Source organism: Clostridium tagluense (assembly GCF_003865095.1).
Taxonomy (GTDB): domain Bacteria; phylum Bacillota; class Clostridia; order Clostridiales; family Clostridiaceae; genus Clostridium_AD; species Clostridium_AD tagluense.
Map to the genome: position 1 here is coordinate 1 of NZ_BHYK01000017.1, position 57,671 is coordinate 57,671.

Annotated in this window: 44 protein-coding genes (1 of these 44 running past the window's edge); 38 read left to right on the plus strand and 6 right to left on the minus strand. The window is 31.0% G+C overall.

All coding sequences use genetic code 11. The features are described 5' to 3' along the window. Window positions 1-360: 360 nt before the first annotated feature. Entirely contained in the window at window positions 361-1,119 is a 759-nt protein-coding gene (locus tag Ctaglu_RS14810) for an exodeoxyribonuclease III (protein ID WP_125003029.1), read from the plus strand. A gap of 99 nt (window positions 1,120-1,218) precedes the next feature. Here the strand turns inward: Ctaglu_RS14810 and Ctaglu_RS14815 are convergent, their stop codons facing one another. Then, a complete protein-coding gene (locus Ctaglu_RS14815; RefSeq protein ID WP_125003031.1) occupies window positions 1,219-3,249 on the minus strand; it encodes a methyl-accepting chemotaxis protein in 2,031 nt (676 codons plus the stop codon). 418 nt (window positions 3,250-3,667) lie between these two features. On the opposite strand from Ctaglu_RS14815, the gene Ctaglu_RS14820 reads away from it, so the two are divergent. Continuing rightward, complete coding sequence (locus Ctaglu_RS14820) at window positions 3,668-4,681, plus strand: WG repeat-containing protein (RefSeq protein WP_125003033.1); 1,014 nt, start codon at window positions 3,668-3,670, stop codon at window positions 4,679-4,681. A 76-nt stretch (window positions 4,682-4,757) separates the two neighbouring features. Here Ctaglu_RS14820 and Ctaglu_RS14825 read toward each other — a convergent pair whose 3' ends face one another. Next, complete coding sequence (locus tag Ctaglu_RS14825) at window positions 4,758-5,105, minus strand: hypothetical protein (protein ID WP_125003035.1); 348 nt, start codon at window positions 5,103-5,105, stop codon at window positions 4,758-4,760. 227 nt (window positions 5,106-5,332) lie between these two features. On the opposite strand from Ctaglu_RS14825, the gene Ctaglu_RS14830 reads away from it, so the two are divergent. Beyond that, entirely contained in the window at window positions 5,333-6,322 is a 990-nt protein-coding gene (locus Ctaglu_RS14830; RefSeq protein WP_125003037.1) for a glycosyltransferase family 4 protein, read from the plus strand. A gap of 276 nt (window positions 6,323-6,598) precedes the next feature. On the opposite strand, the gene Ctaglu_RS14835 is transcribed toward Ctaglu_RS14830, so the two are convergent. Together Ctaglu_RS14835 and Ctaglu_RS14840 are read right to left on the minus strand one after the other, a co-directional pair. Beyond that, window positions 6,599-8,635 carry an FtsX-like permease family protein gene (locus tag Ctaglu_RS14835; RefSeq protein WP_185732724.1) on the minus strand — a complete coding sequence of 679 codons (2,037 nt, stop codon included), beginning with the start codon at window positions 8,633-8,635 and terminating at the stop codon, window positions 6,599-6,601. Continuing rightward, window positions 8,625-9,377, minus strand: coding sequence for an ABC transporter ATP-binding protein (locus Ctaglu_RS14840; protein ID WP_125003041.1), 753 nt, complete (start codon window positions 9,375-9,377; stop codon window positions 8,625-8,627). The genes Ctaglu_RS14835 and Ctaglu_RS14840 overlap by 11 nt, the downstream gene beginning before the upstream one ends. A 194-nt stretch (window positions 9,378-9,571) precedes the next feature. On the opposite strand from Ctaglu_RS14840, the gene Ctaglu_RS14845 reads away from it, so the two are divergent. Both Ctaglu_RS14845 and Ctaglu_RS14850 read left to right on the plus strand, forming a co-directional pair. Beyond that, window positions 9,572-10,285, plus strand: coding sequence for a LytR/AlgR family response regulator transcription factor (locus Ctaglu_RS14845; RefSeq protein WP_125003043.1), 714 nt, complete (start codon window positions 9,572-9,574; stop codon window positions 10,283-10,285). 8 nt (window positions 10,286-10,293) lie between these two features. Beyond that, complete coding sequence (locus Ctaglu_RS14850; protein WP_125003045.1) at window positions 10,294-11,571, plus strand: sensor histidine kinase; 1,278 nt, start codon at window positions 10,294-10,296, stop codon at window positions 11,569-11,571. 6 nt (window positions 11,572-11,577) lie between these two features. Here the strand turns inward: Ctaglu_RS14850 and Ctaglu_RS14855 are convergent, their stop codons facing one another. After that, window positions 11,578-13,572, minus strand: coding sequence for an elongation factor G (locus Ctaglu_RS14855; protein ID WP_125003047.1), 1,995 nt, complete (start codon window positions 13,570-13,572; stop codon window positions 11,578-11,580). Between the two features lie 212 nt (window positions 13,573-13,784). On the opposite strand from Ctaglu_RS14855, the gene Ctaglu_RS14860 reads away from it, so the two are divergent. The 9 genes from Ctaglu_RS14860 to Ctaglu_RS14900 all read left to right on the plus strand — a co-directional run bounded on the left by Ctaglu_RS14860 (window position 13,785) and on the right by Ctaglu_RS14900 (window position 26,221). Beyond that, a complete protein-coding gene (locus Ctaglu_RS14860) occupies window positions 13,785-16,163 on the plus strand; it encodes a U32 family peptidase (RefSeq protein ID WP_125003050.1) in 2,379 nt (792 codons plus the stop codon). Window positions 16,164-16,181: 18 nt separating this feature from the next. Further along, a complete protein-coding gene (locus tag Ctaglu_RS14865; RefSeq protein WP_125003052.1) occupies window positions 16,182-18,545 on the plus strand; it encodes an endonuclease MutS2 in 2,364 nt (787 codons plus the stop codon). 38 nt (window positions 18,546-18,583) lie between these two features. Continuing rightward, the gene (locus tag Ctaglu_RS14870) at window positions 18,584-19,045 is read left to right on the plus strand and encodes a 2-thiouracil desulfurase family protein (RefSeq protein WP_125003054.1); all 462 of its coding nucleotides are present in this window, start codon (window positions 18,584-18,586) and stop codon (window positions 19,043-19,045) included. A 12-nt stretch (window positions 19,046-19,057) separates the two neighbouring features. Next, complete coding sequence (locus Ctaglu_RS14875) at window positions 19,058-20,071, plus strand: alpha-hydroxy-acid oxidizing protein (RefSeq protein ID WP_125003056.1); 1,014 nt, start codon at window positions 19,058-19,060, stop codon at window positions 20,069-20,071. A 149-nt stretch (window positions 20,072-20,220) separates the two neighbouring features. After that, window positions 20,221-21,651, plus strand: a complete 1,431-nt coding sequence (gene glnA / locus Ctaglu_RS14880; RefSeq protein ID WP_125003058.1) for a type I glutamate--ammonia ligase — start codon at window positions 20,221-20,223, stop codon at window positions 21,649-21,651. A 68-nt stretch (window positions 21,652-21,719) separates the two neighbouring features. Next, window positions 21,720-22,616, plus strand: a complete 897-nt coding sequence (locus Ctaglu_RS14885; protein ID WP_125003060.1) for a phosphate butyryltransferase — start codon at window positions 21,720-21,722, stop codon at window positions 22,614-22,616. A 156-nt stretch (window positions 22,617-22,772) separates the two neighbouring features. Continuing rightward, a complete protein-coding gene (iorA, locus tag Ctaglu_RS14890) occupies window positions 22,773-24,539 on the plus strand; it encodes an indolepyruvate ferredoxin oxidoreductase subunit alpha (RefSeq protein WP_125003062.1) in 1,767 nt (588 codons plus the stop codon). Between the two features lie 2 nt (window positions 24,540-24,541). Then, on the plus strand, window positions 24,542-25,120 hold the full coding sequence (locus Ctaglu_RS14895; RefSeq protein ID WP_125003064.1) for an indolepyruvate oxidoreductase subunit beta: 579 nt from the start codon (window positions 24,542-24,544) through the stop codon (window positions 25,118-25,120). A gap of 255 nt (window positions 25,121-25,375) precedes the next feature. Next, entirely contained in the window at window positions 25,376-26,221 is an 846-nt protein-coding gene (locus Ctaglu_RS14900) for a hypothetical protein (RefSeq protein WP_125003066.1), read from the plus strand. A gap of 19 nt (window positions 26,222-26,240) precedes the next feature. On the opposite strand, the gene Ctaglu_RS14905 is transcribed toward Ctaglu_RS14900, so the two are convergent. Further along, complete coding sequence (locus Ctaglu_RS14905; RefSeq protein ID WP_125003068.1) at window positions 26,241-27,731, minus strand: aminotransferase class I/II-fold pyridoxal phosphate-dependent enzyme; 1,491 nt, start codon at window positions 27,729-27,731, stop codon at window positions 26,241-26,243. Between the two features lie 361 nt (window positions 27,732-28,092). On the opposite strand from Ctaglu_RS14905, the gene Ctaglu_RS14910 reads away from it, so the two are divergent. The 24 genes from Ctaglu_RS14910 to Ctaglu_RS15025 form a co-directional block, all read left to right on the plus strand. Next, window positions 28,093-29,823, plus strand: a complete 1,731-nt coding sequence (locus Ctaglu_RS14910; protein ID WP_185732728.1) for a phospho-sugar mutase — start codon at window positions 28,093-28,095, stop codon at window positions 29,821-29,823. Between the two features lie 121 nt (window positions 29,824-29,944). Next, on the plus strand, window positions 29,945-31,015 hold the full coding sequence (locus Ctaglu_RS14915; protein WP_125003072.1) for a tetratricopeptide repeat protein: 1,071 nt from the start codon (window positions 29,945-29,947) through the stop codon (window positions 31,013-31,015). Between the two features lie 175 nt (window positions 31,016-31,190). Beyond that, a complete protein-coding gene (locus Ctaglu_RS14920) occupies window positions 31,191-32,654 on the plus strand; it encodes an N-acetylglucosaminidase (RefSeq protein ID WP_185732725.1) in 1,464 nt (487 codons plus the stop codon). Between the two features lie 334 nt (window positions 32,655-32,988). Continuing rightward, a complete protein-coding gene (locus tag Ctaglu_RS14925; RefSeq protein ID WP_125003076.1) occupies window positions 32,989-34,830 on the plus strand; it encodes a polysaccharide biosynthesis protein in 1,842 nt (613 codons plus the stop codon). Between the two features lie 46 nt (window positions 34,831-34,876). Next, on the plus strand, window positions 34,877-36,193 hold the full coding sequence (locus Ctaglu_RS14930; protein ID WP_125003078.1) for a nucleotide sugar dehydrogenase: 1,317 nt from the start codon (window positions 34,877-34,879) through the stop codon (window positions 36,191-36,193). A gap of 105 nt (window positions 36,194-36,298) precedes the next feature. Continuing rightward, entirely contained in the window at window positions 36,299-37,387 is a 1,089-nt protein-coding gene (locus tag Ctaglu_RS14935) for a Gfo/Idh/MocA family protein (RefSeq protein WP_125003080.1), read from the plus strand. A gap of 34 nt (window positions 37,388-37,421) precedes the next feature. Continuing rightward, on the plus strand, window positions 37,422-38,162 hold the full coding sequence (locus Ctaglu_RS14940) for an acyltransferase (RefSeq protein ID WP_125003082.1): 741 nt from the start codon (window positions 37,422-37,424) through the stop codon (window positions 38,160-38,162). A gap of 12 nt (window positions 38,163-38,174) precedes the next feature. Further along, window positions 38,175-39,167: a GNAT family N-acetyltransferase gene (locus tag Ctaglu_RS14945; RefSeq protein WP_125003084.1), complete on the plus strand. Its 993-nt coding sequence runs from the start codon at window positions 38,175-38,177 to the stop codon at window positions 39,165-39,167. Window positions 39,168-39,169: 2 nt separating this feature from the next. After that, window positions 39,170-39,874, plus strand: a complete 705-nt coding sequence (locus Ctaglu_RS14950) for an acylneuraminate cytidylyltransferase family protein (protein ID WP_125003086.1) — start codon at window positions 39,170-39,172, stop codon at window positions 39,872-39,874. Then, window positions 39,867-40,910 carry an N-acetylneuraminate synthase gene (gene neuB, locus Ctaglu_RS14955; protein WP_125003088.1) on the plus strand — a complete coding sequence of 348 codons (1,044 nt, stop codon included), beginning with the start codon at window positions 39,867-39,869 and terminating at the stop codon, window positions 40,908-40,910. Before Ctaglu_RS14950 ends, neuB begins: the two co-directional genes overlap by 8 nt. A 46-nt stretch (window positions 40,911-40,956) precedes the next feature. Next, window positions 40,957-42,105 (plus strand): UDP-N-acetylglucosamine 2-epimerase, encoded by a 1,149-nt coding sequence (gene neuC / locus Ctaglu_RS14960; protein ID WP_125003090.1) that lies wholly within the window; start codon window positions 40,957-40,959, stop codon window positions 42,103-42,105. 13 nt (window positions 42,106-42,118) lie between these two features. Further along, window positions 42,119-42,766 carry an acetyltransferase gene (locus tag Ctaglu_RS14965; protein ID WP_125003092.1) on the plus strand — a complete coding sequence of 216 codons (648 nt, stop codon included), beginning with the start codon at window positions 42,119-42,121 and terminating at the stop codon, window positions 42,764-42,766. A gap of 4 nt (window positions 42,767-42,770) precedes the next feature. Then, entirely contained in the window at window positions 42,771-43,826 is a 1,056-nt protein-coding gene (locus Ctaglu_RS14970) for a nucleotidyltransferase family protein (RefSeq protein ID WP_125003094.1), read from the plus strand. A gap of 17 nt (window positions 43,827-43,843) precedes the next feature. Next, on the plus strand, window positions 43,844-44,836 hold the full coding sequence (locus Ctaglu_RS14975) for an NAD-dependent 4,6-dehydratase LegB (RefSeq protein ID WP_125003096.1): 993 nt from the start codon (window positions 43,844-43,846) through the stop codon (window positions 44,834-44,836). A 21-nt stretch (window positions 44,837-44,857) separates the two neighbouring features. After that, complete coding sequence (locus tag Ctaglu_RS14980; RefSeq protein WP_125003098.1) at window positions 44,858-45,961, plus strand: LegC family aminotransferase; 1,104 nt, start codon at window positions 44,858-44,860, stop codon at window positions 45,959-45,961. A gap of 160 nt (window positions 45,962-46,121) precedes the next feature. After that, the gene (locus tag Ctaglu_RS14985; protein WP_125003100.1) at window positions 46,122-47,534 is read left to right on the plus strand and encodes a lipopolysaccharide biosynthesis protein; all 1,413 of its coding nucleotides are present in this window, start codon (window positions 46,122-46,124) and stop codon (window positions 47,532-47,534) included. 35 nt (window positions 47,535-47,569) lie between these two features. Next, a complete protein-coding gene (locus Ctaglu_RS14990) occupies window positions 47,570-49,288 on the plus strand; it encodes a CDP-glycerol glycerophosphotransferase family protein (protein WP_125003102.1) in 1,719 nt (572 codons plus the stop codon). Between the two features lie 3 nt (window positions 49,289-49,291). Next, a complete protein-coding gene (locus tag Ctaglu_RS14995) occupies window positions 49,292-50,731 on the plus strand; it encodes a polysaccharide deacetylase family protein (protein ID WP_125003104.1) in 1,440 nt (479 codons plus the stop codon). A 54-nt stretch (window positions 50,732-50,785) separates the two neighbouring features. Beyond that, complete coding sequence (locus tag Ctaglu_RS15000; protein WP_125003106.1) at window positions 50,786-52,285, plus strand: O-antigen ligase family protein; 1,500 nt, start codon at window positions 50,786-50,788, stop codon at window positions 52,283-52,285. A gap of 20 nt (window positions 52,286-52,305) precedes the next feature. Further along, complete coding sequence (locus tag Ctaglu_RS15005; protein ID WP_125003108.1) at window positions 52,306-53,640, plus strand: glycosyltransferase; 1,335 nt, start codon at window positions 52,306-52,308, stop codon at window positions 53,638-53,640. Window positions 53,641-53,693: 53 nt separating this feature from the next. Further along, window positions 53,694-54,683 (plus strand): D-glucuronyl C5-epimerase family protein, encoded by a 990-nt coding sequence (locus tag Ctaglu_RS15010; RefSeq protein WP_125003111.1) that lies wholly within the window; start codon window positions 53,694-53,696, stop codon window positions 54,681-54,683. 19 nt (window positions 54,684-54,702) lie between these two features. Continuing rightward, the gene (gene wecB / locus Ctaglu_RS15015) at window positions 54,703-55,752 is read left to right on the plus strand and encodes a non-hydrolyzing UDP-N-acetylglucosamine 2-epimerase (protein ID WP_125003113.1); all 1,050 of its coding nucleotides are present in this window, start codon (window positions 54,703-54,705) and stop codon (window positions 55,750-55,752) included. An 11-nt stretch (window positions 55,753-55,763) separates the two neighbouring features. After that, a complete protein-coding gene (locus tag Ctaglu_RS15020; protein WP_125003115.1) occupies window positions 55,764-56,834 on the plus strand; it encodes a glycosyltransferase family 4 protein in 1,071 nt (356 codons plus the stop codon). Window positions 56,835-56,859: 25 nt separating this feature from the next. Beyond that, window positions 56,860-57,671, plus strand: the 5' portion of a protein-coding gene (locus Ctaglu_RS15025) for a glycosyltransferase family 2 protein (protein ID WP_125003117.1). It continues 220 nt past the right edge of the window; 812 of the gene's 1,032 nt are visible here — the first part of the coding sequence; the start codon lies at window positions 56,860-56,862; the stop codon falls past the right edge of the window.

The window sequence follows — 57,671 nt, forward strand, 5'->3', positions numbered from 1 at the left end:
CATTGGAATTCGCAAACACAAGAAAAGGCTATTGGAGAATTTCCAACAGCCCAATTATGACTCGCTCATTAACAAATGATACTTTAAAGAGACGTAACTACATATTCTTTTCGGATTATTATAGCCACGTTAAACCGTAAACTAATGAAACGCCGTATACCGAACGGTACGTACGGTGTTGTGAAAGGGGCGAAACATTTTAATTGTTAGCCTCTATTCGATTTAAATTACCAATATCTATTCTTAAGAAATAATTATAATAGATTGTTTTATAATATCCAATAGTATGATATATTAATATTAAGAGATTTATATATATGGAATGTGCTTTTATAATAACTGTTGAAGGAGGATATTTTTATGAAAATTTATTCCTGGAATGTAAATGGCATAAGAGCTATAAAAGATAAAGGATTTATTGAATGGGTTACAAGTGAACAACCAGATGTTTTATGTCTTCAAGAAACAAAAATTCAAGAAAATCAAATAAGTGAGGAACTTAAAAATATACAAGGGTATTACTCATACTTTTCTTGTGCAGAAAAGAAGGGGTACAGTGGAGTAGCTACATACACTAAACAAAAACCAATATCTGTTTGTTATGGTATTGGGATAGAAAGATTTGATACTGAAGGTCGAATAGTAATAACTGAGTTTGAAGATTTTACTCTTTTAAACATATATTTTCCGAATGGGCAAAAAGATGAAATTAGGTTAAATTATAAAATGGAATTTTATGATGCATTATTAGACTATTGTGAAGCACTTAGGGAAAAGGGAAAAAAGTTAATTATTTGTGGAGACTACAATACGGCACATAATGCAATTGATTTGAAAAATCCAAAGGCAAACGAAAAGTATTCAGGATTCTTACCTATTGAGAGAGCTTGGATGGACAAATTTATCTCCTACGGTTATGTTGATACTTTTAGAAATCTACACGAAGAAGAAGTAAAATATTCTTGGTGGAGCTATAGATTTAAAGCTAGAGAAAAAAATGCAGGCTGGAGAATTGACTATTTCTTTGTAACTGAGGATTTGCTTAATACAATAAAGGAAGCTGATATTTTAAATGAGGTTGTAGGATCAGACCATTGTCCTGTGTGTATTATTTTATAGATATAAATAAAACTCCCTTTAAAGTAGAGGTTGCAGATGATTTATCTGCAAATAATCTATTTTAAAGGGAGTTTTTCAATAAAAATCTAATTTTCTAAATTATATTTTAAAAATCTTAATGCTATTTTGAAGGTCCTTAGCCATTTCTCTTAACTGCTTAATTGATGATGACATCTCATCAATAGTGCTTGATTGCTCCTGGATAGATGCAGCAACCTCCTCTGTAGCAGCAGAACTTTCTTCTGAAACTCTAGTTATGTTATCAGAATTAATTGCTAGATTTTCAATAATTTCATTTGAATGTACTATATTTTTTGTTACTACATTTAACTTGTTTTTAGTAAGATCAAATGCTTCAAGGATTTCAGTAAGTGCATTGTCAACATTTTGCACATTGACTGTACCTTTTTGGGTTTCAGAGCTTCCTTCTTCAATTGAAGATAGTGCAGTTTTAGCATATTGTTGAGTGTTTTGTATAAGTTTTTTTATACTATTAGAGGATTCCATGGTTTCCTCGGCTAGTTTTCTTACCTCTTCAGCAACCACAGAGAAACCTCTACCGGCCTCGCCTGCTCTTGCAGCCTCTATTGAAGCGTTTAGTGCTAGTAAATTGGTTTGAGAAGCAATAGTGTCTATAAATTCAACAATATTTCCAATTTCATCTGAAGTTTTTTGAAGGGTTTGTATTGTTGAAGCGGAGTAATCTACTTTGCTTTTTATAACTTTTATTTGATTTACCAGATCATTCATCTTATTTCGTCCATCAGCAGCTAGAGAGCTTGTTTCATCTGCAGTGTGGACAACATTGGTTATTTCTTCTTTAATAGTATCCATATTACTTACAATTTCTTTAGTATTCTTTGAAATATCTTCAGTTGCTATAAATTGTTTTTCTGAACCAGATGCCAATTCCTGAGCTGCCATAGCAATTTGATTTGAAACCATAGCACTTTGCTCTCCAGAGTTTAAAAGCTGGTCAGCGGATGATAACAATAGTTCAGAAATATTACTAATTTCTGTAGTCATGCCACGAAGATTAACGATCATTTCATTAAAGCTTATGCCTAGAAGACCTATTTCATCTTTAGATTTTATTTGAATTTCTTTTGTTAAATCGCCTTTAGAAACACCGTTTGCTAGAGTTACTAATTTTTTCAAAGGATTAATAAATTTTGATACTAATAATATTAGTATTAATGAACCTAATAAGAAAGAAATTAGTGTTATTAAAAAAGAAGTTGTTAAAATAGAGCTAATAGTAGAACCAACATTTTTCATAGAAAGTCCTATATCCACAGCACCTACATTTTTTCCATCTTCAGAAAGCGGTACTAATACATCGTAAACTCTTTCTACATCTTTATACATAAAGGTAGAGTTGTACTCTTTGCCATCTTTAGCAGCTGATATACTTCCTTCATCAGTTAATGTAATACCAATTCTATCTTTTTCAGTGTGTGTAAGTACTTTTAAATCTGATCCTATAGTTAAACCATATGCTATATTTTTATCCTTACCTAAATCAGTAATAAGAGCTTGAGGACCTACAGCATCAAGAATGGCATTAACTTTATTAGCATTGATTCCAACTTGAACAAATCCCCCTTTTTCCAAAGCTACAGCGCCATATTTATAAAAATTTTCTTTTGATTTTGTACTTTGACGTATTTTCTCCATAACCTCAGTATTTTCTTTTTTTAATATTTTTTGAACTACATTGTCCTGTGGATATTTGTATTTTAGATTATCTGCCATATTAGAGAATATAATAACTCCATTGGCATCAGAAACATTAATTTCATCAATATTTAATTTTTTAGATATTTTTATAAGATAATCATTTGAAACATTAGGTGTAATGCCAATAAGATATGATGACGTAATAATTTTTTCGTTTAGTAGTGAATCAAGTTCTTTTGAAACACTTGCATTGGAGATAAGTCTTTGCTGGATTTGTTTAACTATTATGTCTCCATCGGTTTTCATTTGAAGTTCCATTTTGTTTTTTACAATTGACACCATAATAGCGCAAAAAATAAGTAAAGTTGTAAAAAGTACTAAAAGCGAAGATATTACTATTTTCACTTTCAAAGATAAATGCTTAGATTTTGTTTTAGGTTTAGTTTTCATAATAAATTAGTCCCCCTTGTGTGTTTTTAATTATTAATTGAAATGTTTTTAAATATAGAGTAATATGTAAGTATAAAAAATAGTGTTTAATTTAAAAAGTTAAAAACATAATAGTTTTCTGCAAAATATAAATTAATCCTATATAATGTGGTTACTATTTTTATGTAATACTATAACAATATAATACAAATTATTATAAAATACAAGAAAAACAACCATGTTTACGTAAATTTTAACAAATTAATGCCATATAGCACTTATGCAATTACAAAAGTTTACAAATACTAAATATATTCAATATATTTAAAAACAAGGAAAATTTATAGGGCGAATTTATAACATTTCAGTGTATAATAATATTATATGTATCGAGCTTATAATTTTGTGGGCTGAGGTTATTTGAAAGGAAGTTATAGTTATGAACAATGAGAAAAACTTATATCCTGTGAAATCAAAAAAAAAATATGGGTATATAGATAAGAATGGCAATGTAGTTATAGAAATGAAATTTGATTATGCTGAGGATTTTGAAGATAACCTAGCAATAGCTGTAATCAATGAAAAATATGGTTTTATTAATAAGGGTGGAGAGTTTGTAATAGAACCAGTTTATGATGAAGTTCAGCAGTTTAGTGAAGGTTTTGCAGCAATAAAATTAGATGGCAAGAAAGGCTATATTGATTTAAACGGAAAAATTATTGTAGAGCCTAAATATGAAGAAGCTAATTTATTTGTAGAGGGAAGAGCTGCAGTAAAAAGTGGATACATGTGGGGATATATAGATAGCCATGGTAAGGAAGTAGTTCCTATAAGTTTTTTAGATGCTAATGATTTTAGTGAAGGACTTGCGGCTGTGCAAATAGGTGGTAAAATAGCGTACATAGATAAAGAGGGAAAAGTTATAATAGACGCAATTTATGATTATGCCTATGCATTTAAGGATAATATAGCACCTGTTTGCGCCAAGGGAAAGTATGGCTATATAAATAATAGTGGAGATGTTATTATACCACTTCGATATAATGTTTGCGGAGAGTTCAATGACAGTCTGGCGCTAGTTGAAATCAGAGGCAAATACGGATTTATAGATATAAAGGGAGAGCTTATTATAAAACCTGAATTTCAATGGGTAGATAGATTTTATAATGGTCTAGCTGCAATTTGTGAAAATGATAAATATGGTTATATTGATAAAACTGGAAGCATTATAATACCTACTGTGTTTGAAGATATAGATGTTATGAGTGAAGGTTTAATGGCTGCTCAAATAGGAGAAAAGTGGGGTTATATAGATTGCACAGGTGAAATAGTTATAGAGCCAAGTTTTGAAGAAGCTTATGAATTTACGTGTGGTATTGCAAGAGTTGAAATAGGTAAAAAAATTGGATATGTTAATAAATTAGGGGAATACGTTTGGAAAATACAATCTTAAATTAATTTAAAATATAGGGCATCTAAAAATAACAAGTATATTTACTAGTTATTTTTAGATGCCTTAGTTGTTATTTTTAAAAATCTGGTTTTAATAATAAAGGGATCGCATTTCTGGTAGCATTTTTGAGACTTGTGTCTAATGCTCTTACACTATTTTGTAGTTTTTGAATTTTTTCTAAATAAGTTATAATATTTTTACTTTGGGAGGAAATTTGATTTTCATAATTTTTATTAATTATATTAAGCTCATCTATTTTATTTTCAAATGAGTTTATAACTTTATTTTTTTCAAGATTTTTTATTCGGAGTAATTCTATTTCAGACTGGTTGTCCTGGAATGTTTTATGATTTCGAATAATTTGTTTTTCATAATCTATTATTTTAGCTTTTAATAAGGATATCTCTTCATTATTAATAATCATATAACCTCCTTATAATACAACTTAATACTTATAATATAAAATATGCTTTGAGCATATATGGATATACATGAAATTATAAATTTAATAATCATTTCACATAAGTATATAGAAACTAATAGTATATAAATAAAAGTTAATATTATATTATGTTTAGTGAAATGTTATAAATAAACATAAGCTAGCATAGTTATATGGTAAAAGTAGCAAACTATAGGGGGATTTGTACTATGAAAGTTCTATTGTGTGTTAGACAAGATTATTATAAAAATTTTGCTGGAGATTCTATGCAGGTGATTAAGACGGCTGAAAATCTAAACAAATTAGGGGTAACCGTAGATATAAATGATGGTGGCATATATGACTATTCTGATTATGATATAGTACATTTATTTAATATTGCTACTACAGGAGAAGTATATAGATATTATAAGATTGCACACTTTTATAAAAAACACACAGTTATATCTCCAATGCACTTGGATATGAAAAAATATAATACGATAAATAATAACATTGAAAGTATGAAGCTCTATGAAAGATGTACTAGTTATAAAAATGAAATATTAAAAAAGTGTAAAGTTGTATATTGTAATAGTGAATTAGAAAAATCTCTTATAAAAAGTGAATTTGATGTTAATAGGGAATACAGGGTTATATACAATGGTGTAGAAGTAGAAAATGAAGATATACCTTTATACAATTTTACTGAGAGATATAATTTAAATAATTATGTTTTATGTGTGGGTAGCGTTTGCGCAAGTAAAAATCAACTTGCATTATGCAGAGTATGTGATCAACTCGGAAAACAATTGGTTTTAATTGGAAATGGAAATGACAATGAGTATCTTAAAGAATGTACTAATTTTAAAAATGTAATATATTTGGGCTTTATGGATAGCTATAATGTATACAATGCCTATAGATTTGCAAAAGTACATGTGAACCCAAGTTTTGTAGAAATGCCTGGTTTATCCTCACTAGAAGCAGCAGCCATTGGATGTAATATAGTTTCAACACAGGAAGGCTGTGCTAGTGAATATTTTAAAGATATGGCTCTGTATTGTGATCCCTATGATAATAATAGCATCTTAAGTGCAGTAAAGAGTGGATTTGAAAAACGCAAGGATAGTAAACTAAAAAACTATGTTAATGAAAATTACACTTGGGAGAAATCAACAAATGAATTATATAAAACCTATTTAGAAATCCTTCATTAAATCTACTATTTTCAACTAAATTTTTTTCTTATATTATGCTATAAAGAAAAGTATAATATAAGAAAAAACACCTAAGACTGAAAATTATTAAATCAATCTTTTATTATATAATCCATTTGTATTTTTAAATTTTCAAATATGGATGATTCAATAACATCTTACGTTTTTTATATTGTTATTTTAAAATTCATATTTAAAAACATGCTTTACGCCTAATCTAGTATATACAATATTCTTTACTTGTTTATATATCAAGTGTTCAGTGTAAGCCATAGACTATATATCCTTAAAATTTAAGCATTCTTTTATGGCATGCTTTCTAATAACAAAAAACAATGCTACTTGAATTAAAGTAACTAGTAATGATAGTCCACAAGCAAATAAGAACACGATGCTCGGATACTTTGAGCCTCCATGGGATAGCATTGACTTAAATAAACCTAAGGTAATAGTAGTTCCTAATATCACTGGAACAAAGTATATTAAGGCAACTTGCTTCGAGACTATTGCTTTTATTTCTTTTTGCCTAGCCCCTAAGAATGTAATATTTTTATATACCCCCTTATCCTGCCAAACAGTATTAAGTATCTTAATACCAATTATCATAATTGCTGAAACAAAAGAAATCACGGATATATAAATGAACAATAATAAATAAACTGCAAAATCCGAAATACCCTCATTAAAGGTATGATATCGTGACGCAGGAGTAAACCCCCACCATCTATAGGTATTAGATATATTTTCATTTATATTCTTATATTCATAGGGTTCTTTGTAACCAGAATTATAATTTAGACACCATTTACCTCCACTAGCCTTAGCTATAGCATCAAATAAAGCATTGCTAAAATTACCTGTTTGTTTCCAGTTTTGAGTATTAAACACATAAGTAGTGAATTTGTATTCTTTCTTTTGTTCCTCATACAGTTTTTTAAATAACTCTGCATCTACCACAAAAAAATTCCCTCCAAATTTGTTATCCCAGCTTAAAATTTTATTAATACATTTAATACCTTTATTATCGAGAGTTAATTGTTTCTTTGTGGTAAAGTTAAGCAAGGTTATAATAGGTTCTGGCTGTGTAAGGTAACTATAATTATTAGGATCAGTATTTTCATTATCAGATACAACTAGCATTAAGCAATCAGGTTTAACATCTAATGTTTTTCCAGTAAGCTTATATACCATTTCATCACTGACAACATTTATAGGACTCCACTCATTATATTTTTTTGAAAAACTAGCCATAATGAGTGTGTCAAACTTCTTGAAATCCTTAAGTTGTACATTATAAGTATTTGCTAATTCATTTATATCCCTGTCGCCAAAATACCCCTGCTGGAAACCAGCTTTAACCATATAATCATATGGATCATTATAGTTCGTGAGCATGCCTGATATCATTGATTCAGCATTAAAGGCAACTGAAAAAATTGAAACTCCAATTAAAATGGTTGAAACAAATAGTGCTAAGGTATATTGATTACCTTTTAATTTAACTAAATTGAAAAACACTATGTGTTTATAGTAATATTCAGGAGTTATTTTCTTAAGTAATTCCCCTATGGTCGTAAACTGAACTATGAATAAATATAAGCCTATTAAAATAATAATTAAAGAATAACTTGTTATACCGCCCAATATTCGGTTTAAAGTACGAGACGTATACATTATGATACCAGTAGGAATCATAATAACACCAATCAACCCTAAAACAAAATTACCACCCTTAACCTCCTCAATCTCGTCATTGACCTTGAGTATCTTTATTATATCTACCTTTTTAACATATCTTGAAGTTAAACATCTAGTGATAATCATGCATAAAAACCCAAATAATACAGCAACCAGTAACCCCTTCCATCCAATATAAAAAGCCGTTTCTTTGGTTTTTATAAAAAGTGTTAAAGTGCTCCAGCTCAGCCATGCAATTGGAATTGAAAGCATTAATCCTAGGAATGTAGCTATGAGGAAAATTATATTGAGCTCTTTTATAACAATTTTTCTTACATCTTTTCTTTTAATGCCAAGAGATATGAATACACCTATTTCCTTGGACTTATACTTTAAAAATATGGAATGTGCATATATTATAAAAATAAGTGTTCCTATTAAAGTAAATCCAAACATACTTAGTGCAATCATTTCACTTGTACCACCATTCATAAGAACGTTTGTAATTGTTTTACTAAACTGAAGAACACCATATCCTCCAATCATTGTAACTGCAAATACTATGGAAAATAAAAATAACGCATATTGTCTTATATTATTTTTAAATAACTTCTTAACAATAGTATTAAGCGTCATAAACATCACTATTTATACCTTTCATAAAAGTTAGGATGTCATTTAAAAATTCTCTTGATGATGTATTTCTAACAAGTTCATTAACAATTTGCCCATCCGCAAGGGCTATTACTCTATCACAATGTGATGCTGCAAATGCATCGTGTGTAACCATAAATACTGTTGCTCCAAAATTTTTCTTAGCATCCATAAATGCCTCTATTACAGCTAAGCTAGACTTAGAATCTAGATTACCTGTTGGCTCATCTGCCAAAAGAACTAAGGGCTTATTTGCGAGTGCCCTTGCTATTGCAACTCTTTGTTTTTGTCCACCAGATATTTCGCTGGGGTATTTGTTTTTTATCGTTTCTATTCCAAAGTTTTGCATAAGATTTTCTGTTATTTTTTCCATTCCCTTAAGGCCCTTACCTGCAATAATTTGGGGCAGAAATATGTTTTCAAGCACTGTAAGTCCATTAACCAGCATATAATCCTGAAATACAAAGCCCAATTTATTCTGTCTTACATCCGCAAGCATGTCCTCATTAATATTTAAAATATTTACTCCATCCAAAAGAATCTTCCCGGAATCCGCATGTATAAATCCCGATATACAATTGAGTAGTGTAGTTTTTCCACTACCAGAGGGCCCCATAACAGCCACAAACTCACCCTTTTTAACTTTCAAATCAACATCCCTAAGAGCAATATATTCACTACCCTTTGATACATAAGTCTTCTTTAAGCCTCTTACTTCCAACATTTTTTTCCTCCTTATTTTCTATCATGAGGAAATATTAGCATGTTGGTATTAGAAGTTCAATCTCATAAATTCAGGTGTTGTAAAGTTTGGTAGTTATGTTGTAAAGTTTGGCTCAATTGTATATTGCACAAGTAAGATTGTTAAATATTTCTTTTCAAATATGTTATAATATCCTTAAACAGGGGGATAATTCTATGCTGCGAATTGCTATATGTGAAGATGAATTTAAACAGCGAAATATGCTGAAAAATATTCTGACAGGCCAGATTAAAGAAAACAACCTTGATGCTAAAATAAATGATTATGAAAGCGGAGAGCAACTTATAAATAGCATAAAGGACAACTCATATAAGTTCGATATAATATTCTTAGATATTCAAATGAAAAACATATCAGGAATAGATGCTGCTAAAATAATCAGAGAAACAAATAAAATTGCTATAATCATTTTTGTAACAGGACTTAGGGAATATGTATTCGAAGGGTACAATGTAAGAGCTTTTAATTATATACTAAAACCTTTTAAAATTGGCAAAATAGCTAAAGTCTTTAAAGAAGCTCTTGATAATTTAGACATGATAAAAAATGATATGTATATAGTAAATTTAAAAGATAAAACTCATAAAATAAGTTTTTCGGATATAATGTATTTTGTTAGTGATAAGAGGCTTATTAGACTAATATGCACGCAGGGGGAATATGAATTTTATTCGCAGCTTGATAATGTAGAAAAAGAGCTTAGTAATAGAAATTTTATACGCTGTCACCAAAGATATTTAATAAACCTATCCAATATTAGTAGCATGGAACAAAATCATGCGATTACTATACTTGGATACAACGTTCCAATAAGCAGAAACAGATATAAAGAGACTTTGATAGCATTTGCAAAACAAATACTGAGGTAGGGTGTTTTATGGAGATAATTGTAGTTATTATTCCAATCATTATTTTAAATATAATTTCGATTATAGAAACAATAATTTTATTTAAATTACTTAATGCATTTTTAACAAAAAAGGATTCCAAAATATTATCTGTATTAAACTTTTTTGTCTTATTTATTATATGTATGGCACCTATTCTGTCAGGAGATATGGAGAATATTACATATACATTCGTTACCTACTTGTGTATAGGATTGATTTTTTATAAAGACGTAAAAATAAAAAGAATTTGTGCAGTAACCATGGTTTTCACTATATCTGTAAGTGTGAAAATGTTAGCTGCTAGAATAGCTTATTTTTTCCCGATATACGAATATAAATTTCATGAGATAATTGAAGCCTCTTTAAGAAGTTTGATTTTTATTTTAATATATTTTGCTCTTTATAGAGTTGTACAGTGGTCTAAAGAAATTTTATCTAGTAAGATATGGGCACTAATATGTACTATGTCTTTAGCTACGTTCACATCCATTGTTTTTAGTATTGTTCCTTTTATATTTAAGATAACCACCTTTTACAATGTCATTGGCATTATCATAATGACAATATATATTTTAGGTATTATTGCTACGTTTTATGTTATTAAAGAAATTGCTCAAGGTGTGAAAGCAGACTCTTCAAATAAACAATTAATAATGCAGATGGAACACTATACTGATATACAAGAAAATCAGAATATCACAAATAAAATACGGCATGACATGAAAAATCACTTAGGGGTTATAAACTCATTTTTGTGTGAGGATAATATAGAAGATGCTCGCCATTACATTGACAAGGTGACAGAAAGTATGAGCACAATGTCACTTCATACATTCTGTGAGAATAAGGTAGTAAATTCAATTTTGAATAGCAAGAACAAAAAGTTTATTGATTTAGGCATAAATGTTAACAGAAATGTTTATGTTCCTGAGCAATTAAATATATCTCAAACAGATTTATGTAGCATATTCGCAAACACTATTGATAACGCAATAGATGCATGCTCAAAAATACAAGATAAAAATGCCAGGTACATAAATATTAAATCAAATACGGATAAAGGTTATTTTGTTTATGAAATTGAAAACGCAAAGGTAAATCAGATAAAATTAAATGGCCTGAGATTTATCACTAATAAAAAAAATAACCTAATACATGGATATGGGATAGATATTATTAGGACTGTAGTAGCTAAATATAGTGGGGATATAGATATTGAATATACAGATAATACTTTTAAAATAATACTTATTATAAAGGTTTAGAGGTTTTTACAATGCATTTCGCACATAAAGTATATATTTAGCTCTGTCTATTGGATTAACGCCTACTCTTTCTCTTATTGAGCCTAGTTCTAAGGAGCAGGGCTCATAACCTGCAAATCCAGTTGTCATTATTCCTTTCCCAGAAGAAATTTTGACCAGGTCACCTGGATATTCAAGTGAGGTGGATACAGGCATTTTTCCTTCTATTGTAAACGTATTGTTGTGTATAAATGGTGATTCAAAGCTCCCACGCATTTTTATAATATCATTTAAAACTCGTCCACCTACATTCTCAGGCACTGTAATCCTAAACTTAATTATTGGTTCAAGTAGCGTAGTTCCTATTTCATTTAAACCTCTCATAATTCCCATAGCCGTAGAGGTAGCAAAGTCACCTGAACGTGAATGCATAACATGGTCTTCACCGCAGGTAAAGGTTATCTTTAAATCTGTCACTGGCCAGCCGTAAATACCTTGACTTAAAATTTTATCTAGATTATCTTCGATTTCACGTTGATACTTTATTTTTACTTTTTCAGTTCTTACCTTAGATTCATAGACAATTCCAGTTCCCATTGGTAGTGGCTCAATTAAAAATTCAACTATTGCCCAGCAGGGTTTGGGCATAGTATAACGTGATTCACCATATCCACTTGATATAGGAGTTTCTTTGTAAATAACAGAGGGTGGACCAAAAGAAACCCGTAGATTAAATCTTTCCATTAAAATAGCTTCGATATATTCAATTTGAATTTTACCCATTATCCGAAGATGAATTTCTTTCTTCTCTTTTATCCATTGCATATTAAGAAGTGGATCTTCCTCTTGTAGCAAAGTTAAGGCTTCAACTAAGGCTATATAATCTTCTTGGATTTTTGAATAAATTCTTAAGGTGAGAAGTGGAGTTGTAATTGTTTGGAGACTAGGAATATGAGTTTTGCTTCCTAGTATATCGTAGGTGCTACAATTTAACCCACTCACCATTACCAAATCGCTGCTATATGCATATTTTACATCAATTGGTTTTTGATTAATTACTTTTTTTATCATAGTAATTTTTTCATTTTCGCCAGTAGTTACATTTAAAATGTCATCTCTAGTTGAGATTGATCCACTAAAAATTTTTATATGAGCTATTTTACCTAAGGTTTTGTTATGAGAAATTTTGTAAACTAGTGCAGAGAGCTCACAATTATCTAAATCCTCTGGACCAGGAATGTAATCTATTATGGCATCTAGAAGGTCCCTAGTCCCTTCACCTTTTAGTGCAGTGCCATAAAACACAGGGTAGATGATGCCTACATTAGATTGTGTAATTATTTCATCCTTTATATTCCCTAGGGTTAAAGTGCCTTCAAAGAATTGATTTAAAATTTCTACATTAAAATTGCCTAGTGTATCTATTATATCCTCAAGTAATTGTTTATAGGTTTCATTTTTTATCTCTAATATATTTTTTTCGCGATTTTTCTCATCAAAAATATTATATACAATAAATTCATTGTTTTTTTCATAAACGAGTTGCATGGGCACAAGATTATTTGTAAGAAGCTTTTTCATATCCACAATAGTTTTATAGGGAGAGGCACCAATGCGATCAAGTTTGTTTATAAAAAATATTGAAGGGGTATTTAACCTTTTTAAAGCATTAAAGTATACTTCAGTTTGAGGTTGTACTCCTTCAACGCAGGACAATACTACTATAGCTCCATCTAAAACACCTATACTCCGTTCTACTTCAGAGCTGAAATCAATATGCCCAGGAGTATCTATAAGGTGAATATTAGTCTCTTTATAAGTGAGATCAATTTCAGCAGCTTTTACTGAAATACCTCTTTGTTTTTCTATATCTAAAGAATCTGTATGGGTTGTACCTTTATCTACACTGCCTAAAATTCTGCTAGAACCACTTTGATAAAGTAGTTGTTCAGTTAAAGTTGTTTTTCCAGCATCTACATGGGCAACTATTCCAATATTTCTAATCTTATTTTTTATAGTCATATTCATATCTCCATTAGTAAATTTTTTAAGCAAGGCCTCCTTTTAAAAAATAACAGGTAAGTCAGCTAGCCTTTTTTATTATATTCCATTATTTTTATTGTGTCTATGGGTGTAAAATATGAGTAATATTAATATAAAATCTTTTAATCTCTTAATTTATGATAACTTTTACTGTATAATAGAACATATAACACTTATTAGGAGAGATGTAAATGAAAAAAATTGAATTACTAGCCCCTGCTGGAAGTATGGAAAGCGTAATTGCAGCAGTGCAAATGAAGGCAGATGCAGTTTATATAGGAGGAAGCAAATTCTCAGCAAGAGCTTATGCTTTTAATTTTGATAATGAGAATATTACTCGCGCAGTGGATTATTGCCACATATATGGAGTTCGCGTATATGTCACTTTAAATACCTTAGTAAAGGATAATGAGCTTAAAGAAATTATGGAGTATGTAGGCTTTTTATATAGCATAGGAGTAGATGCACTTATAGTTCAAGATACGGGACTCATATATTTAATAAGAAATAATTTTCCAGGTTTTGAGCTTCATGCCTCTACACAAATGACGATTCATAATGGTGAAGGAGCTTTGTTTTTAAAAAACATAGGTTTTACAAGGATAGTTTTATCCAGAGAACTTAGTTTAAAAGAAATAGATTACATATCTAATACTTTAAAAGTGGAAACAGAAGTTTTTGTTCATGGAGCACTATGTATATGTTATTCAGGGCAGTGCCTTATGAGTAGTATTATAGGTGGTAGAAGTGGAAATAGAGGCAGATGTGCCCAACCCTGTAGATTACCTTATACACTAATAGATAAAAACACTAATAAAGAGCATAAGGCATACATTTTAAGCCCTAAAGATACTTGTACTTTAGATAACTTAAAAGATATAGTAACAACAGGTACTTCTTCGCTAAAAATTGAAGGAAGAATGAAAAAACCAGAATATGTTTCAGGCGTTGTGGAGATATATAGACGTGAACTTGACAATATTTATAACAATAAAATACAAAAGTTAGATGAGGATACTAAAGTTTTAACACAATTATTTAATAGAGAAGGTTTTTCAAAGGCTTATTTATATGGTAATAGTGGAAAAGATATGATGGCATATAAGGTTCCTAAGAATTCTGGAATTCCAATAGGAAAAGTTGCCGCTGATTTATCAGTAACTCTTTTAGAAAAGGTAGCTTTAAAAGATGGCGTAATGTTTAATGAGGATGGATTTGCCATATCAAAGATTATTGTGAAGGGAATGGAAGTTCAAAACGCAGTAATGGGGGATAGGGTTTTATTAAAACCAACTAAATATAAAGCTGGGGACATTTTATATAAGATTTCTGATGTTAAGCTCATGAATGAGCTTTCGAAAAGTTATAGTGATGCATTTAGGAGAAAAATAGAATTAAATCTCTTAATAGATTTTAGTGTAAATAAACCATTATGCATAAGTACTATTTACATGGGAAAGAATTTCAATGTTTTCGGAGAAATAGTTCAAGCAGCCCTAAACAAACCACTAGATAGTGAGCGCATTATTAAAAATCTATCTAAAACAGGAGATACTCCTTTTAAAATAAATGAAGTGAATTTTGAAAATTTTCAAGATGGGTTCTTGCCAATGGCTGCATTAAATTCAGTAAGGCGAGAACTAACAGAGAGTATTCAAAATTATATAACAGAAAAGTATAAAAGAGAAAATAGCGGTAAACAAATTAATTACAATAAGGAAAAAAGTTTACAAGTAGAAAATAATTTTATAGAAGATGTAGATAAGAAGGATAGCACTATACCAGAGACACTTATATATGTAAGTAATGAAGAGCAGCTAAGAGCAGTAATAGAAATGGGTTTTGATAACATCGCTATAAACCCTTTTATGAGAGCGTGTAATATTGATTTTAATAAGTATGATGTAAATATTTATCTCAAGGCACCTAATATTATCAAGGGTGAATTCGAAAGTGTTTGTGAGTTTATTGAAAATAACTTAGGGAGCATAAAAGGTATTATTACAGCTAATTTAGGAATAATTAATAGATTTAACAAGAAAATAAGTATAATTGGAGATTACAAATTAAATGTTTTTAATAGTTATGCAGGAGATTTTTACAAGGATTTCCTTACGGGAACTTGCATTAGTGCAGAGCTTAACCAAAAGGAAATTAAGGAAATAGGGGCTAAAAGTTCGCTACCACTGCAAATTATGGTTTATGGTAAATATGAACTTATGGTTAGTGAATATTGTGCTATAGGAAGTGTTTTTGGTGGTAAAAGTGATAATAAAACTTGTAGTGAGAAATGTACTACTGGATGTTATACACTTAAGGATAGAATGAATGAAGAGTTTAGAATTAATACTGATAAATATTGTAGAAGCTATATTTATAATAACGTGCCAGTGAATTTGATTTCTAATATGACAGAGATAATAAAAAACAATATTTCTTGTTTTAGATTAGATTTTATTCATGAAAATTATGAAGAAACTCTTGAGGTTCTTAATAATTATATTAAAAGAACTTGGAGTACAGAATTTAAGGATTATACTAGGGGCCACTATAAAAGAGGCGTAGAATAAAGGAAAGACGGTGAAACTATGAATACTAAATCATTAAAAGTTTTAGAATATTATAAAATCAAAGACAAAATTAAAGAATATACTCATACTACGGCGGGTAAGGACATTATAGAAAAATTAGAACCCTACACGAATATGTATGAAGTACGAGAACACTTGCAGGAGACTAATGAGGCACTACTTCTTTTATCAAAAAAAGGAAGTGCGCCTTTTGAAGGGATATACGATGTTCGAGATGCCATAAGCAGGGCATCTAAAGGAGCCTGCCTTATGCCAACGCAGCTCCTGCGAATAGCTCAAATGCTTAGGTGTGCTAGATTATTTCAAAATTATGTTGGAAGCAAAGGCGGAGAAACTTCTAGAGTTTTAGAAGATATATGTATCGGAATTGTTCCAATAAAAAAACTAGAAGATGAAATTTTTATAGCCATAATAGGTGATGATGAAATTTCTGATAGGGCTAGTAGTTTACTTTTTAATTTAAGAAAATCACTAAAAGAGAAAAACTCTTCCGTAAAGGAAAAGGTAAATTCATTAGTTAGATCTAATGCAAAATATCTTCAAGAAAGTCTTTATACTATAAGGGGAGATAGATATGTAATTCCCGTTAAAATAGAGCATAAAAGCAGTGTTCCGGGTATTGTTCATGATCAGAGTTCCTCTGGAGCTACATTATTCATTGAGCCAATGAGTCTCGTGAATTTAAACAATGAAATCAAAGAAATAATGCTAAAGGAAAAAGCTGAGGTTGAAAGAATTTTAGCTGAACTATCCTATAAAATATATGAAAATATAAATATTGTTGATAGCAATGCAAATATAGTATGGGAATTAGATTTTATTTTTGCTAAAGCAAAATATGCAATAGAAATTAATGCCATTATACCTAGTGTTAATGATGAGGGAGTAATAGATATAATTGAGGCTAGGCACCCTTTGATAGACCCTAAGGTAGTAGTGCCGAGTAATATATACTTAGGAAGAGGATTTACCTCACTAGTAATAACAGGACCAAATACTGGTGGTAAAACAGTAACTTTAAAAACTGTGGGCTTAATCCAGTTAATGGCTATGAGTGGGATTTTAATTCCAGCTAGAGATGGCTCTGTGGTAAGCTTTTTCAATGAAATTTTCGCAGATATAGGTGATGAGCAAAGCATAGAACAAAGCTTATCTACTTTTTCTTCTCATATGACAAACATAGTAAACATAATTGAAAAAGCAGATAAAAAAACATTAGCTCTATTTGATGAATTAGGTGCTGGAACAGATCCCACAGAGGGAGCAGCGCTTGCTGTATCAATTCTGGAAAATTTAAGATCAAGAGGGACAAAAGTAGTTGCAACTACACATTACAGTGAATTAAAAGGATATGCATTAAAAACTACAGGTGTGGAAAATGCTTCTGTAGAATTTAATGTGGACACACTAAGTCCTACTTACAGACTAATAATTGGAGTGCCAGGTAAATCTAATGCTTTTGAGATTTCTAAGAGGCTCGGTCTTCCTGATTATATTATTAAAAATGCTAGAGAAAATATTTCGAGTGAAACCTTAGAATTTGAAGAATTAGTTCAAAGTCTTCAAGAAAAGAGCATAAAGGCAGAAAAAGATGCTAGGACTGCAGAGGGTTTGAAACTAGAAGCTAGTAAGTTAAAAGATAAATATCAGGAAAAATTATATAAACTTGAAAACATTAGAGAAAATGCAATGTATGAAGCTCAAAGAGAAGCAAAAATGCTAGTAAGAAATGCTAAGGAAGAATCTGATGTTATTCTTAAAAACATGAGAGAACTAGAAAAACTGGGATTCCCATCTGAAGCAAGACAAATGCTTGAAGAGGAAAGAATGAAAATTAAAGATAAGCTTGAAAGCTTAGATAAGCATGTACAAAAAAACAATGAGGATCTAGGAGAAAAGCTAAAAACTGTAAAAGAAGGTCAAGAAGTATATTTGCCATCACTTGATCAGAAAGTTATTGTAATTTCAAAACCTGATAGTCGCGGTGAAGTACAAGTTCAAGCAGGTATTATGAAGATAAATGTTAAAGTAGATGATTTGCGCAAGTCAAAGGTTACGCAGGAAGAAAAGAAAAAGGCCAAGATAAATAAGAGAGAGCTTAAGCTAAATTTAAGAAATGTATCTACCTCCGTAGATTTAAGAGGTATGGATGCGCAGGAAGCCGTATATACTGTTGATAAGTATTTAGATGATGCTTATTTAGGAGGTCTTAAAGAGGTTACCATTATTCATGGTAAAGGTACGGGGGTTTTAAGAAATACTATTACAGATATGTTAAAGAGACATGGTCATTCTAAGGCCTACAGGTTAGGAAATTATGGTGAGGGCGGTAGTGGAGTCACTGTAGTAGAACTTAAATAGTTTGGCTTAATTAATAGGCAGTAAAGGATGGTGTGGGTATGATTATTGTAAGTGCGTGTTTATGTGGCATTGATTGTAAGTATAATGGTGGCAATAATTTAGATGTACGTGTACTAAAACTCTTAAAAGAAGGAAAAGCAATTCCTGTTTGCCCAGAGCAACTAGGAGGACAAGAAACGCCTAGGGCAGCACATGAAATTGTAAATGGAAACGGCTCAGATGTGCTAAAGGGTAAAGCTAGGATTCTTGGGCCAGAAGGCGATGATGTAACCCAACAATTTATAAAAGGTGCTTATGAAACACTTAAAATTTCACAGGCAGCTGGAGCTAGCATTGCTATTTTAAAGGCACGAAGTCCTTCTTGTGGAATTTCCCAAATATATGATGGCACTTTTAGTGGAACTAAGAGAGATGGTAATGGAGTTACTGCGCAGTTATTATTATCCAAAGGCATAAAAGTTTATACTGAGGAAAATTTAGATGGAGTAAAATTTGACTAAGGAGGAAGTAAGATGAATTATAAAGATGTTTTAAAAGAAGCTAAAGGGAATTTAAATAAAAGTTGCAGAGTTTGCCCTATATGTAATGGAGTTGCTTGTGCTGGAGAGGTGCCTGGAATGGGCGGAAAAGGAACTGGAGATGCTTTTAAAATCAATATAGAATCACTTAATGCTCATAAACTTAATATGAGGACCATACATGATGCGAAAAATCCTGATACATCCACAGAGTTATTTGGACGGAAAATGGATATGCCTGTGTTTGCGGCTCCGGTATCCGGCACTACATTAAATATGGGTGGTAAGTTTAGTGAAGAAGAGTATATATCTTGGATTATTAGTGGGTGCCTAGCAGGAGGGATTTCCCCAATGGTTGGAGATACTGCTGTAGATTCTTTTCTCACAACTAATCTTGACCAACTAGAAAAACAGGGTGGAAATGGAATCGCAATCATAAAGCCTTGGGAAAATGCCTCAGTTATAGAAAAAATTAAATTAGCGGAAAAGGCAGGTGCATTTGCTATAGGTATGGATATAGATGCCTGTGGTCTTATTACCTTGGCCCTGGCTGGCAAGCCAGTTATGCCTAAAAATGTACAAGAGATTAGAGAAATTGTTGAATCAACGAAACTTCCATTTATTCTTAAGGGAATAATGACTGTAGATGAAGCAGAACTTGCAGTAGAAGCTGGAGTAGCTGCAATTGTAGTATCAAACCATGGAGGAAGAGTATTAGACCAAACTCCGGGTGTTGCAGATGTTCTCAAGGGAATTGCAAAAGCAGTTAAGGGAAAAGTAATTATTTTAGCTGATGGTGGAGTTCGTAGTGGTGCGGATATACTTAAAATGTTAGCATTAGGTGCAGACGCAGTACTTATTGGTAGACCTTTTGTAGTAGCATCCTTTGGAGGTAAGGCAGAGGGTGTGAAATCTTACATTGATTTATTGAAAAGTGAATTAAAATCAGCAATGGTGCTGACAGGATGCAACTCTATAAAAAATGTTAATAAAAGAATTTTATATTAAATTTACACTAAAAGTCACTGAAATATTGTGACTTTTTTTGAATTATTCCATTTCCTTTAGCAGGTTGAATTGACAAAAAAAAATCATGTATTATACTAAAATTATGAATATTTAAAATTTTTCTATAAAGATGCAGGGGGTTTTTATAAATGTTTAATAATATTAGTCAAGTACAAGAGTTTATAAAACAAAATAATATTAAATTTATAGATTTTAAAGTAGTAACGTTACCGGGGCGATGGAATCATTTAACTATACCTGTTGAGAGGCTATCAGAAAAGACTTTTTCTGAAGGAATAGGGTTTGATGGATCAAGTTATGGATACTCAACTATAGAGGATTCAGATATGAGGTTTCTTCCTGACATGACCACAGCTTTTGTTGATCCATATTGCAAGATACCAACTTTAAGTATGATTGCAAATATGTATACTCTTGGAAAAAATGAAGGAAGATTTTCTGGTGATCCGAGATTTATAGCTGAAAAAGCAGAAAAATATATGAGAGAACTGGGAATAGCTGATGAATATGCAATAGGACCTGAATTTGAGTTTTATATATTTGATCACATAAATTATGAAGTTACAAGCCATCATCAAGAGGTTTTCATAGATTCTAAGCAAGCACCATGGAATACCAATAACAAAGAAGAAAATTTTGGATACAAAGCACCTTTCCAAAAAAGTTACCATTTAGGTTTACCTTATGATCTTAATAATGATTTAAGAAGTGAAATATGTTTAAAACTCGAAGAGATGGGCATAGCCGTGAAATATCATCATCATGAGGTGGGATCCGCGGGGCAACTTGAGGTAGAGGTTGAACTAGGTGAAATGACTAAAATGGCTGATGCTACAATGATGGCAAAGCACCTAATTAAAAATGAAGCAGTTGCTCACGGAAAAACAGCTACTTTTATGCCTAAACCATTATTTGGAGAAGCAGGAAGTGGAATGCATGTTCATATGCTCTTAAGAAAAAATGGAAAAAACCTTTTCTTTGATGAAAATGGATATTCTCAAATGAGTGAAACTGCTCTATATTTTATTGGTGGAATATTAAAGCATTCTAAAGCGTTACTTGCATTTACTAATCCCTCAACTAATTCATATAAAAGATTAGTACCAGGCTTTGAAGCACCGGTATCAATTTGTTTTGCTACAGGAAATAGAAGTGCAGTAATAAGAATCCCAGGATATATTAAAGATCCTGAAGCTAGAAGATTTGAATTTAGACCATCAGATGCTACAGCAAACCCATACTTAGCATATTCTGCAATACTTATGGCTGGTATTGATGGTATTGAAAATAAAATTAATCCTACAGTTGAAGGTTTCGGACCATACGATGTAAACGTTTTTGATTTGCCCGAGGAAGAAAGAAATAAAATTGAGACCTTGCCAAGATCTTTAGATGAAGCTCTTGAAGAACTTAAAAAAGATTCTAGCTTCTTATTAAAAGGCAACGTATTTGATGAGCATTTTATTAATACCTGGATTAAGTTTAAATATGAAAAGGAAATAAAAAAGGTAATTCCAGTTCCGTCACCAATAGAATTTCAATTGTATTATGATTTATAATTTCTAATAGTAAAGATTAAGTAAGTGAGTAATTAGTATTATGTATGTTAAGAGAAAGGGGTTAAATCATGATTAAAAGACTTGATGAGTTGATAGAACTTGCTATAGGTAAAGAAAAAAAAATATTATCAGTAGCTGTAGCACAAGATAGCATAGTTTTAAAGGCGGTAGTAGAAGCAGTTAAACTACAAATTGTTGATGCCATATTAGTTGGTGATGAAGATAAAATAGTGGAAATTGCACTAAGTCAAAATTTAAATCTTGAAAATATTAAAATTGTAAATGAGAAAAACATAATAAAAGCTGCAGCAAAAGCAGTAGAACTTGTATCCAGTGGTGAGGCTCATTTCATCATGAAAGGGATGCTTGGTACTTCTGATTTATTAAAAGCAGTGTTAAACAAAGAAGCCAACTTAAGAGGCAAAGGACTTTTGTCACATGTTATGGTTTATGATGTACCTGCTTACCACAAATTATTGTTTTTAACTGATGGAGGCATGGTTACTTGTCCTGAACTTAAAGAAAAAATTGAAATAATTAATAATGCAGTAGATGTGGCACATGCTTTGCAAATAGATATTCCAAAGGTTGCACCTGTTTGCGCGGTGGAAGTTATTAATCCTTCAATGCAGGCAACGGTAGATGCTGCGGCACTATCACTAATGAATAAAAGAGGGCAAATAAAAGGTTGTTTAATTGATGGGCCTTTGGGGCTAGACAATGCAATCTCAAAAGAGGCTGCAGAGCATAAGGGTATTATTAGCGATGTAGCTGGTGATAGTGACATTTTACTGGTACCAAATATAGAAGCTGGAAACTTTTTAGGTAAATCTCTTACGTATTTTGCAAAAGCTGAAAGTGCGGGCATTATAGTAGGAGCAAAATGTCCAGTAGTATTGGTTTCCAGAGCTGATAGTGCAAAATCTAAATTATATTCTATAGCTCTTGGGGCAGTGGTAGTTTAAAAAATAAGGTGTTTAACATTTAATAATTGTTAAGTGCTCATGGGGAATACAAGAGGTTCAACAATTAATAATTGTTGAGTACTTATGAGAAAGGCAAGGGGCTCAACAATTGATAATTGTTGAGTGCCCATAAGTAATACAAGGGGGATATAATATATGAAAAAAATAATAATGTCAGGTAATGAAGCAATTGCAAGAGGTGCTTATGAAGCTGGATGCCATATAGCTTCAGCTTATCCAGGAACACCTAGTACAGAAATACTAGAAAATTTCGCGAAATATGAAGGTGTTTATGCAGAATGGGCACCTAATGAAAAAGTAGCATTCGAAGTCGCATCCGGTGCATCTATTGGTGGAGCAAGAACACTCACTACTATGAAGCATGTAGGATTAAATGTAGCTGCGGACCCTTTATTTACAATGGCTTATGAAGGCGTTAACGGAGGATTTGTTGTGGTTACAGCAGATGACCCTGGAATGCATTCCTCTCAAAATGAGCAGGATAATAGATACTATGCACCACATGCTAAAGTAGCAATGGTAGAGCCATCTGATTCACAAGAATGCTTAGACTATATGAGAGCAGCTTATGAAATTAGTGAAAAATTTGATACGCTTGTCTTATTTAGAGTTACTACAAGAGTATGTCATTCTAAATCTGCACTAGAACTTGGAGAAAAAAAATCAGTAGAAGTTAAACCTTACGAAAAGAATATTAAGAAGTACATTATGACGCCAGCGCATTCAAAATCTAAACATTATGAAGTAGAAGAAAGATTAGATGCACTAAGAAAATACTCTAATACTTCACCTTTAAACAGAATAGAAATGGGAGATCCTAAAATAGGAATAATCACCAGTGGTATTTCTTATCAATACTCTAAAGAAGTTTTTGGAGATAGTGCTTGCTACTTAAAAATAGGAATGAGTTATCCTCTTCCAGATGAGATGATTAGAGAATTTGCAGCTAAGGTTGAAAAACTATATATAATAGAAGAGAATGACCCATATTTAGAAACTGAAATAAAAGCAATGGGAATTGAATGCATAGGAAAAGAAGTAATTCCTATTTGTGATGAATTAAACCCTGACATCGTAAGAAAGGCTATTATAGGTGAAGTTAATGACATTACTTATAAAACAGATGTACAAGCTCCATCAAGACCACCAGTATTATGCCCAGGTTGCCCACATAGAGGAATCTTTTATGAAGTATCTAAATATAAAGATATAATATCATCTGGTGATATAGGATGCTATACACTAGGCATGGTAGCACCTCTTAGTGTAACAGATACAGTTATATGTATGGGTGCTTCAATTTCAGCAGGTACAGGAATTGAAAGAGCCAATATGGTTGCCAGCAGAGATGATAAAAAAGTTTTTGCTTTTATTGGAGACTCAACTTTCTTCCATTCAGGAATAACAGGGCTTATAAATGCAGTTTATAATAATACCCCGATAGTTACTTGTATTTTGGATAATAGAATTACTGGTATGACAGGACATCAAGAAAATCCTGGTACAGGAAAAACCCTTCAAGGAACTCCCGCACCTATGATTGATATTGAACAGTTAGTTCTTGCCTGTGGTATTAAAGCAGAAAATATAAGAGTAGTAGATCCATATAAACTAGATGAGACTAAGAGTGCAGTGAAAGAAGCACATGGTAGCACAGAGCCCTTTGTAATCATTACAAAACAACCTTGTGCATTAATTAAGGATGTACTTAAAGCTAGAGCGGGAATTAAATGTGTTATTGATCAAGAAAAATGTAAAAAATGCAATGCCTGTTTAAAAATAGGCTGTCCGGCGATAAAATTCCAAAATGGAGCTGTAACTATAGACGCTACTATGTGTAATGGCTGCGGAATATGTATGCAGGTATGTCCATTTAAAGCTATAGAAAAGGTTGGTGAATAATTATGCGCGAAAATAAAAATGTATTATTTGTAGGTGTAGGTGGACAAGGAACTATTCTAGCATCTAAAATTTTGACAGAAGGACTTTTAAAAAGTGGATATGATGTAAAAATGTCAGAAGTTCACGGCATGGCTCAAAGAGGTGGAAGTGTTACGACACAAGTAAGATTTGGAGAGAAAATTTATTCACCTCTAATAGAAAAAGGTAAAGTAGATGTAATAGTATCCTTCGAAAAAAGTGAAGCAGCTAGATATTTGCCTTATTTAAAGAAAGATGGTTATATGGTAGTAAATGATTATGAAATATATCCTATACCAGTTTTAATAGGTAAAGAAAAATATCCTGAAAATGTAAATGAAAGATTAGGTGACGTAGTTAATAACATAATAGTTATTAATGCAGCTGAAATCGCTAAAAATCTTGGGAATATTAAAGCCCAAAATGTAGTTTTACTAGGAGCACTAATTAAAGTGCTTAAATTAGAAGATATAAACTGGGAAGAAGTTATTAGTGATATAGTACCTCCTAAAGCTGTAGAAATAAACAAGAAGGCATTTAGTGCAGGTATGGATGTTCAATAATTAACGGTGTAACTTTAGTGAATTTTTAATAAGAAATAGGGGCTTTGGGTTAAAGCTCTTGTTTCTTATTTTTCATTGTAATTTACTTAATAATGCAAATATATATTTTAAATTGCGCACTAAGCAGAAAATAGTATATTTTTGTGGGATATTTCTGAAAATTTGATATAATATAAATAAAGGTTCTACACCAGAGAGCGATAAGAGGCAAAATAATTGTTTCGTGCTCCAGAGGACTACGAGGGGGAAATAAAAATGCCAATATACTCACCAGCATCTAAAGAAATATTAGAAATTATAAAACAATATACAAAAAAAGGTGAAGTCGTTAAGATATTTGACCCTTTAGAATATAATAATATATTATATAGAGAAATTACATTTTCTAAAAAACTATTTAGAAATTTTCGAAAAGAAAATTTGGGGTATCTTTATATTAATGAAAAAAATGAAATCGTAAATGAAAAATCATTACAAGAAAGACTGGCAAAACTAGCCTATTTTTCAGATGTATTTTATAATACAGAAAGCAGAATTTGTATAGTAAATGCATTTCAAGAGGATGGTGCAATTGAAAAGGATAAGAAGGATTATAAATTAGTGGAGGCGGGTTTAGATTTCTTAACTAAAGAAGGAATTGTGGACTCAGAACAAGTAAAACAAGTTGTTATTAAATTGCCTAGTGTTAGAAAAAATAACAATGCGGTTTTAAAACAACTTATGGCTAAAGCAGGTGAGTATAAAACAGAAAAAAAATATTTTAATGCACATATGCTAGAAGAACTATTACCGATATATAGAGAGGCTTTAAGCATAAATCTACAAAAGATAAAATTGATAGACTCTGGAAGTGGATGTTATTCAAATATTAAAAAAACTGCAGAAAAAAAGAGAAAACAGATGTCCATTAGATTTAATCATAAACTAACGCAGCCATTAATGAAGATAAGTTATATGATGGGGTATTTTAATAAATTGGTTGATACTTGCATTATCATAAGTAAAATGTCAGACACTGAATATTTTAAGTACTTAGGCACTATTGAAAAAGAAAACATTGATTATAGAGTAAATTTAAATAGAAGCAAAAAGAACTCCTAATTTGGAGTTCTTTTTACATTTATTCAACAGTTATATAGACAGCATCTTCTTCGCGAACGACTTTTATATATTCAACTTCTGGATCTTCAGTTCCTTGAACATATAGTCCAGTTGCTTTTAATTTTTCAACATAATCTATAATCTCTTGAGTTATTCTCTCACCAGGGCAAAGTATTGGAATACCAGGTGGGTAAGCCATTAAAAATTCTCCGCTTATCATGCCCACACTTTTTTTAATTTCTACAGCAGTATTTACACTGTTGAAAGCCTCACGAGGAATCTGAACTTGCTCTGGAATACTAGGAATATCAATAAAATCGGATTTTTTTATGCCTTTGCCATAGTATTCATTGCTTATTTCTCTTAAAGCTGTAAGTAATTTCTCCATTCCCTCTTCAGTATCACCAAAGGAACCAACTGCGAGTATGTTATAAAGATCAGATAATTCCATTTGTATATGATATTTGTTAGAAAGTATCATATCTAAGTCATAACCTGTTATACCTAAATCTCTGCAGGTTATTGTGATTTTAGTTGGATCAATAGCGAAAGCACCAAGACCATCTAAGACCTCTTCACCAAAACAATAAAGTCCTGGAATTTTGTTTACTTCACTTCTTACATAATTGGATAAATCAATAGTTTTCTCTAAAAGCTCTTCGCCATGCAATGCAATTTGTCTTCTTGCGCAATCAAGTGATGCCATTAGAATATAGGAAGGTGAAGTTGTGTGCATTAAGTTTATTAGTTGCTTAACTCTAGCTGGGCTAACAAGATTCGAATTAACATGGAGCATAGAGCTTTGCGTTAAGGAACCAATAATTTTATGAGTACTTTGACAGCATATATCTGCACCAGCTTCCATGGCAGACATTGGTAATCTATCATTAAATTTAAGATGAGGTCCATGAGCTTCATCAACTATAAGAGGAATGTCGTACTCGTGAACAATATCTGCAATGCTCTTAATATCAGTGGAAACTCCATAATATGTTGGATTAATTATAAGTACTGCTTTTGCATCAGGATTTTCCTTTAAGGTTGCTTCTACTGTCTCCGGTGAAACTCCATGAGCAACACCTATTTTTTTATCTAGTTCTGGTTGCATATAAACTGGGACAGCACCGGCAAGTATTATGCCACCGGTTATAGATTTATGAACATTTCTAGGCACAATTATTTTTTCGCCAGATCCAACTACAGACATAATCATAGCTTGAATAGCACCTGAAGTACCATGAACTGAGAAAAATGAAGCATCAGCACCATAAGCATCTGCCGCTAATTCTTGAGCCTTTTTAATAGGTCCAGTTGAGTGATGAAAAGAATCAACAAGTTTAAAAACTGTAACGTCAATTTTAAAAGGGTTATCCCCCATAAAACTTCTAAACTGTTCATCGGCTCCTATTCCTTTTTTATGGCCAGGTACGTGCAGCGGCAAGGTATCTCTGTTAACATATTCCATTAGAGCATCAAATAATGGAGTTTCATTTTGATTTAATCTATACAATTTATACACCCCTTTCAAAGGAACTTATACTAAGGTACATTCAAATAAATGTGGAGTAAGTATATTATTTTATTTATTTTTATGTTCCAAATATTAAAAATTATTTTTTGAAATATATTCATTCAAACAATTTATAATTATAAAGGATAAAATATGCAAATGCAATAATAATTTAAAATAAAAACAAACGCTGCAGTATATATATGTAGATTTTTCTAAAATAATATTAAAAACAACAAAACAGGTAAATATTGGTTATTGATAAAAAGTCACTTCTATTTGTGTTGCTATGATAGTATAATGTGAGATAATAATTAAAAATTGTTATCTGTTTTTAGGAATTCAAGGAGGTTAATATATGATGTATAGAGAAAAATATAAAAGTTGGATTAACTCTAATTCCATAAATTTAGAATTAAAGAGTGAGTTAGAACATTTAGTAGATGAAAAAGAAATTGAAGATAGATTTTATAAAGATTTAGAGTTTGGTACAGGAGGACTAAGAGGGGTAATGGGTGCGGGAACAAACAGAATGAATATACATACCATAGGCAAAGCTACTCAAGGCCTGGCAGACTATTTAAATTCGAAATATAAGGATAATATATCAGTCAGTATTGCTTATGATTCAAGAAATATGTCAAAGGAATTTGCAGGAGCTGCTGCAAAAACACTTTGTGCTAATGGCATTTTTGTTAATTTATTTGAGCACTTAACACCAACTCCGATTTTATCTTATGCTGTCCGCGAACTAAAGTGTAAAGCAGGTATTGTTATTACTGCGTCGCATAATCCTAAAGAGTATAATGGATATAAAGTTTATGGGGATGACGGTGGACAAGTTACTGATGAGGTTGCAAATGAAATTATAACCTGTGCAGGGAGAATAAAAGATTTTTCTAAAGTGAAAACTATGGAGATTTCTAAAGCTAAAACAAATGGAATTCTAAAAATCATTGGAGAAAGTCTTTATTTATCATACATTACTAAGGTTAAGAATTTAACTATGAGAAAAGACTTAGTTTCGCAATGTGCCAAGGATTTAAAAGTAATTTATACGCCTATTCATGGTTCGGGAAATGTACCTGTGAGAAGAGTTTTAAATGAACTTGGTTATGATAATGTATTTGTTGTAAATAAACAAGAAATGCCAAATGGAAATTTTCCAACAGCACCATACCCTAATCCAGAGGATCCAAAGGTATTTACATTAGCTCTTGAAATGGCAAAAGACATTAATCCAGACATAATTTTTGGAACAGACCCTGATTGTGATCGAATCGGAGTAGTAGTCAAAGATAAAAAGGGTCAATATAAAGTTCTTACAGGAAATCAGACGGGTGTATTATTAAGCAATTATATTTTAAAATCATTGTGTGAAACTAGTAAGTTACCTAACAATGGTGTGGTAATAAAAACCATTGTTACTACAGATATGGTAGAGGCCATTGGAAAAAAATATAATGTTGAAGTATTAGATGTGCTAACAGGATTTAAATATATTGGAGAAAAAATTAAAGAGTTTGAGCTGAAAGGTAAAAAAGAATTTATATTTGGGTTTGAAGAAAGTTTTGGATATTTAGCTGGAAATTTTGTACGTGATAAAGACGCAGTTATAGCAGCAATGCTAATTTGCGAGATGACACTTTACTACAAAAATAAAGGTAAGAGCTTGTACGATGCACTGATAGATATTTATAATGAACATGGATACTACGAAGAAAGTTTAGTTTCAATGGAACTAAAAGGAAAAGATGGTGCAGAAAAAATTAGTAATATACTAGAACATTTAAGGTCTTCATTGAAGGAAAACCTAGGAAAAAATAAAATTGTAAAAAAAATGGACTATAGATCTGGGTTAGAAGTGGATTTAATAATGCACAGTCAGAAAATAATAGAACTTCCAAAATCAAATGTATTAAAGTTTGTTTTGGAGGATGGTTCTTGGTTTGTAGCTAGGCCTTCTGGTACTGAACCAAAAATGAAAATTTATTTATCTGTTAAAGGAAACTCTATAGAAAATACAGCTGAAAAAATAATTCGGCTCAAAGAAAATGTTATGTCAATAGTTAATGATTCATACATAAATTAAAAACTTTATATTAATATAAGTTTAAAGTCCGCTACTGCGGTTTACAAATTACCCTCAGTATATTATTATTAAGACGAGTACCTGTAGTATAAATATTTAAGATTAGTAGGAAGGTGTAAGCATGGACATAAAAACATATTTTTCGGAAAAACTATCAGCACTTCTTTTTTTAGAAATTAAGAAGAATAGTAAAATCAATGATTTTGTCATTTTAGATGACATATACTTCCCAGTGAGAACTAATGAGATAATAGAAAAAGTAAAGAAAAAAGAGGATTTTGATAATATACCAGTTAATCTATTTATTGAAGGGATGTTTTATGTTTTAGGAGCAGATGAACACTTTAAATATACTGACGAGTATAAAAAAATTATAAATACTATTCCAAATTCAATAGGATTTATTAAAGGTGTAGTCTTTAAAGAAATCCAAAATGAAAATTATGAAGAAGCATATATTATTTTAAAGGGGTTATTGACTATAGAAGAAAATACTGAAAATTACGATAAGATTTTTTTGCTCGTGGATAAATTAAGATCCACTAATAGTATGTTCAAGCAGGAACAATTAAAACTTATAGAAAAGGCTAAAAAAATCACTAATTATAGTAATCCATATCTATATGAGTCATTAGTTTTTAATAGTGAAATGGACCATGATGCAGCGTACATTGCTATAAATAAATATGTTGAAAGTGGTGGAGAACTAACAGCAGAGGTAATTGAACACAAAAGCAATTTGAAAACTATAGCAAGTTTTCAAAAGGCAAAGGAACTAATACCCACAAGTCCTAAAGATGCACTCCAAATTTTAATACCACTAATGGAACAATTAGGAGATAGACCAGATATATATTATCACAGTGCTGTAGCTTATAGAATTCTACAAAATTATGAGAAGGCTATATACTATTTGAATGAGGCAGAAGCAATAGAAAATGATTTAATTGAGGTAGTAATTGAGTATGGAATTAACTATGCATGTCTTGAAAATTACGAGCTTGCCATAAGGTATTTTAGGGAGGCATTTGAGGTTACAAAATCCATAGAGGTATGTACAAATCTTATTATGTGCTATATAAATATTAAAGACTTTGATAATGCTAGAGTGCATTTAGATATGGCTAAAAAAATAGCTCCACTAGATGAAATTGTAATTCAGTTAGAAGATCTATTGGCTGATAGTAAATAATTGTAGTACTTAGATAACATTGCAAAAAAGCCAAGTAAAAAAGGCTTTTTTTTGCGCAATAACTGAATTTAATATTTTTTATAATGTTATTAAATAAATATCATGGAAAGTATTAAAGAAAATCAAAAAATAACCGAAGAAAATAGCAATGTATTTATGTGAGGAGTGTTTTAAATTGAAAAAAATTTTATCGGTAATTATATTAACCGTCAGTCTTATTATTTTATGCCCAAAATCTGCATCAGCTTTGGAAAAGCCTGTTGTATCATTTGTTGGAGTTTCACATTCACCATTAATAGAAGGTGACAAAGAGAAGTTTTATATAACTTCCAAGAATGCACAGGAAGTTCAGTATAAAATATTTTTATATGAAGAAAATACAAAGCTATGGACAGAACTTACATCAGGTTATACAGGATTTGTAAATGCACAAATGCCCTATGAGATAAGCCCGAAAAAAATATTTAAGTTAGGAAAGTATAAAGTATCTATTTGGGCAAGAGCAAAAGGTTCAAATGCAGATTATGATAGTTTTTACGTAGCAAATCTAAATTGTGTTAATAGAGATGATAATAATAGGGTATATTTAGATGGAGATATTCAAACTTCCAAAGATGAATACATGTTGGGTGACAAGGTTGAAATAAATGGCATCGAAAATATTAGTGGTATGCAAGCGCCCTATAAATATAAGTTAAATGTTTATAACGCCACAAAGAATCAATGGACAACACACCTTACCGATTATTCTGAGGGCAAAATCCTGTGGCAGCCTACCGAAGTAGGGATATATGTTATAGATGTTTGGGCTATGTCTGCAAATTCTACACTTTGGTCTAAAGTTGTGAAAGATACTCATGCAGCTGCCTATGAAGGCTGGAAGTTAAAAGTAATAAATATTACTAAGTCTAATACTAGTTTAACGAATTATAATTATTCCCTAGATAATATAACAGATATTCAGTATGGACTAAAGGCTTCAGTAACAGATACATCAGGTAAATGGATACTGGCAAATAGGAATGAAATAAAGTACTATATGGATCCTAGGAATTTTTTAAATGGAGAAGGAAAGTATCAGTTTTTAAAACTAAATTATACTAAAGGAATTTCTGTTAATGATATTAATAGTGTTTTGCAAGGGAAAGGAGTATTAAGTGGAAAGGGACAAGCATTCTCAGATTCTTGCGCAACATATAATGTTAGTCCGGCATATTTGATATCACATGCTTTTTTGGAAACAGGATATGGTAAATCTAGTTTAGCAAGTGGAGTTATAGTAACACAAGTAAAGGGGAAACCTGTATCTCCTAAGGTAACCTATAATATGTTTGGTATTGGGGCATATGACGCAGACCCTACAAGACTGGGTAGTGAATATGCATATACAAATGGTTGGTTTAGCGTTGGACAAGCAGTTGATGGGGGTGCAAATTGGATTTCTAAATATTATATCAATAATTCGAGTAATAGCCAAAACACCTTATATAAAATGAGATGGAATCCAGGCATTGCAGGAACACATCAATACGCAACGGACATAGGTTGGGCTAATAAACAAACAAAAAGTATAAAAACTATTACGGATAGTTTTTCAAATAGTAATTTGTATTTTGATGTTCCTAAGTACATATATTAAATCATCTCCTGCGGAGCTGAAATGTCGTTAAGTTTGTAATTTAATAAAAATAAAGGACAACCAGCAATTATTAATTGCTCTGGTTGTTCTTTATTTTTGAAGCATCGCAGATGATGATTTAACCAGATTAAACAGCTATATGTTGAGAAAATATAAATAAATAGTTAATAAACTCCATTTAATTATACAAAAACAAGGTTTTAGGATATAATAATACATGCAAAGATATCTCATAATAGAAGTAGAAAAAATATGTTGAATAATTTTAGAAATGAGGTAAAATGATTAAGGAGAATGGCAAAGGATTTAAAACTAAATAGAGGATGTGAACTTCATGAAAACTGATAGAAGGGTTTTTGCGGTGGATATTGTTTGTGTTTTGGCATCATTATATATATCTCTACTGTTGAAATTTGATTTTAATATCCCTGGTAAAGACCTTCAATTTTTTAAACTTTCAATTGTTCCAGTGCTAATTTTAATAATAGGCTTTAATAAAATATTCAAATTGTATCGAAGTATATGGAAATATGCTTCTATCAAAGAGTTGTTTTCTATAGTATATTCAATATCCCTGGCAAATGTAGCATTTGTAATTTATAGTTATTTAGTTAGTTATATCTTATTTAAAAGTGCCTACTATAGATTCCCTTTTACTGTACATATTATATTTTGGCTTCTATGCATAATTACCTTAGGTGGAATTAGAATTATATATAGAATATCAGAGCAAAAAAAAGGCGAAAATAAGCAGTGTGATAATAACGTAAACATTCTTATTGTAGGTGCGGGCGATGCAGGTGCACTTTTAGTAAAAGAGATTAGTAAGCATAGCGAACTTAAATATTATATTGTTGGATTAATTGATGATGATTCTTCTAAAAAGGATAAAATAATCAATGGCATTAAGGTATTAGGTGGTAGAGATAAGATAATTTCCATTTGCCAGCAAGAGGCCGTTGAGGAAATAATTATTACCATGCCTTCAGCAGATTTTAAAACCAAAACAGAAATACTAAACATCTGCAAAAAGACTAAATGCAAGTTAAAAACAATTCCTGGTATTTATGAAATTGTAGATGAAAAAGTAAACATTAGTGAGCTTCGCGATGTAAATATTGAAGATCTTTTAGGAAGAGATCCAGTTAAATTAAGTACCGAAGATATTGATAAATATATTAAAGGTAAAACAATATTAGTTACAGGCGGTGGAGGTTCTATAGGTTCTGAACTATGCAGGCAAATTGCTAAGTTTAACCCTGAAAAACTAATAGTTTTGGACATTTATGAAAACAATGCTTATGACTTACAGATGGAGCTTAACTACGAATTTCCGCAGTTAAATAAAGAGTTTATTATTGCATCTGTTAGAGATATTGATAGATTAAAAGAAATTTTTGAAAACCATAAACCGGATGTAGTATTCCATGCAGCAGCTCATAAACATGTGCCACTTATGGAGAATAACCCAGCAGAAGCTATTAAGAATAATGTAATAGGAACTTATAATGTGGTAAAATGTAGTCATGAAGCTGGTGTTAAGAGATTTGTTCAAATTAGTACAGATAAAGCGGTAAATCCTACAAATATTATGGGAGCCACTAAGAGATTTTGTGAACTCATAATTCAGGCCTTTGATACAATTAGCGACACTGAATATGTGGCTGTAAGATTTGGTAATGTTTTAGGAAGTAATGGTTCAGTAATACCATTATTTAAAAAACAAATAGCTCATGGGGGACCTGTAACAGTTATGCACCCTGATATAAATAGATTCTTTATGACAATACCAGAAGCTGCACAATTAGTTATTCAAGCTGGAGGAATGGCAAAGGGTGGAGAAATATTTGTTTTAGATATGGGTGAGCCTGTAAAAATAGTTGATTTAGCAAGAGGGTTAATAACTCTTTCAGGGCTTGAACCAGATGTAGATATAAAAATTGAATTTATTGGACTAAGACCAGGAGAAAAACTTTATGAAGAGCTTCTTATGGATGAAGTAGCATTAACATCCACTTCACATAATAAAATTTACGTTGAAAAACCTATTGGAAATGATATAGATTTTATTGAAAAATCTATTGAAGATTTTAAAAATGTGGTAGGAAGAGATAAAGAAGCTGTATTTGCTTTAATGGAAGAAAAAGTTCCTACTTATAAAAGGAAGATGAACTAAAAAAAACTGATTTAATTAGACCTTTAAGGTTATAGGAGGTAATAAAATGTCTCAATATAAAGACGAATTATTGTTAAAATTAAAAAACAAAACAGCTAAACTTGGTGTAGTAGGCCTGGGCTATGTGGGATTGCCACTAGCTGTAGAAAAGGCTAAGGTAGGATATGAAGTAATAGGCTTTGATGTTCAAGATAAAAAGGTTCAAATGGTAAATGAAGGACGTAATTACATTGGAGATATTGTAGATTCAGATTTAAAGGCATTAGTGGAGGAAGGAAAATTGAAAGCAACTACAGATTTTAGCTTTGTTGCTGACGTTGATACAGTATGTATTGCGGTACCTACACCACTAGATTTATATAAACAACCAGATTTATCATATGTAGTGGATTCAACTAAAAGTGTAGCTAAATATTTGCATAGGGGAATGCTTGTAGTACTTGAAAGTACTACATACCCAGGAACAACTGAGGAAGTTTTAAAACCAATTCTAGAAGAATCAGGTTTAAAATGTGGAGTAGACTTTTTCCTCGCATTCTCTCCTGAACGAATTGATCCAGGTAATAAAGAATTTAATACAAAAAACACTCCAAAGATAGTTGGAGGATGTACTAAAGAATGTACCGAAGTTGCAGGGATGTTATACAGAAGTGTGCTAGAGGGAGATATAATGGAAGTGTCTTCTCCAGCAGTAGCTGAAATGGAAAAAATTCTTGAAAACACTTTCAGAAATGTAAATATAGCGCTAGCAAATGAAATGGCTATTTTGTGCAAAAGAATGAATATTGATATTTGGGAAGTAATAGATGCAGCGAAAACTAAACCTTATGGTTTTATGCCATTCTACCCAGGTCCAGGACTTGGTGGGCATTGTATACCACTTGATCCATTCTACCTTGAGTGGAAGGCAAAAGAGTTTGATTATCATACAAAATTAATAGAAGCTTCAGGTATAATTAACGATTATATGCCTGAATTTGTGCTTGAGAATGTTATGAAGCTTTTAAATGGTCAAAAAAAGGCACTAAATGGAGCAAAAGTTCTTCTTATGGGTGCAGCTTATAAGAAAGATATAGATGATATGAGAGAATCACCAACATTAAAGGTTATTGATCAATTAGAAAAGAATGGTGCAGACATTATGATAAACGATCCATTTATCACAAAATTCAGCCACAAAGGCAAAGAATACATAACTGTAAATTGGGAAAAAGAAATAATAAATGCAGATATAGTAATAATAACTACTGATCATAGTTCTTACGATTATGAACAAATTGTAGCTAAAGCTAGTTTATTATATGATACTAGAAACGCGACAAAGCATGTTGTAAATAATAGAGAAAAAATTAATAAACTTTAAGAGTAAATGAAATAATGTGCAAAAAAAATATGGCATGCAAACATTGTAAACTATTTTACAATGTTGCATGCCAAAATTCTAACAAATCATCAAGGAGGAATTCAAATGAAAAAATTAAAGGTAGCAATAATAGGATGTGGGAGAATATCTTACAAACATATAGAGGCTATAACTCAAAATAAGTCAGAAATCCAGCTTACAGCAGTTTGCGATGTGGTGGAAGATAATGCATCTTCCAAAAGAGATGAGTACATAAAAGCACTAGGAGAAAATGCTGATGTAAAAGTCTATACAGATTATAAAGAAATGCTTGAAAAAGCTGATATAGATATGGTTTCTATAGCTACTGAAAGTGGATATCATCCGGAAATAGCTATATATTGCATGAATAGAGGTAAACATGTACTTGTGGAAAAACCCATGGCGCTATCGACTCAAGATGCAGATAGAATGATTCAGTGTGCAAGTAAAAACAATGTAAAACTTTGTGTTAGTCATCAAAACAGATTTAATGAGCCAATACAAAAGCTCAGAGCAGCAGTGGAAGAAAATAGATTTGGAAAATTAGTTAATGGAACAGCAAGAATCCTTTGGAATAGAAATATGGGATACTATACTCAAGCACCTTGGAGAGGAACATGGGAACTGGACGGTGGTACACTAATGAATCAATGTATTCACAATATTGATTTATTACAATGGATGATGGGCGGAGAAATAGACACTGTTTATGCCCAGTGTGATACTTTCCTTCGAGATATAGAAGCTGAAGATTTTGGAGCAATAATGATAAGATTTAAAAACGGAGCTATAGGTATAATTGAAGGTTCTGCTTGTGTATATCCTAAAAATTTAGAAGAGACATTAAGCATCTTTGGTGAAACTGGTACAGTTTGTATAGGAGGACTTGCAGTTAATTCTATAGAAACTTGGAAATTTGCGGATAATATAGATACTGAGCAGGAAATATTAAGTCAGCAGAAAGGCGACCCAGATTCAGTATATGGCTTTGGACATACACCACTATATAAAGACATGGTAGATGCTATAAATATGGATAGACAACCTCTCATAAATGGAGAAGAAGGTAAAAAAGGTATGTCTATTATACTTGCTGCTTATAAATCAAGACTTACAGGGCTTCCAGTTAAATTCCCAATGGGAGAGTTCTCAACAATGCAAATGAAAAAATAATTTTAGAAATATCATATGAAAAGGAGTTAATTTCATGAATTATGTTTCAGATAAAAGCAAAATTGGCAATAATGTAACAATGGGACATTTTGTAGTAATAGATGATGAGGTAGTTATAGGAGATAATTGTGTTATAGGTAGTAATGTTGTTATACACACTGGAACTAATATTGAAGGCAACGTTAGAATAGATGATAATACGGTAATAGGTAAACAGCCTATGAGATCCGTAAACAGTATTTTCAAAGATGAAGAAAAATTGCTTCCAGCTAAAATAAGTGAAGGTTGCCTTATAGGGGCAGGGGTAATTATTTATTGTGGTTGCACAATTGGAGAGAAAACACTTATTGCGGACACTGCTGTAATAAGAGAAAATGTCACCCTAGGTTCAAAAACGATTATTGGTCGCGGAACAACTATTGAAAATTTCTGCAGCGTTGGGTCTAACTGCAAAATACAAACTAATGTATATTTAACAGCTTATTCCCAGGTTTGCGATTATGTATTTATTGCCCCTTGTGTTACAACTTCTAATGATAACTATGCGGCCCGTTCTAAGGAAAGGTTCGGAAAATTTAAAGGAGTAACTATAAAAAAAGGCGGAAGAATTGGAGCTGGGGCAGTTATTCTCCCAGGTAAAATTATACACGAAGATGCTTTAGTAGCAGCAGGTAGTGTAGTTACAAAAGACGTGGAAGCAGGAACAATAGTAGTTGGAAATCCTGCTAAAGTGCTTCGAGCTGTACCAGAGGATCAATTGCTTAAAAATCAATAAAAGGAAGTAAATATGGGAAATTTTAATTTTAGAAATTTAGAAAAAAATGAATATGAAATGTGGGATGCATTTGTAGACAAATCTCCACAAGGATGCATATTTGCTAAAAGCTTTTGGTTAGATGCAGTAGGTTCAAAGTATGATATACTAGGCTGCTTTGATAAAGGCGATAGAATGGTTGCAGGTATGCCCATAACTCAAAATGAAGGTGGATATATAACTATGCCAAAGCTTACCCAAACCTTGGGCATAGTTTTTACTGATTTTTCAGAAATGAAGTATGTAAAGAGAATTTCTAAAGAAAAAGATATAATTATGGATTTTGTAGATAATATTCCTAAATTTAAAAATTTTGATTGTTCATTTCACTATAATTTTACTAATTGGATGCCATTTATGTGGAAGGGATTTAATGAGCAAACCAGGTACACTTATGTAATAGAAGGTATTCAAAATATAGAAGTGGTCCGGGGTGAGTTTGCAGATAAAACTAAGTCAGTTATTACTAAAGCAGTAAATCATAATTTAAAGGTTATGGATAACTTGACTCTATCTGATATGTATAGTATGCTGAAAAAAACTTTTGATCGGCAAAATATGAGGGTACCTTTTGATTTTGAGTGGTTTGGGAGATTTGATGCTATAATAAATAAAAACAATGCAAGAAAGATGTTTTTCACAGTGGACGCACAAAATAATCTTCATGCTGCGCTTTATCTTGTGTATGATAAAAACTGCGCATATTATCTATTAGGTGGTGCAGACCCAGAATTTAGAAGTAGTGGAGCCATGTATTTAAATGTGTTTGAAGCTATAAAATATTCTGCGGGTTTTACAGATAAATTTGATTTTGAAGGCTCAGTGGTTCCACAAATAGAAAGCATGTTTCGCTCCTTTGGAGCTACGCAAAAACAATACTTTAGAATAATTAAAAACAATTCAATTATTCTAAATATGAAACAAGATATAAGAAAATACGGAAAAATCATACTTAAAAGGGGATAATTATGTATAAGAATAAAAGGTTTCTTGCTATTATTCCAGCAAGAGGTGGTTCAAAAGGTATACCAAATAAGAACATCATGGCTATATGTGGTAAACCACTTATAGCTTATACAATAGAAGCAGGAAAGAAATCTAAATACATAGATGAAATAATTGTATCAACAGATAGTGATGTCATAAAGGTAATAGCACAGCAGTATGGTGCTGTGGTTCCTTTTTTAAGACCAGAGGAATTATCAAGTGATAGTGCGAAATCTATAGATGTAGTAATACATGCAATAGATTTTTATAAAAATAATAATATAGCTTTTGATTACGTAATATTATTACAGCCAACATCACCTTTAAGGACTTTTGAACATTTGGATGAAGCTATAGAAAAAATTATTGAGTCTAGCAGAACTTCATTAGTTAGTGTTTGTGAAGCTGAGGAAAATCCTATTCTTATGAGAAATATAGAAAATGATAAATTAAAAGAGGTCATAAGTTTTGAGGGAACAAATCTAAGGCGTCAAGATTTACCTACTTTTTATATATTTAATGGTGCACTATATATAAATTCAACAGATATGTTAGTGGATGAAAAGAAATTTGTTAATGAAGATACAATCCCTTATGTAATGGACAAGGAGAGTTCTGTAGACATTGACACAATGCTAGATGCAAGACTTGTAGAACTGCTAATAAAGGAGAGTATGGATGTTTAAGATAAATGGTAAAATTATAGGCGATGGAAATCCAGCCTTTATTATTGCAGAGGCTGGTGTTAATCACAATGGAGATATAAATATAGCGAAAAAACTGGTGGATGAAGCTGTACTTGCGGGAGTTGATGCCATAAAATTTCAGACCTTTAAGACTGAAAAATTAGTCACGGGTTATGCAGAGATGGCAGAGTATCAAAAGAATAATATAGGCAAAGATGACTCCCAGTTTAATATGTTAAAGAAACTAGAACTTTCATATGAAAACTTTATAGAAATACAAAAATATTGCATACACAAGAAAATTATGTTTTTATCTACACCTTTTGATTTTGAAAGCGCTGATTTTTTGTTATCTATAGGTATGGAGGCTTTTAAAATAAGTTCAGCGGATTTAACGAATATTCCATTTTTAGAGCATATAGCAAGATTTAATAAACCTATAATTTTATCTTCTGGAATGGCAACACTATCAGAAATAGAAGATGCAATAAATGCAATTTATTGCATAGGGAATAAAGAAGTAGCAGTGCTCCACTGTACTTCAAATTATCCAGCTAAACTTCAAAGTGTTAACTTAAATGCAATGAATACCATAAAAAATGCTTTTAAAATTGTGTCGGGGTATTCTGACCACACACAAGGGATAACAGTAACTATAGCCGCAGCTGCTATGGGAGCAAATATAATTGAAAAGCATTTTACCCTAGATAAGTGCATGGAAGGTCCAGACCATAGTGCATCTCTCAGTCCTCTAGACCTAAAAGACATGGCTACAGCAATCAGAAATGTAGAAATGGCACTTGGAAGTGGTATTAAGATGTACAATGCTAGTGAAGTAGATACTATGAAGGCAGCCAGAAAAAGTATAGTAGCTGCTAGAGATATAAATGCAGGAGAGAGTATAAGTTTAATAGACTTAGATTACAAAAGACCAGGAACTGGGCTTTCACCTAAATTCTATTTGGATATTGTTGGTAAAAAAATCAGCAGAGATATTAAAATGAATGAGCAAATAGCCTTTAATATGGTGGAATAAAAATGAGCCAAATTATTTCATCTTGATATAGGATAGGAGATTAAATATGAAAAGAAAAATAGCAGTAATAACGGGTACGAGAGCAGATTATGGTATATTTTATCATGTTCTTAAAGAAATAGAAAAACATGTGGCATTGGATCTTAATCTTATTGCCTGTGGTATGCATCTATGCCCTGAATTTGGCATGACTATAAACGAGATAGAAAAAGATGGTTTTGAAATAGCAGATAAGTTTGAAACAATTCTGGCTTCTGACACAGGCGCCTCTATGGCTAAATCTATAGGGCTTTCCATTATAAGTATGGCACAGTGCTTTGATAGAATAAAACCAGATGTTGTATTAATACTTGGTGATAGAGGAGAAATGCTTGCGGCAGCCACTGCAGCTATTCATATGAATATTCCTGTGGCTCATATTCATGGAGGGGAAGTAACTGGAACCGTAGATGAATCTGTAAGACACGCTATAACTAAACTTTCTCATATTCATTTTCCCGCTAATGAGGATAGCAAACAAAGAATCCTTAAATTAGGTGAGAGGGAAGAAAATATTTTTGTAGTAGGGGCTCCAGGTCTTGATTACATTAAAAAAACAGTGTTTTTATCAAGAAGTGTAATGCTAGAAAGATTTAAATTAGAAGATGATAAGATATTTTTACTTACCCAGCATCCAGTAACTACAGAACGTGACATGGTGGAGTGGCAAATAAGAGAAACACTAGATGCCATTGTAGAACTTGGGTATCAAACTATAGTTTCATATCCAAACAGTGATAATGGCGGACGTGAAATTATAAGGGTTATTGAGGAATATAGAGCTAAATATCCTTTCTTAAAGGTATTTAGAAATTTAAGTCAAGTAGAGTACCTAAGCTTTTTAGAAATAGCAGATGTAATGATAGGGAATTCATCTTCAGGTATAATTGAAGCTCCTAGCTTTAAGTTGCCTGTGGTAAATATAGGATCAAGGCAGGGTGGAAGATTAAGAGCCTGCAATATAATAGACATACCTTATGGTAAAGATGCTGTAAAGGCAGGAATTAAAAGCGCACTAGAAGATGAGAACTTTAACAAACAATTAGAAACCTGCATAAATCCTTATGGTGATGGTAATGCCAGTGGTAAAATAGCGCAAATTTTAAGTGAGGTAGTCCTAGATAGGGAGCTTATACAAAAAAGAATAACTTACTAGTTGAGGTGATATTATGAAGAAAATCGTACTTGTAGGTGCAGGTGGTCATTGCAAGGTTATTATAGACATTATAAAAAGTACTTCTAAATATGATATAGTGGGTGTAACAGACAAAGCTTATGCATGTGGTGAAGAAGCCTTTGTATTAGATACACCTATAATAGGTGATGACAGCATTTTAAAAGAGCTATACAATACTGGAGTAAAAAATGCCTTTGTATGTGTTGGTGCACTTGAAAATATTATGCTTCGAGATAAGATATACATGGAGCTTTTGGCTATAGGCTTTAATATGCCTGCACTTATACATAAGGGTGCAATAGTTTCTCCTTATGCAAGTGTAGCCTTTGGAACTTGCGTAATGGCTGGAGTCATAATTAATCCAGGTGCATTCATAGAAGAGAATTGTATAATAAACACTGGTGCAGTAATCGAGCATGATTGCAAAGTGCAAAGAAATACCCATATCTCACCTAGGGCTTGTATAGCCGGAGGGGTGAATGTTGGCTGTAATACTCATATAGGTATGGGTAGTTCTATAATTCAATCAGTACATATAGGGAACAATGTAATTATAGGAGCCGGAGCTGTGGTTATTGAAAATATAGTAGATAATGTAGTTGCAGTAGGAATTCCAGCAAAAATTATAAAGCGCAGGTGATATTATGAAATTTTCAATTGATAAATATTGTATAGGAGCTAGTTCTACAATAAAAGAAGCTATGGTGGTTATAGATAAAAACTTAACTGGTGGAGCTCTAGTTGTAAATGAAAATAATGAACTGGTGGGGACTATTACAGATGGTGATATTAGGCGGGCTATACTTAAAGAGGCTAGTATAAATGATAGTATAGAAAACACATATTTTAAAAATTTTAAATTTGTAACAGAAGAGCATAGTAAAAAGAAAGCAAAAGAGTATATGCTAAGCAATAAGATAAGACAGGTACCTGTTATTGATAAAGATAAAAAGCTTATAGACTTATACTTTTTAGATGATATAATATCTTATGAAAAAAAGGATAATTATGTTTTTATTTTAGCTGGTGGTCTAGGTACTCGGTTAAGACCCTTAACAGAAACAGTACCGAAACCTATGCTAACTGTTGGTGATAAACCCATATTGGAGCTTATAATAGAACAATTTAAAGAATATGGCTTTAGAAACTTTATTATTTCACTTAATTATAAAGGAGAAATAATAGAGGATTACTTCAAAAATGGAAGTGAATTTGGCGTAAAGATAGAATATATTAAAGAAACTAAAAAACTAGGCACAGCAGGTTCAATAGCCTTAGTAAAAGAAAAATTTACCAAACCGTTTATAGTTATAAATGGCGATATACTAACAGGAATTGATTTTGAAAAATTTTTAAATCATCATATAAAAAACAACTTCAATATAACAGTAGGCGTTAGAAATTATGAAATTAATGTTCCTTATGGAGTATTAGTTACGGATAATATGCTTATAGAGTCTTTGGAAGAGAAGCCTACATATAAATTTCATATTAATGGTGGAGTATATGTGGTTAATCCTGAAATTGTAAAATACATAAAAGAAGATGAAGTTTACAATATGACCGATTTAATAGAAGATGCAATGAATAATGATTACACGTCAGGTATATATGAGATAACTGAGTATTGGAAGGATATAGGTCAAATAGAGGACTATAGAAAGGCCAACACGGATATTCATAAATTTTTTAAAATATAAGAAAAGGGGTAGATGAAATGAATTGGCAAGGTAAAAAAGTTTTAGTTACAGGTGCAGAGGGATTTATAGGAAGTCATTTAACAGAAAGATTAGTAGAACTTGGAGCAGATGTTACGGCACTTGCCCAATATAATTCCTTTAATAACTGGGGATGGATTGACACTTTTGATAAAAAGACTAAAGATAGCATTAAAGTTGTTACTGGAGACATAAGAGAATATGATGGAATGAAAAGAATTATAAAGGGGCAAGAAGTGGTGCTTCATCTTGCTGCACTAATTGCAATTCCATATTCTTATCTTTCACCTATGGCCTATGTAAGAACAAATATAGAAGGTACTACTAACGTTTTAGAAGCTTGTAGAGAATATGATGTTGAGAAAATTGTGCATACCTCGACGTCTGAAACCTATGGCACAGCTCTTTATGTGCCAATTGATGAAAAACACCCAATGCAGGGTCAATCTCCCTATTCAGCATCAAAAATAGGAGCAGATAAGATGGCAGAAAGTTACTATAAAAGCTTCAATATGCCAATAGCTACTCTAAGACCCTTTAATACTTATGGACCAAGACAATCAGCAAGGGCTGTAATTCCAACAATAATATCACAGATATTGGCAGGTAAAACAGAAATTAAACTTGGAAGTTTAACTCCAACTAGAGACTTTAATTTTGTAAAAGATACTGCAGAGGCTTTCATAAAAGTTGCTGAAAGCGAAAAAACTATTGGTGAAGTTATAAATGCTGGTTCAAACTATGAGATAACAATAGGAGACACAGTTAAAAAAATAATAAGTATAATAGGAAAGGACGTAAAAATCCTTTGTGATGATGAAAGACTAAGACCAGAAAATAGCGAAGTTAATAGATTATGGGCTGATAACACTAAAATAAAAGAATTAACAGGCTGGAAGCCGAGTTATAGTATAGATAAAGGTCTTGAAGAGACAGTTGAATGGATAAAAAATAATATGCAGTATTTCAAGACAGACATATACAACGTATAAAATAAACAGGAGGTTTTTATTGTGATACCATTATGTATACCAGAAATTAGAGGCAATGAGTGGAAATATGTGAAGGACTGCATAGATACTAATTGGGTATCTTCAGTAGGCAGTTACGTTAATTTATTTGAAAAGAGATTTAGTGAATATGTTCATAGCGAAAGTGCAGTAGTTACTAATAATGGTACAGCAGCACTTCAATTAGCATTAGTAACTTTAGGTATAGGTGCAGGAGATGAAGTTATAGTTCCATCATTAACCTTCATATCTCCAATAAACACTATAAAATACGTAGGTGCAGAGCCTGTATTTGTAGACGTATGTAGAGATACCTTTGTTATGGATGCTGAAAAGATAGAAAGCTTAATAACACCTAAAACAAAGGCTATAATGCCAGTACATATTTATGGTCATCCAGCAGATATGGATAGGATTATGGAAATAGCACAAAAGCATAATCTGTTTGTTATAGAAGATGCCACAGAAGCACTAGGATCTACTTATAAAGGCAAAATGGCTGGTACCATAGGACATATGGGTTGCTATAGCTTTAATGGAAATAAGCTTATAACTACAGGAGCAGGTGGAATGTTTGTAACTAACAATTTAGAATATGGAACTAGAGCAAAATTCTTATCTACTCAAACAAAGGTAGTTACTGAAAACAAAGCTTTTTACCATCCTGAAGTAGGATATAATTTTAGGATGCCAAATCTTCTTGCTGCTTTTGGAGTGGCTCAACTTGAAAATGTTGAAGAATATCTAAAGGTAAAAAAAGAAAATGCAGTTTATTACAATGAATTTTTAAGTGAGGCTCATGGAATTACCTTACCAATAGAAAAAGATAATGTAGAAAATTGTTTTTGGCTATACTCAATATTAGTTGAAGAGGAGTATGGTATTACTCGCGACGAACTTATACAAAAATTAAATGAAGAAAAAATAGAAGCAAGACCTTTCTTTATGCCTATACATGGTATGCCACCATACAGTGATTGTACACATGGAGATTTAAGTGTTACAGGTGAACTTTATGCGCGAGGAATAAATCTTCCAAGTTCTGTAGGACTTAAAAAAGAAGATATTGAAGCAGTGTGTAATGTTATTAAAAAATACGCAAAATAAAATTTGAAAATAACTGATAGGGATACTGGTCCATATTATTTTAAAGATATATTAATATGGACCGGTATTATTTATCATTGTAGTGCATAAAAAATAGATTGCTATATCACTAGTTATTTTTAAAATAAGCAATATGAAATATTAGTAAGGGGATAGAAGTTTGAATACTTTAGTTAAAAAAATGTATAGCAGCAAATTAGTAAAAAGTGGAATATGGTACACTATAGGAACATTTTTCCTACAAGGTATAGGGTTTTTAACGCTTCCTATTTTTAATAGATTGCTCAGTCCCACAGAAAATGGTGTAATTACCATATACACTACCTATGTTGGTGTATTTACTATTCTTATTGGCATAGGCCTTGAATCTGCTGTTTCTAGAGGTAGATTTGATTTTAAAGAGGACTATGAAGAATTTTTATCTTCTTTGCTTTTTCTGGCTAGTATAACCTTTGTAATATGGTTAGCTATTGGAATTATCTTCAAAAATCCTATCTCAAATATGATAGGAATAAAGCCAGATTTAGTAATTCTACTCATTGTACAAAGTTTTTTTGGTTTTGTACTTAGCTTTGCCAGCACAAAATATTCTATTGAATATAAGTATAAGAAATTTTTATTTATTTCTATAACAAGTACGCTAATAAACGTTGGTTTATCAATTATTTTAATAATGGGATTAACTAATAATAGATATTATGGAAGAATCAAAGGCGGAGCCTATGTTACAATAATTTATGGAGTAATACTATATGCTATAGTTATGATTAAAGGCAGAAAGTTAATAGCTTTAAAATACTGGAAGTATGCACTACCTATTTCTCTTCCTATGATTTTTCATCAACTCTCATCAATAGCATTGACTTCCTCTGATGCTGTAATGATAAGTAAAATTGTAGGTGATGCTGAAACAGGTATTTATGGATTTGCATATAAAATGGGACTCATAGTAAGTATTGCTTGGGCTGCATCTAATAAAGCTTGGGTACCTTGGTTTTTTGAAAAGATGAAGGAAGAAAACTATGATGAAATTTCGGAAAAAACAAAGTATTATATAATTTTATTCTCATTTATAACCTTTATTTTAATTTTTATATCTCCAGAAATAGCAATGATTTTAGGTACAAAGGCATATTCACAAGGAATAGGACTCGTACCAATCATAATGATAGGTTATTACTTTGTTTTCCTATATAGTCTACCAGTTAATTTAGAGTTTTACACAAAGAAAACTAAATATATAGCAACGGGAACATTTATGGCTGCAGTAGCTAATATAGTTTTAAATCTGATTTTTATTCCTAAATTTGGATATGTAGCTGCTGGGTGGACAACAGTTGCATCATATTTATTGCTTTTTTTGTATCATTATATAATAGCTTTAAAAATATCTGACGTAAGAGTCTTTAATGTTATGCACTTTATATATGGGATTTTGTTTATAGCCGTATCTAGTGGGATTTTTTATTTCATTAAAGACATATGGGTTATAAGATATGGTATAATTACCATGGTTTGTTTAATAACAGTTTTTAGCTTTAAAAAGAAAATTGGTGTTCTTTTAAATAGATAATCTACTGACATATAGTAAAAGGAAAGTGATATAAGTTGAATACGTTAATATATACAAATCAGTGTAAGGAAATGGTAAGTAGCAATGGAAAAGTTGATATAGATAAATATTTAGTTAGTTCAAATATCGATGGACGCTCATTTTGCTTTCTTAAGTTTTTGGAAAATCAACAAATTGATGGGAAGCAAATGGAGGATTTATGCAGCTACGATGGTATTCCATTATATTACTTCAATAGGCCAACAATATTTTTAAAACTAAAAATATTAATAACCTGTATAACTATTCTTCAAAGAGTTACACTGGAATATGGTAAAGATTTTTTAGTCCAAACAGATAATGAAATTATGAAGATGGCAGCTGAAAAAGTATTTAAATTAAAAACTAGTGAAGCTACGAAAGAAAATAGTGATAAAAAAAATAGTGGGTTAAACAATAAGTATAAGCTATTTCACAGACAATTCTCAGGGGCTCTGCAGTACTTAAGGTTTAAAATGATTAAAAGCAAAAGCTCAAATATGCTTATATGTTCTCATGCAGGTTCACTGAATTTACTGCAGGACGCTAAAGCAAACAATCGCTATTATGATACTCAAATAGGTCTTGTAACTGAAAAATGTAGAAGTAAATTTAATGTGTTAAATCTTCAACTATTGAATAGTGTAGAACTAATAGATAAAACATTTAATTGTAATGAGAAGTTTGTGCCTTTTGAATTATTTATTGCTTATAAGAGATTTATAGGTGAAAAGCTTATAGATAATTCAAAGTATAAAGATGAACTTAGCAAGCTTTCGAGTTTTAATTATCAGTTTGAGGACTATGACCTAAAAGAACTTATGCTCTGTTATATTTTAAAGGATTTAAAACATCAATCTAAGTCTTACTTAATAGAAACCTTATCTGCAGAAAGGTTCCTAAGTAAAAATAAAATTGAAAGATGTTTGATTATTGATGAAGGTGACAGAGGTCGATGCTTTATTATTGCTGCAAATAGACTAGGTATAAAAAGCTTTGCATCGCAACATGGAGTAATTAATAAAAATTCACCTGCATATGCAATAATATCAAAATTTGGGCAGCTGATAGTTCCTAAAGCTACTTTTTTTTGGGGAGACAAATATAAGCAGCTCCTTTTAGAAAATTCTAACGCCTATAATGATAAAAATATAAAAGTAGTGGGTCAAGTAAGAACAGATTTTTTAGTTAATAGAAAATATAATGATTCAGAATTAAAAAAAGAAAGTATAAAAATTTTGTATTGTACTCAATATTTTGTAGATTTACTAGAACCTGCAACAATAATGTTATTTAAAGCACTGAATTTGTTAAAAGAGCCTTATGAACTTATAATTAAGCTTCATCCCATTGATTTATATTACGACTTCTACACGTCGAAAATAGAGGAGTATAATATAAATAATGCTAAAATCCTAAAAGATGGTGACTTATATGATCTCATTAATTGGAGTGATGTTATTGTAAGTGTTCATTCTACAGTTGTCGTTGAGGGAGCTCTTTTAAATAAGCCATCTACATGTATTCTACTTCCAAAATATAATGATGCAGGAGGTTTTGTTCGTGATGGTGTTTCAATTGGTGTAAGCAATGAATTTGAATTAGCAAAAACACTAGTAAAACTAAAAGATATTGATATTAAAAAGGATGAAGGTATTCAACAATACCTAGATGAAAATTTCTATAAAGTAGACGGTAAGGTTAGTGAAAGAATTTTTAATATTGTAGGTGAGTAAGTTATGAAATTTTTAATCGTTTATGAAAATGAAAAATTTAAAAATCAGATAGAGTATACATCACAGATATTATTTAGTAATTACTGCGTTGAATATTGCATTGTACCATATTCAAAATTTAATCCTACAGATTGCAAATATGATTTAATTATTTATTATGGAAACAATTTAGAATGTGACTTTGCAAATATAATTGTTACGCAGGGTTCTCTTTTTGGAGAAAATTATTTACATAAATATTCCTTGCTTAGTAATGTTGAATTTTATGAGGGAATACCGGTATTCTTTACTAATAAGGTCTGTGATCTTTACATCAAAGAAAAGCAAGAAAAAGTAATATTTAATATTGACGTTTTTCAGACCATATTCTATTTTTTAACATGTTATGAAGAATTTGTTTTTGATGAGTACGATGATAAAGGAAGATTTAATATAGTGAATTCTATTTTACATAAATTCAATTTGCTATCACGCCCAGTGGTCAATGAAAATATATGTTTGTTTATTAGTGTTTTAAATGAAAGATTTAATATGGACATTGAAAGAAAAGATTTATGGAAGGGGAGTGAATATGCAGTAATGTTATCTCATGATGTTGATATCATTACACAGCACCTATCCTTTAAAAGAGAAATAAGATTATTATTTAGTATGATTTTAATTGATAGAAAGCCAAGGCAAGTATTTAAAAGAATAAGTGATTTTATTAATATTAAAATACTAAAAGTACAGAAAGATCCCTTTGATACTTTTGATTATATTATGAATATGGAAAGGGAGAAAAAATTTAAATCTAGCTTTTACTTTATGGCAGATAGAAAAACTTATGATTTGAAAAGTAATAGAGTAAAAGAAATTTTTAAGAAAATATTGGACAATGGATGTGAGATAGGATTTCATCCAGGACTCAATACTTCTAATGATAAAGAGAATTTTAAAAATCAACTTGCCATATTAGAAAATAATATAGAGGATACTTTTGTTTTGGGTGTTAGGCAGCATTATTTAAGTTTTCATAACTCGAGAACATGGGTTATTCAAGATGAGTGTAAGTTGCAATATGACTCTACGGTATGTTTTCCAGAACAGGCAGGATTCAAGGTAGGATACTGTTTGCCTTATCAGACTTATGACTTAACCAATAATTCATCTTTAGATTTAATTGAAATTCCATTAATATTAATGGAGGGAAGCCTTTTTGATTATATGAATTTGAATTATGAGGAGTCCGTGGAATATATTAAAGAGCTTATTTTTCAAGTGCAAAAACATAGTGGAGTTTTCGCTATATTATGGCATAATTCAGCTATAACAAGCCAATATAATAAAAATTCAAAACAAGTGTTCAAGTGGTTATATTCATATTTTGAAAAACAAAATTGTATTGTCCAAAGTGGAATTAACATTTATAAAATGTTTTTAGGGCAAACTTATATAAAGTAAACATGAACAGTTCATAATTATTCAATACATTATAGGAATACCAGGAGGTAATAAATGAATTTACTAAAGGATATTAAAGATGGGTCAAAGGAATATTTAGATTATTTATTAAAATATAAAATGTTAATTTTAGTAGCATATTTAGTTTGTCAATTAGGTATATATATGCTTATAGGAAAAACTAATTATTTTATATTTGCAGCTAGTTTTTTTACAACAATATTTATAATTAGTTCATTAGTTTTAATGTTAAAGGATTCAAAAACTGCCATACTAATATATAATATTTCCATACCAATACTGCCTATGCAGTTATACTTATTAAATAGATTGAATCAAAATAGTATTGGTGCTACAATGTATTTTGTATATTTTATATTTTTAATTATTGGTATAAGAAAAGAAAAATTCAATTTTAAAAAGATTAATATAAAAAGCAAATATGGAATAGTTACTATAGTATATTTTTTCCTAGGTGCTATTGCCCTAATTTCATCATTGCGAAGTGCTTATAAATTTGAAGCATTTAGATTAACATTTATCGGAGTCATATTTATGATTCTTTATAGTTTAATATTGATATGTTTAGAAATAAAGCAGCATGATTTTTATAAAAAGATTATTTTGTTTCTATGTATAGGAGTTGCAATATCAGGAATACCAGATACTTTTATAGCTCTATATAGTCTAATATTGAGTGGGGAAAACACTCACCTCTATGGAGTATTAGGCAGTAATTTTATGCTTGGATATACTTTGATGGTGCTTCCATTTATACTAATATATGCTGTTAACAAAGAAATTTCAGGCAAGTATAATTCTATATATAAGTTACTGTTACTAGTTGAGATTGTTAATTTATGTACTCAAAGATCTAGAGGTATATTGGGTGCATTAATAATAGCCTTTGTAGCTATTATTATAATAGATTATAAAAATTATAAAAAGTATTTAATAGTATCCTTAGTAATACTAGGTTGCATTACTTTTAATGTATCCCAACGAGGTGAAATGACAGAAATAACGGAATCCATTGTAAATTCTGGAGTGCCTAAAGTTGAAGGAAATGTAGCAAGTGATAAAGGATTCTTTTATCAATTAGGTGAGCAGGCTCGGAATAGAAGTCCTATCTGGTCAGCAGCATTTAGAATGATAGAAGATCATACTTATGTTGGTGTAGGCCCAGCTAATTTCAAGTATTATTTTCAATCATATGCACCGGAACTGAAAAAAGCATACATTGATGCTCATAATATATTTTTAAATGTAGCTGCTGAATTTGGGGTGCCTTTTGCAATAGTATTTTTCTTTTCTTGGTGGGGTACCATGTTTAAATCTTTAATATATGGATTTATTAAAAAGAAAAAACATAATAAAAGCATTATACTTCCTACATTTATAGGAATGACCTCACTTATGGCATATGGTAATGTTACAGGTCAGGCATTCATTACTTCAAAGCATCCTATAAGCGTAGTTCCAGCATTTGTATTAATTAGTTTAGTGACTATTTTACTAATAACAGTAAAAGAACAAACTATTTCGAATGACTAAAAGTAAATTGAGGTGTTAAAGTGAGTAAAAATGTGTTATCAATATTGTATTTTTTTCCACCCATGGGCGGAAGTGGAGTCCAAAGAACTTTAAAATTTGTTAAATATATGCCGCAATTTGGATATAATCCAATAGTTGCAACTATTAAGGCTGGTCATAATTTTGCATATGATGAAACCTTGCTTTTAGAAGTACCCAAAAGTGTTGTGGTATATAGATCAAATTCTGGAGAGACCTTATGGGTTAGAAATATAATTGAAAAATTAAGCGCTATAAGAAAACCTAAAGTTGCATCAAATCAAGATAACCAAAACAGTAGTAGCACTACTGTATCAAAGCAAAGTTCACCAGGACTAAAAGAAAGAGCATTTAGGTTCATTGAACTTAATTTGTTAGTGCCTGATAGTAAAATAAGATGGTATAAACATGCAGTAAAGGATGTTTACAATATTTTAAAAAAGGAAGATATTCAATATATTTTTTCATCCTCATATCCATATACTGTACATTTGATTGCGCTACAAGCAAAGAAAAAAACAAATCTCCCATGGGTAGCTGATTTTAGAGATCCATGGATAGGAAATTCACCAATGACTGTGGGTCATTCAGAAAAGAGAAAGAAAAAAGAAGAAAAACTTGAGGCAGAGGTTGTAGCCTATGCTGATAAAATAATTATGGTTACAGAACCTATATGTGAAAATTACAAAAAAAGATACCCTCAGTATAAGGATAAATTTGTTACCATTACTAATGGCTTTGATGCTAATGATTTTGAAAAGGTGAAAGTTGTTAAAGAAGAAAAATTCACTATATGTTACAGTGGTATTGTGGCAAAAGGACAAACACCAGAAACACTCTTAAGAGCAACAGAGCGATTGTTTAATGAAGATGATGAATATAAAAACAACATAAAAATAAAGTTTATTGGATTTATATTAGAGGAGTACATAAATCTAATTGCAGCATCGAGCATTTATGAAAATTTCGAAAAAATTGAGTATATGCCTCATTCTCAGTGCATCTCACATATGAAGGGTGCAGATATTAATTTGATAATACTCTCAGATGAAGATGAGAGCAGAACTGTGTTTAGCGGTAAAATTTTTGACTATATAGGATCTCAAAGACCAATTTTAGGGATTATGCCTTCAAATGGTGTAGCTTCAAATTTAATAATAGATAAAGAAATTGGATATTCATATGATCATGGAGATGTAGACGGTGTTTACAATTTTATAAAAAGTAATTATGAAAAATGGAAAAACAAAGAAGATACTAATACTAATGCCGCAGAAAAATGTGTGGAATTTGAAAGAAAAAATTTAACAAATCAACTAGTGAATTTATTCCAGTAAATTCACTAGTTAGTTATACTTTTTAAGATATTATAGAGGAGAGGAAAATCTACATGAATATTCTTCAAATGGTTAAAGCTTACGGAAGTTTAATTTTTGGGAAACAAGATTATTGGCACCCAGATATGATAGCCAATAAGAACTGTAGTTTAAAGAAAATTGACCAATATTATGTTGACACAAAACCTAAGCATAATTACATTGGTAAGATGGATGAAAATAATATACCTCTTTTAGAAATGGATGGAACATATTATTATTTTCCAGTAACTATTGCGCAGTATGCCTTAGGAAATTTTGATAAATATATAGAGACGAAAGATAAAAAATATTTTGATGTTGTTATAATTTGTGCAGAATGGTTTGTATCAAACCTGCAGGAGACATCAAAAGGTGTCTATGGATATGCTAATGATTATGACAAGATGACCTATGGGCTTCATAAGCCTTGGTTATCCTCACTATCGCAAGGACAACCTATGTCTGTTCTTGCAAGATGTTATTCTGTAACAAAAGATAAAAGATATTTAGATGTTTGTGAAAAACTTCTTATATCTTTTGAAGTTAAAAGTGAAGATAAAGGAGTGCTTGCGCTACTCAGTAACGGATATTTTTATGAAGAATATCCATCTAAAGAGCCTTCTTTTGTATTAAATGGATTGATTTTTTCACTTTGGGGATTATTGGATTTTAATATTGTATCCAATAATAAAAAAGCTTTAGAATTATATAATAAAGGTGAGAAGACGCTTTGTGATAATTTGACTTTATTTAACATTAGAGGAATAAAGTGGTCGAGATATGATTTATATAATTTTAAAATTCATAATATAACAAGTATTTTTTATCATAAGCTTCATATAGAACAGCTAAAATCAATGTATACTTTAACAAATAATGATTTATATCGAGAATATTATATAGCTTGGGAGAAATCCAAAAATAATATAATTATATATATTATTGCCACATTATATAAGATTGCACATAAACTTTCTGTAAGAAATCAAAGCAATTATGTGCCATCAATTTCAGACAAATAAGGATAAAAGGTGAGATTAGATGAAAATATTAACGGTAATTGGGGCTAGACCGCAGTTTGTCAAAGCATCAATGGTTTCTAATGCTTTGAGAAAAAATAATAATGAAATTATAATACATACAGGGCAACATTATGATGATAACATGTCTAAAGTTTTTTTTGAAGAATTAGATATCCCAAAACCGGATTATAATTTAAATATATGTTCCGGCAATCATGGGTATCAGACAGGAAATATGCTTATAAAAATTGAATCAGTGCTGCAAAAAGAAAAACCAGATTGTGTTTTAGTTTATGGAGATACTAATTCTACTTTAGCTGGTGCACTAGCATCAAGTAAAATGTTGATACCACTTATTCATATAGAGGCTGGCCTTAGAAGTTATAATATGACTATGCCAGAAGAACAAAATCGTATTCTTACGGATCATATATCAAATATTTTATTTGCACCTACAAAAACTGCTGTTAGCAATTTAAGTAAAGAGGGAATAGTTAAGAATGTATATAATGTAGGCGATGTTATGTATGATTCCATATTACATTTTAATAAAATTGCTGAAAAAAAAACCAACATAATGAATATACTTAACTTAAATAAAGAAGAATATATATTAGCTACTATTCACAGAGCTGAAAATACTAATGATTTCAATAGATTAAAAAACATCGTAGAAGCATTGAATGAAAGTGAAGAAAAAATAATACTTCCACTACATCCTAGAACTCAAAAGTATATAAGTGAATACGGATTGTCTTTTGAAAAAAATGTTCAAACTATTCAATCTGTTGGTTATTTAGAAATGGTGATGCTAGAGAAGAACTGTAAAAAGATAGTTACTGACAGTGGTGGAGTACAAAAGGAAGCATTTTTTCTTGACAAGCCTTGTATTACGCTTCGAGAAGAAACTGAATGGATTGAAACTGTAGAAAATGGATGGAATATACTTGTTGGAGCGGATAAGTTGAAAATAAAAGATGCTATTTTGCAATTTAAGTGTAATGAACCTAAGAATGGATATTTTGGATTTGGTGATGCAGTAAAAAAAATTGTTGATATTATAGGATAGAGGTAGATAAGATGAAGATTTGCTTTTTAGGAGATGGTAATAGTATTCATATTAGAAGATGGTTAGATTTTTTTCATGAGAGGGGTCATGAAGTACATTTAATAACTTTTTCTAATGTGATCCACAAAAATATTATTGTACACAAAATAGGCAATTTTGATATAAATATTAGCGGTGGTAATTGGCAGTACGTTTTTTCAACAATGCAAATTAAAAAGCTAATAAAAAAAATGAATTTTGATATAATAAATGCGCATTTTGTAACTAGTTATGGGTTTTTAGCATCACTATCTGGGGCAAAGCCTCTAGTAGTATCAGCCTGGGGTACGGATATACTTGTGGCACCTAAGAAAAATAAGATATATAAAGCTATTACAAAATATGCATTAAATAGTGCACAGCTAATTACATCGGACTCGAATTTTATGAGTGAAGCAATACATCAGTTAACAAACACTGATGTATTGACTGTGCCCATGGGAGTTGATCAATCTTTGTGCTATAAGGATAGAAAAGAAAGCACTGATGAAATTAAAATTTTAAGCTTGCGTACTGTTAATGTGAATTCCAATATTGATATAATTGTAAAAGCATTTGCAAAGCTACTTGCAAGTAATGAAAAATATAATTTTAAATTAATTATAACTAATGATGGACCAGAAATGGAAAATATAAAGGCCCTTGTAAAACAATTGAATGTGGAAAAAAATGTTGATATTAAAGGATTTGTAAATAGAGATGACTTAATAGAACTTCTGTATTGTTCACATATGCACATTACTATACCAGATTCAGATTCAACATCTGTAACACTACTCGAAGCTATGGCATCAGGTATAATAACTATTGCTTCAGACATACCTGCAAATAGAGAGTGGATCCATCATAAGAAAAACGGGTTAATTACAGAAAAAATTGATGTTGAAAGTCTTAAAATATCTATGGAGCTTGCATTGAATGATTCAGAGTTTAAACAAAAAGCTTCTAGATTAAGTAGAGAAGTTATATTGAAAAAAGCTATTTGGGATCAGAACATGCAACTTGTGGAACAAAAATATTTAGCTTTGTTAAAAAACAATTAGTTTAAACTCAATTAGGAGTGATAAAATGAATGGTGAAGAAAATGTAAAAGTATCTGTAGTTATTCCCTGCAGAAATGAGGAAAAATACATAGGAAAATGTCTACAATCCATAATAGATCAAAGCTACGGAATGGAAAATATTGAAATTTTTGTTTGTGATGGCTGTTCAAATGATAGTACTTTGGATATAATAAGTGAATATAGCCTTAAATATCCTCAGATAAAATTAGTAATTAATGAAAAAAGAGTGGCACCTACAGCAATGAATTTAGGAATAAAAGCTGCGGTAGGCGGAATAATTGTAATTTTTGGTGCTCATGCCTATATGGATAAGGATTATATAAAAATATGCATAGAAAAACTAAAAAGTGAAGACATTGCTTGCGTGGGTGGAAGAATTATAAACATTAGTGAAGACAGTACGGCAGAGGCTATATCACTTGCTATGGCCTCACCATTTGGTGTAGGAAACGCACTGTTTAGATTTTCAAATGTAGAACAACTTGTTGACACCGTTGCTTTTGGAGCTTATAAAAGAAGTATATTTGATGAAATAGGATATTTTGATGAAGAGCTTGTACGGAATCAAGATGATGAATTAAATTTTAGAATTACTAAAAGTGGCAATAAGATACTTCTAGCCCCTGATATAATATCTCATTATTATACAAGAGGATCTTTTAGTAAGCTTTGGACACAATATTTTCAGTATGGTTTTTGGAAAGTTAGAGTAATTCAAAAACATAAAAAGCCATCAGCAGTAAGACACTTAGTTCCATTATTATTTGTCCTCAGTTTAATGGGGGGAACCTTATTAAGCCCATTTTCTAAGATTGT

What these genes read in the sequence shown, in the direction of transcription:
- Ctaglu_RS14810 (WP_125003029.1), top strand. Translation starts at nt 361, where the DNA reads ATGAAAATTTATTCCTGGAATGTAAATGGCATAAGAGCTATAAAAGAT.
- Ctaglu_RS14815 (WP_125003031.1), bottom strand. Translation starts at nt 3,249, where the DNA reads ATGAAAACTAAACCTAAAACAAAATCTAAGCATTTATCTTTGAAAGTG.
- Ctaglu_RS14820 (WP_125003033.1), top strand. Translation starts at nt 3,668, where the DNA reads ATGAACAATGAGAAAAACTTATATCCTGTGAAATCAAAAAAAAAATAT.
- Ctaglu_RS14825 (WP_125003035.1), bottom strand. Translation starts at nt 5,105, where the DNA reads ATGATTATTAATAATGAAGAGATATCCTTATTAAAAGCTAAAATAATA.
- Ctaglu_RS14830 (WP_125003037.1), top strand. Translation starts at nt 5,333, where the DNA reads ATGAAAGTTCTATTGTGTGTTAGACAAGATTATTATAAAAATTTTGCT.
- Ctaglu_RS14835 (WP_185732724.1), bottom strand. Translation starts at nt 8,635, where the DNA reads ATGACGCTTAATACTATTGTTAAGAAGTTATTTAAAAATAATATAAGA.
- Ctaglu_RS14840 (WP_125003041.1), bottom strand. Translation starts at nt 9,377, where the DNA reads ATGTTGGAAGTAAGAGGCTTAAAGAAGACTTATGTATCAAAGGGTAGT.
- Ctaglu_RS14845 (WP_125003043.1), top strand. Translation starts at nt 9,572, where the DNA reads ATGCTGCGAATTGCTATATGTGAAGATGAATTTAAACAGCGAAATATG.
- Ctaglu_RS14850 (WP_125003045.1), top strand. Translation starts at nt 10,294, where the DNA reads ATGGAGATAATTGTAGTTATTATTCCAATCATTATTTTAAATATAATT.
- Ctaglu_RS14855 (WP_125003047.1), bottom strand. Translation starts at nt 13,572, where the DNA reads ATGACTATAAAAAATAAGATTAGAAATATTGGAATAGTTGCCCATGTA.
- Ctaglu_RS14860 (WP_125003050.1), top strand. Translation starts at nt 13,785, where the DNA reads ATGAAAAAAATTGAATTACTAGCCCCTGCTGGAAGTATGGAAAGCGTA.
- Ctaglu_RS14865 (WP_125003052.1), top strand. Translation starts at nt 16,182, where the DNA reads ATGAATACTAAATCATTAAAAGTTTTAGAATATTATAAAATCAAAGAC.
- Ctaglu_RS14870 (WP_125003054.1), top strand. Translation starts at nt 18,584, where the DNA reads ATGATTATTGTAAGTGCGTGTTTATGTGGCATTGATTGTAAGTATAAT.
- Ctaglu_RS14875 (WP_125003056.1), top strand. Translation starts at nt 19,058, where the DNA reads ATGAATTATAAAGATGTTTTAAAAGAAGCTAAAGGGAATTTAAATAAA.
- glnA (WP_125003058.1), top strand. Translation starts at nt 20,221, where the DNA reads ATGTTTAATAATATTAGTCAAGTACAAGAGTTTATAAAACAAAATAAT.
- Ctaglu_RS14885 (WP_125003060.1), top strand. Translation starts at nt 21,720, where the DNA reads ATGATTAAAAGACTTGATGAGTTGATAGAACTTGCTATAGGTAAAGAA.
- iorA (WP_125003062.1), top strand. Translation starts at nt 22,773, where the DNA reads ATGAAAAAAATAATAATGTCAGGTAATGAAGCAATTGCAAGAGGTGCT.
- Ctaglu_RS14895 (WP_125003064.1), top strand. Translation starts at nt 24,542, where the DNA reads ATGCGCGAAAATAAAAATGTATTATTTGTAGGTGTAGGTGGACAAGGA.
- Ctaglu_RS14900 (WP_125003066.1), top strand. Translation starts at nt 25,376, where the DNA reads ATGCCAATATACTCACCAGCATCTAAAGAAATATTAGAAATTATAAAA.
- Ctaglu_RS14910 (WP_185732728.1), top strand. Translation starts at nt 28,093, where the DNA reads ATGTATAGAGAAAAATATAAAAGTTGGATTAACTCTAATTCCATAAAT.
- Ctaglu_RS14915 (WP_125003072.1), top strand. Translation starts at nt 29,945, where the DNA reads ATGGACATAAAAACATATTTTTCGGAAAAACTATCAGCACTTCTTTTT.
- Ctaglu_RS14925 (WP_125003076.1), top strand. Translation starts at nt 32,989, where the DNA reads ATGAAAACTGATAGAAGGGTTTTTGCGGTGGATATTGTTTGTGTTTTG.
- Ctaglu_RS14930 (WP_125003078.1), top strand. Translation starts at nt 34,877, where the DNA reads ATGTCTCAATATAAAGACGAATTATTGTTAAAATTAAAAAACAAAACA.
- Ctaglu_RS14935 (WP_125003080.1), top strand. Translation starts at nt 36,299, where the DNA reads ATGAAAAAATTAAAGGTAGCAATAATAGGATGTGGGAGAATATCTTAC.
- Ctaglu_RS14940 (WP_125003082.1), top strand. Translation starts at nt 37,422, where the DNA reads ATGAATTATGTTTCAGATAAAAGCAAAATTGGCAATAATGTAACAATG.
- Ctaglu_RS14945 (WP_125003084.1), top strand. Translation starts at nt 38,175, where the DNA reads ATGGGAAATTTTAATTTTAGAAATTTAGAAAAAAATGAATATGAAATG.
- Ctaglu_RS14950 (WP_125003086.1), top strand. Translation starts at nt 39,170, where the DNA reads ATGTATAAGAATAAAAGGTTTCTTGCTATTATTCCAGCAAGAGGTGGT.
- neuB (WP_125003088.1), top strand. Translation starts at nt 39,867, where the DNA reads ATGTTTAAGATAAATGGTAAAATTATAGGCGATGGAAATCCAGCCTTT.
- neuC (WP_125003090.1), top strand. Translation starts at nt 40,957, where the DNA reads ATGAAAAGAAAAATAGCAGTAATAACGGGTACGAGAGCAGATTATGGT.
- Ctaglu_RS14965 (WP_125003092.1), top strand. Translation starts at nt 42,119, where the DNA reads ATGAAGAAAATCGTACTTGTAGGTGCAGGTGGTCATTGCAAGGTTATT.
- Ctaglu_RS14970 (WP_125003094.1), top strand. Translation starts at nt 42,771, where the DNA reads ATGAAATTTTCAATTGATAAATATTGTATAGGAGCTAGTTCTACAATA.
- Ctaglu_RS14975 (WP_125003096.1), top strand. Translation starts at nt 43,844, where the DNA reads ATGAATTGGCAAGGTAAAAAAGTTTTAGTTACAGGTGCAGAGGGATTT.
- Ctaglu_RS14995 (WP_125003104.1), top strand. Translation starts at nt 49,292, where the DNA reads ATGAAATTTTTAATCGTTTATGAAAATGAAAAATTTAAAAATCAGATA.
- Ctaglu_RS15000 (WP_125003106.1), top strand. Translation starts at nt 50,786, where the DNA reads ATGAATTTACTAAAGGATATTAAAGATGGGTCAAAGGAATATTTAGAT.
- Ctaglu_RS15010 (WP_125003111.1), top strand. Translation starts at nt 53,694, where the DNA reads ATGAATATTCTTCAAATGGTTAAAGCTTACGGAAGTTTAATTTTTGGG.
- wecB (WP_125003113.1), top strand. Translation starts at nt 54,703, where the DNA reads ATGAAAATATTAACGGTAATTGGGGCTAGACCGCAGTTTGTCAAAGCA.
- Ctaglu_RS15020 (WP_125003115.1), top strand. Translation starts at nt 55,764, where the DNA reads ATGAAGATTTGCTTTTTAGGAGATGGTAATAGTATTCATATTAGAAGA.